This is a genomic window from Enterobacter sp. (assembly GCF_977039595.1).
The window spans coordinates 1-54,918 of sequence record NZ_CDRQYH010000023.1 but is presented as its reverse complement, the minus strand read 5'-3'; the positions used below and the strand labels follow the sequence as shown (position 1 = coordinate 54,918).

The following is a 54,918-nucleotide window of genomic DNA, read 5'->3' as shown; positions in this document are numbered from 1 at the left end:
CGGGATTAATACGCTCCTGTAATCAATTTGCGCAACGGAATATTCCCTTGCGCAAATAGCTTTTTACCCCGTTTTGTTTTTATAATATGGCGCACTTTAACCAGAAAAGAGTGCGACCATGATTGATACACGCCTGCCTTTAACTGATATTCATCGTCACCTTGACGGTAACATTCGTGCCCAAACCATCCTCGATCTTGGCCGCCAGTTCAATTTAACGCTTCCTGCTCAGACCCTTGAGTCCCTGATCCCTCACGTACAGGTGACCTCTAATGAACCGGACCTGGTCAGCTTCCTGAGCAAACTCGACTGGGGTGTGAAGATGCTGGCGTCGCTGGAGGCCTGCCGCCGCGTGGCGTTTGAGAACATCGAAGATGCCGCCCGCAACGGCCTGCACTACGTCGAGCTGCGCTTCTCGCCGGGCTATATGGCAATGACCCACAGCCTGCCCGTTGCAGGCGTCGTGGAAGCCGTCATTGAAGGCGTGCGCGAAGGATGTAAAACCTTCGACGTTCAGGCTCGCCTGATCGGCATCATGAGCCGTACGTTCGGTGAAGCCGCCTGCCTGCAGGAGCTGGAGGCGCTGCTGGCCCATCGCGATGCCATCACCGCCGTCGATCTCGCCGGTGACGAACTGGGCTTCCCGGGCAGCCTGTTCCTCTCCCACTTCAACCGCGCGCGCGATGCCGGCTGGCACATTACCGTGCATGCGGGCGAAGCGGCTGGCCCGGAAAGCATCTGGCAGGCCATCCGCGAGCTGGGCGCCGAGCGTATCGGTCACGGCGTGAAGGCGGTAGAAGATCGCGCCCTGATGGATTTCCTGGCGGAGCAGCGTATCGGTATTGAGTCGTGCCTGACGTCTAACATTCAGACCAGCACCGTGGCAACGCTGGCGCATCATCCTCTGAAAACGTTCCTCGAGCACGGCGTGCTGGCCTCGCTGAACACTGACGATCCGGCGGTACAGGGCGTGGATATCATCCATTAGTACAACATCGCCGCACCGCAGGCGGGTCTGAGCCGCGAGCAGATCCGTCAGGCGCAGATCAACGGGCTGGAGAGTGCCTTCCTGACGCCTGCAGAGAAGCAGGCGCTGAAAGATAAAGTGGCTCGCGGTTAACTCCGCTGCCGGGTGGCGCTAACGCTTACCCGGCCTACTAAAATATTTAAAATTATGCCAGACAGAGCGTCGCGCGATGTTTGGCAGATTCAATACCCAGCTCAATCAGCTCCATAATCTGTATCGCCTGGCTGGCCGGAACCGGATTTTCGCCCGTACCGTTCAGCGCATCGCGGATGCCCGCATAATAGGCCGGATAGTTACCCGGTATCGTCAGAAAGGTCTCCTCGACCAGCTCCTCGCCTTCCACCCGCGTCACTACGCCGTCGCGCATATCATAGCCCCAGTCTTCCTGCGGTAAACGTTCACCGCTTTTCAGCCGGTCTTCCTGCGGATCGAGACCAAACTTCACGTAGCTCCCGCGCGTGCCGTGCATAATATAGCGGGCCGATTCCGCGGCCGCGACCATCGTACCGTGGAGCACAATCCGCCGCTGCGGGTAACTCAGCACCGCGTGGAAGTAATCGGTCGTCTGTGCTCCGGGCCTGAGCTGGGCCAGATCGACCGTCATGCTCACCGGCAGACCAAAAAGATTGACGGCCTGATCCAGCAGATGCGGGGCTAAATCGTACCAGATGCCGCTGCCCGGACCGGCCTGCTCGCGCCAGCGGTTTCGTACCTGCGGACGGAAGCGGTCAAAGTGCGATTCAAAAAAGAGGATCTCCCCTAATGTGCCCTCACTGAGAAGCCTTTTTACCGTTAAAAAGTCGCTGTCCCAGCGGCGGTTATGAAACACCGACAGCAACCTGCCCAGACTCTTTGCCAGCGCATCCAGCTCGCGCGCCTGAGACAACGTAACGGTAAAGGGCTTATCGACAACCACGTGCTTGCCGGCTTCCAGCGCGGCCTTTGCCAGTGGAAAGTGGGTGTCGTTCGGCGTGGGGATAACGATTAAATCAATATTCGGATCGTTGAAAAGGTGTTTTGGCTCAGAGACAACCGGCACGGAAGGCCAGTCTGTATGGACTTTAGCGGCATCGCTGCTGGATACCGCTGCCAGCGCCATCCCCGGCGTCCCGGCTATCAGAGGCGCATGAAACGTTTTGCTTGCATACCCGTAGCCGATAAGCCCAACGCGGATATTATCACTCATAGTGCCATCCTCTTTTATGACGTTCTTATTTCACACTGGCTAGCCTGGCATTACCACAGATTAATAATGTGCCATATGACTTAAAATAGCAGGTCGTACGGGTTGTTTTTGTTACATAGTATTAACCTACTGATTTTGTTTAAGGGAACCGTTCCCAAAGCGCTTGCGGCCGGGGAAACGTCGCTGTAACATTTGCACCCTGTATTTAAGGATAAAGTACAACTACGAATCATGACGTCAATTATTAATCGAATCATTGAATTAGCGGGATGGATTGTCCTTGGGGTTTCGGTCATTTTGCTGGGCGTTGCCAGCCATATCGATAACTACCAGCCGCCGGAGCCTGTCACAGTCGCCCAACCTAAGTAACCGGTTACTGCAATAAAGAGTGACATAATATGTCAGTTACTTATTGCCAGCCCTGGTGAACACGGTTAACCTTCTCTTCCAGGCATCGTCTGATGCCTGAATTTCAGCAAAGAAAACTCCTAATTTCGTCGCGTTACCTGAGTGGGCTGTTTACGTCTTTATTAATCCGTTTATTATTCGAACGAATTACCTTAACTGGTATTACTCACTTTTATATGGAAACTTATTAATATGACAGTTCAGGACTATTTATTAAAATTTCGCAAGATCAATTCGCTTGAGAGCCTGGAAAAACTGTTTGACCATCTGAACTACACCCTGTCGGATAATCAGGACATCATTAATATGTATCGCGCCGCTGACCATCGCCGTGCGGAGCTGGTTTCCGGCGGTCGTTTGTTCAACGTAGGTGAAGTGCCTAAGTCCGTATGGCGTTACGTTTTATAAGAAAGTAGCCATCCGCGCGAAATGTTATATACTCTCCGCCCTGCCAACTGGCTGTACAACATTTCGCGCAGATTATGGGAGAGTTCATGACCGCAACGCCTGGAGAACGCATTGGAGGCTGGTTAATCGCCCCACTGGCATGGCTGCTGGTTGCCTTATTAAGCGCATCACTTGCGCTGCTGCTTTATACCACCGCACTGATTACCCCTCACGCCATCCAGACCCTGATGTCGCAAAACGTGCTGAATATTGCTTTGTGGTTTGTGTCATTCGTTTTCGCGATCGGGATGTGGTACTACACGCTGTGGCTGACCATCGCCTTCTTTAAGCGCCGTAAGAATGTGCCTAAGCACTACATTATCTGGCTGCTGGTTTCGGTCCTGCTGGCGGTTAAGGCGTTTGCTTTTTCGCCCGTTTCAGACGCGCTGGCCGTTCGTCAGCTGCTTTTCCCGTTGCTGGCCGCGGCGCTGCTGGTGCCCTACTTCAAGCGTTCGACGCGGGTGAAAAACACCTTCGTGAACCCGTAATAACCCTACAGATAACCTGTTGTCGCCTGCGTGTGTTTGTCCGATAATAGGCGGCTTTTTTATTTCAGGCTAAATAATGACCGATTACTTACTGCTCTTTGTCGGCACCGTGCTGGTTAACAACTTCGTTCTGGTGAAGTTCCTTGGCCTGTGTCCGTTTATGGGCGTTTCCAAAAAGCTGGAAACGGCAATGGGCATGGGGCTGGCGACGACCTTCGTCATGACGCTGGCGTCCATCTGCGCGTGGTGGATTGATACCTGGATCCTCATTCCGCTGGGGTTAACCTATCTCCGTACGCTGGCCTTTATTCTGGTTATCGCGGTGGTAGTGCAATTTACCGAAATGGTGGTGCGCAAAACCAGCCCGGCGCTCTATCGCCTGCTGGGTATCTTCCTGCCGCTGATCACTACCAACTGCGCCGTTCTCGGCGTGGCGCTGCTGAACATCAACCTTGGCCATAACTTTATGCAGTCGGCGCTGTACGGTTTTTCCGCTGCAGTCGGTTTCTCATTTGTTATGGTTCTGTTCGCGTCGATTCGCGAGCGTCTGGCGGCAGCGGATATCCCCGCCCCCTTCCGCGGTAACGCGATTGCGCTGGTGACCGCAGGTTTAATGTCTCTGGCCTTTATGGGCTTTAGTGGTCTGGTGAAGTTGTAATGAGTGCTATCTGGATTGCCATCGCCTCTATTAGCGTTCTGGGGTTGGTGTTTGGCCTTATCCTGGGTTACGCCTCCCGCCGCTTCGCGGTAGAGGACGATCCTGTTGTTGAGAAAATTGATGAGCTCCTGCCGCAAAGCCAGTGCGGGCAGTGCGGCTACCCGGGCTGCCGTCCCTACGCGGAAGCGGTAGGCATTCAGGGTGAAAAAATTAACCGCTGTGCGCCCGGCGGCGAAGCGGTGATGTTGAAAATTGCGGCCCTGCTTAACGTTGATCCGCAGCCCGTTGACGGCGATGCGGAGGTGCTGGAGCCGGTCCGCGCGCTGGCCGTGATCGACGAAGCGAACTGCATCGGCTGCACCAAATGTATTCAGGCCTGCCCGGTCGACGCCATTGTTGGCGCAACGCGCGCCATGCACACCGTGGTGGCGGACCTGTGCACCGGCTGTAACCTCTGCGTAGCACCTTGCCCGACGCAATGTATCGAGCTGCGCCCGGTTGAAACGACTACCGAAAGCTGGAAGTGGGATCTTCAAACCATTCCGGTTCGCAATATTCCTGTGGAACAACATGCTTAAGTTATTTTCTGCTTTCAGAAAAGAGAAGATTTGGGATTTTGACGGGGGTATTCACCCACCGGAGATGAAAACCCAGTCTAGCGGCACGCCGCTGCGTCAAATTCCGCTGGCGACCCGTTTCGTTATGCCGCTCAAGCAGCACATTGGCGCTGAGGGTGAGCTGTGCGTCAAAGAAGGCGATACGGTCCTTCGCGGTCAGCCGCTGACCTTTGGCCGCGGACGTATGCTGCCGGTGCACGCTCCCACCTCCGGTAAGGTGGTCGCCATCGCACCCCATACGGTGGCCCATCCGTCAGCGCTTTCAGAGCTGAGCGTGATTATTGAAGCCGACGGTGAAGACCGCTGGATCGACCGTGATGGCTGGAGCGATTACCGCAGCCAGAGCCGCGAAGCACTCATCGAACGTATTCATCAGTTCGGCGTTGCCGGCCTCGGCGGCGCAGGCTTCCCGACAGGCGTCAAGCTGCGCGGCGGTGGCGATAATATTCAGACGCTGATTATCAACGCCGCCGAATGCGAACCGTACATTACCGCTGACGATCGTCTGATGCAGGACTGCGCCGCCCAGGTGGTGGAAGGCATCCGCATCCTGGCGCACATTCTGCAGCCGCGGGAAGTGCTGATCGGTATCGAAGACAATAAACCTCAGGCTATCTCGATGCTGCGCGCCGTGCTGGCCGGTAGCCACGATATCAGCCTGCGCGTCATCCCGACCAAGTACCCCTCTGGCGGTGCTAAACAGCTGACGCAAATCCTTACCGGTAAGCAGGTGCCGCACGGCGGACGCTCTTCGGATATCGGCGTGCTGATGCAGAACGTCGGCACCGCGTACGCCGTGAAGCGCGCGGTGATCGACGGCGAGCCGCTGACCGAGCGCGTGGTAACGCTGACCGGGGAATCGGTCTCTCGTCCGGGCAACGTCTGGGCACGTCTGGGTACGCCGGTGCGTCACCTGCTGGAGCAGGCTGAGTTTTGCCCGGGCAGCGACCAGATGGTGATCATGGGAGGCCCGCTGATGGGCTTTACCCTGCCGTGGCTCGATGTGCCAGTAGTGAAAATTACCAACTGTCTGCTCGCCCCTTCCCCGACCGAGATGGGCGAAGAGCAGGAAGAGAAAGGCTGCATCCGCTGCAGCGCCTGCGCCGATGCCTGCCCGGCGGATCTGCTGCCGCAGCAGCTGTACTGGTACAGCAAAGGGCAACTGCACGACAAGGCAAAAGCCCATAACCTGGCCGACTGCATCGAATGCGGCGCCTGCGCCTGGGTCTGCCCAAGCAACATCCCGCTGGTGCAGTATTTCCGCCAGGAGAAGGCTGAGATTTATGCTATCTCCATGGAAGAAAAACGCGCCGCGGAAGCTAAGGCACGTTTCGAAGCGCGCCAGGCGCGACTGGAGCGCGAAAAAATCGCCCGTCAGGAGCGCCATAAGCAGGCCGCGGTTCAGCCCGGCGAGAAAGATCAGGATGCGATTAACGCCGCACTGGCGCGCGTTCGTGAGAAAAAAGCGACAGCGGCGCAGCCTGTGGTGATCCCGGCCGGCGAGAAGCCTGACAACAGTGAAGCCATCGCGGCGCGTGAAGCTCGCAAAGCCCAGGCTCGCGCCCGTCAGGCTGAAAAAGCGCAAACGGTCCAGACGGATGCCGAGGTTGACCCGCGCAAAGCCGCAGTTGAAGCGGCAATAGCCCGCGCCAAAGCGCGCAAAGCCGGCGAGCAGAACGTGGTGGTTGAGCAGGAAGCGGTCGACCCTCGCAAAGCGGCCGTCGAAGCGGCGATTGCCCGGGCCAAAGCGCGCAAGGCGGCGCAGCAGACGCCAGCTGCAGAAACAGAAGCACCGGTCGACCCGCGTAAAGCCGCCGTCGAAGCGGCGATTGCCCGGGCTAAAGCCCGTAAGGCGGCGCAGGAGGAAGAGCAGCCGCAGGCCGCCAACGATGACCCGCGCAAAGCCGCCGTGGCCGCCGCCATCGCGCGCGTTCAGGCGAAGAAAGCCGCACAGCAAGCAGTTAACGAGGATTAAATGGTTTTCAGAATCGCAAGCTCCCCTTACACCCACAATCAGCGCCAGACGTCGCGCATTATGATGCTGGTCTGCCTGGCGGCGCTGCCGGGCATTGCCGTTCAGTGCTGGTTTTTCGGCTGGGGAACCCTGTTCCAGATAATCCTGGGCTGTGCCAGCGCCTTAGCGGCGGAAGCCCTTGTGCTTAAGCTTCGCAAGGCGGCTGTCTCCCGTATTCTTGCCGACAACTCCGCGCTGCTGACCGGCCTGCTTCTCGCCATCAGTATTCCGCCGTTTGCCCCGTGGTGGATGGTAGTGCTTGGCACCGTGTTTGCCGTGATCATTGCCAAACAGCTGTATGGCGGGCTCGGGCATAACCCGTTTAACCCGGCGATGATTGGCTACGTGGTGCTGCTGATCTCCTTCCCTGTGCAGATGACCAGCTGGCTGCCACCGCACGAGATTGCGGCCACGGTTCCGGGCTTTATGGATGCCCTGCACGTCATCTTTACCGGCCATACGGCACTCGGTGCGGATATGAACGCCCTGCGCATGGGCGTGGACGGTATCAGCCAGGCGACGCCTCTCGATACCTTTAAAACATCCCTGCATGCCGGGCACAGCGTTGGGCAGATCATGAAGTCCGCGATCTACAGCGGCATGCTGGCGGGCGCGGGCTGGCAGTGGATCAACCTGGCGTATCTGCTGGGCGGCCTGTTCCTGCTGCAGCAGAAAGCCATCCGCTGGCATATTCCGGTCAGCTTCCTCGTGACGCTGGCGGTGTGCGCCACTCTGGGATGGGTCTTTTCTCCTGAATCACTGGCCAGCCCGCAGATGCATTTGCTCTCCGGTGCCACCATGCTAGGAGCCTTCTTTATCCTGACGGATCCGGTGACGGCGTCAACGACTAACCGCGGCCGCCTGATCTTCGGCGCGCTGGCGGGCCTGCTGGTCTGGCTCATCCGCAGCTTTGGCGGGTATCCGGACGGTGTGGCCTTTGCCGTCCTGCTTGCCAACATTACCGTTCCGCTCATCGACTACTACACGCGCCCTCGCGTGTATGGCCATCGCTAGGGGTTTCGCCATGTTAAAAACGATGCAAAAACACGGCGTCACGCTGGCTGTCTTCGCCGCGGTCCTGACGGGGCTAACGGCACTGGTTAATGCGCTGACCAAAACGACCATCGAAGAACAGGCCTCGAAGCAGCAAAAGGCGCTGTTCGATCAGGTGATCCCGTCCGATTTCTACGATAATGACCTGCAAAAAAGCTGCTTTGTGGTAGACGCGCCGCAGCTTGGGAAAGGCCCGCACCGCCTCTTTATCGCCCGCAAAGGCGATAAACCGGTCGGCGCGGTGATGGAAGCGACCGCGCCTGACGGCTATTCCGGCGCCATTCAGCTGCTCGTGGGCAGCGATTTCTCCGGTACCATCCTGGGCACCCGCGTGACGGAACATCATGAAACGCCGGGTCTTGGCGACAAAATTGAAACCCGTCTGAGCGACTGGATTTTGCACTTCGCCGGGAAAGTTATCCATGGCGAAGGTGACACCGCGTTTGCGGTGAAGAAAGACGGCGGCGAGTTCGACCAGTTCACCGGCGCGACCATCACGCCGCGCGCCGTGGTAAACGCCGTAAAACGAGCCGGGCTGTACGCTGAAACGCTGCCCGCGCAGATCAACAATCTTCCGGTCTGTGAGGAGTAATCATGAGCCAGGTTAAAGAGGTTATTGTCCAGGGGTTGTGGAAGAACAACTCCGCGCTGGTGCAGCTTCTGGGGATGTGCCCACTGCTGGCGGTAACGTCCACCGCCACCAACGCGCTCGGTCTGGGTCTGGCAACCACCCTGGTATTGACCCTGACCAACCTCTCCATCTCTGCGCTGCGACGCTGGACGCCGTCGGAAATTCGTATTCCGATTTACGTCATGATCATTGCGTCGGTGGTCAGTATTGTTCAGATGCTGATTAACGCCTACGCGTTCGGCCTGTACCAGTCGCTCGGGATCTTTATTCCTCTTATCGTCACCAACTGTATCGTCGTTGGGCGTGCGGAAGCGTTCGCGGTGAAAAATAGCCCCGCCATGTCGGCGCTGGACGGTTTTTCCATAGGCATGGGCGCCACCTGCGCCATGTTCGTGCTGGGCTCTCTGCGCGAAATCCTCGGCAATGGTACGCTGTTTGACGGCGCAGATGCGCTGCTGGGCGGCTGGGCCAAAGCCCTGCGCGTTGAAGTGTTCCACACCGATACGCCGTTCCTGCTGGCGATGCTGCCGCCCGGCGCGTTTATTGGCCTTGGCATGATGCTGGCGATAAAATACCTGATTGATGAGAAACGTAAGCGCCGCGCGGCTGAGCGCAGCGTTCTGGAAGGGACACCCGAGAAGGCTTCATGAATAAAGAAAAGCGCATTGCGATCCTGACCCGTCTGCGGGACGAGAACCCGCACCCGACGACGGAGCTGAATTTTACCTCCCCGTTTGAGCTGCTGATCGCCGTGTTGCTCTCCGCACAGGCTACCGACGTGAGCGTCAATAAAGCCACCGCCCTGCTCTATCCGGTCGCCAATACGCCGAAGGCCATGCTGGAGCTGGGCGTGGAAGGCGTGAAGTCGTATATCAAAACCATCGGCCTGTTTAACAGCAAAGCCGAGAACGTCATTAAGACCTGCCGGATCCTGCTGGAACAGCATGGAGGGGAAGTGCCGGAAGATCGCGCCGCGCTGGAAGCCTTACCGGGCGTGGGGCGTAAGACTGCCAACGTGGTGCTCAACACCGCGTTTGGCTGGCCCACTATTGCCGTAGATACGCATATTTTTCGCGTCTCTAACCGAACCAACTTCGCGCCGGGGAAAAATGTCGAGCAGGTCGAAGAGAAGCTGCTTAAAGTGGTTCCGGCTGAGTTTAAGGTTGATTGCCATCACTGGCTGATTCTGCACGGTCGTTACACGTGTATTGCCCGTAAGCCTCGCTGCGGCTCCTGTATTATTGAAGATCTCTGCGAATACAAAGAAAAAGTGTATCCCTGAATGTCACAATCCCTTACCAAAAGAAGGGCTACCAGAAGCCCTTCTTTTGCCCGCTATTTGTCCGCCTTTCGTTTACCCTCACCTGTCACTTCTTCGGTTGTTTAACGCTCAAACAGGTTAATAGTTTTTTCATAGCCAAAAATTTCTATACATCTGTGATCGCGATCACCCTGATAACTTCATGTTGTATTTTTGTTGTCAAAATCACCCTAAACCCTTTATGTGACAAGACGCCCCTCTTTCTTTACCGACGATAAGACCAGCTATTTTTCAGAATTTGGGCTATACCACTGCCAGAAGCAGCAAATAGCAGAACATATCGCCAAATACCGGTCCTGACGGGGCTCTGCCAGTCGAAAAAACTACCTTTATACATCGTATAAAATTTAACGCTGAATAACATTTGCATGAACCGACGATTATACCACTTCAGATATATGTAACAGATTATTACAAACGTATTGCCAGATGGGGCAGGATAGTGAACATTACCCGCCGTTTCTCCTCCCAATATAACTATAAGGCGTATGGACTACGGCCATCACGCTATGAACACCCCCGTTAATATGGGATGTAAAAAAAGAGGTATATGTGTCTACTGCAAACAATAAACCAACAGATGAAAGCGTGAGTCTTAACGCTTTTAAACAGCCTAAAGCGTTCTATCTCATCTTCTCTATCGAGTTATGGGAGCGTTTTGGTTATTACGGCCTGCAAGGGATCATGGCGGTTTACCTGGTCAAACAGCTGGGTATGTCTGAAGCTGATTCCATCACGCTGTTCTCCTCCTTCAGTGCCCTTGTCTATGGTCTGGTTGCTATCGGCGGCTGGCTGGGTGATAAAGTTCTGGGTACTAAGCGCGTCATTATGCTGGGCGCTATTGTACTGGCAATTGGCTATGGTCTGGTTGCATGGTCAGGGCACGATGCCGCTGTCGTGTATATGGGCATGGCAACGATCGCCGTGGGTAACGGTCTGTTCAAAGCAAACCCGTCTTCCCTGCTCTCTACCTGCTACAGCAAAGATGACCCGCGTCTGGACGGTGCATTTACCATGTACTACATGTCCATCAACATCGGTTCATTCTTCTCGATGCTGGCAACCCCATGGCTCGCCGCGAAATTCGGCTGGAGCGTGGCGTTTGCGCTGAGCTTCGTGGGTATGCTGATCACCGTTGTGAACTTCCTGTTCTGCCGCAGCTGGGTCAAAGACTACGGTTCAAAACCTGACTTCGAGCCTGTACACATGGGCAAACTGCTGGCCACCATCGTGGGTGTTGTTGTCCTCGCGGCAATCGCCACCTGGCTGCTGCACAACCAGGGTATTGCTCGCGCCGTTCTGGGCGTGGTTGCGCTGGGTATCGTGGTTATCTTTGCGAAAGAAGCGTTCGCCATGCAGGGTGCTGCCCGTCGTAAGATGATTGTGGCGTTCATTCTGATGCTGGAAGCGATTATCTTCTTCGTGCTGTACAGCCAGATGCCAACCTCACTGAACTTCTTCGCCATTCGTAACGTTGAGCACTCTATTCTGGGCATCGCGTTCGAGCCGGAGCAGTATCAGGCGCTGAACCCGTTCTGGATCATGATTGGTAGCCCGATTCTGGCGGCTATCTATAACAAGATGGGTGACCGTCTGCCAATGCCGCACAAGTTCGCAATCGGTATGGTACTGTGCTCAGGCGCGTTCCTGGTGCTGCCGCTGGGTACCAAGTTTGCCACTGACGCAGGCATCGTCTCCGTTAACTGGCTGATCCTGAGCTACGCGCTGCAGTCTATCGGCGAACTGATGATCTCCGGTCTGGGCCTGGCGATGGTTGCACAGCTGGTGCCGCAGCGTCTGATGGGCTTCATTATGGGTAGCTGGTTCTTGACCACTGCCGGTGCGGCAATCATTGCGGGTAAAATTGCGAACCTGATGGCTGTGCCTGAAAACGTCACTGACCCACTGGTCTCCCTGAACGTCTACGGTACCGTATTCATGCAGATTGGTATTGCGACAGCGGTGATTGCGGCGCTGATGCTGCTGACCGCGCCGAAACTGAATCGTATGACTCAGGACGACGACAAGACGGCTGAAGCGACCAAAACCGCTACTGCGTAAGATTATTGAGAAACGACTGAACAGAAGCCGCTAATGCATTAGCGGCTTTTTTTTGCCCGTTCGCGCACTAACATAGCTGAAACCTCAGCAAAAAGGAGTTACCGATGAAACTGTTCTACAAACCGGGCGCGTGCTCTCTTGCTTCCCATATCACCCTGCGCGAGAGCGGCAAAGATTTCACGCTGGATGGCGTTGATCTGTTGAAAAAGCGCCTGGAAAATGGCGATGACTTTCTTGCCATTAACCCGAAAGGACAAGTTCCGGCGCTCCTGCTGGATGACGGTACTCTGCTGACCGAAGGCGTGGCGATTATGCAGTTCCTGGCCGATAGCGTGCCCGATCGCCAGCTGCTGGCACCGGTCAGTACCATTTCTCGCTATAAAACGCTGGAGTGGCTGAACTACATTGCCACCGAGCTGCACAAAGGCTTTACCCCCCTGTTCCGCCCGGATACGCCGGAAGAGTTTAAGCCTACCCTGCGCGCCCTGCTGGAGAAAAAGCTGCAGTACGTTAACGAATCGCTGAAAGACGAACAGTGGATTGGCGGGTCGCGCTTCACGATTGCCGATGCGTATCTGTTCACCGTGCTGCGCTGGGCTCGTGCGGTTAAGCTGAATCTGGAAGGGTTAGACCACCTTGCATCGTATATGAAACGCGTGTCAGAGCGTCCTGCGGTGGCTGCGGCGCTGAAAGCGGAAGGGTTGAACTAACCGAGCGGCCTGTGTTGCCGGGTGGCGCTGCGCTTACCCGGCCTACAAAATCCACAGTCCCCCACGCGCAGCGCCACCCGGCATCTTTTAAAGCCTTGTGGCGCTGAAATAGTGCTCCGGCTTCGCGATACGATCCTGTGCCGCGACCACCTGCAGTTCATATTCCTGCATCTCTTTCGTCGCCATCATAATTTCGTACACTGCCGCAGTCACATGCTCCAGCGCATCGCGCAGCGTTGCACCCTGAAGCAATTTCACCAGCAGCAGGCCGCTGGTCACATCCCCTACGCCCACCGGCTGGCGCAGGCCAAAATCCACCAGCGGACGGCTGATGTGCCAGGCATCATCTTTCGTCACCAGCAGCATCTCAAAGCGATCCTGACTTAGCCCTGCGCGTGCGAGATGTTTTACCAGCACAACCTCAGGCCCCTGCGCGATCAGCTCGCGAGATGCAGTTACTGCCTCTTCTACGCTGTTAACCGGATGCTCGCAGAGGATCTCCAGTTCCACCAGGTTTGGCGCAATGATATCGCTAGCGGGCAGAGCGTGGCGGACGTGGAACTCCGCAACGCCTGGCGCCACGATGCAGCCTTTTTCCGGATGCCCCATAACCGGGTCGCAGAAGTATTTTGCCGACGGATTTGCGGCTTTCACCTGGCGTACGATGCCGAGGATATGCTCCCCCTGCTCCGCTGAGCCAAGATAACCGCTCAGTACGGCATCACAGCGCTTGAGCTGGTCGATATCGGCAATGCCCTGCACAACCTCGGTAAGGTGCGAAGGCGGCATCACGCAGCCGGTCCATTTGCCGTACTGCGTGTGATTGGAAAACTGGACGGTATTGAGGGGCCAGACGTTGGCGCCGAGGCGACGCATAGGGAATTCCGCTGCGCTATTGCCAGCATGTCCAAAAACGACGTGGGACTGAATGGCGAGGATGTTCTTCATTATTTTCTTACCAAACCCTGAAAAAACAAAAGGGGCGTGGTTTCCCACGCCCCTGGAGACTGTTAATTACTTCCAGCAGACAAGGCAGTAGTTTTTCTTGCCACGACGCAGCAGCGTGTAGCGGCCATACAGACGATCGCCGTCAACGAAGGTGTATTCCGGGTCGGCCTGTTTCTCACCGTTAATGGTGATCGCGTTAGACGCGATGGTTTTACGCGCCTGACCGCGGGAAGGCTGCAATTCAGAGTCCACCAGCGCCTGCATCAGGTCAGCCCCTTTCTCCATTTCAACCATTGGCACGCCGTCCTGCGCCAGCTGTTCGAAGTCCGCTTCACTCAGATCGCTCAGGGTGCCGTTAAACAGGCTAGCGGTAATGCGTTTTGCCGCGGCCAGACCTTCTTCACCGTGAACCAGTTTGGTCACTTCATCCGCCAGCACGTACTGCGCGCGTGGCGCTTTACCGCTGTTCTTGTCTTCTTCTTCCAGCGCGTTGATCTCTGCGATATCCATGAAGGTGAAGAACTTCAGGAAGCGATAAACATCGGCATCCGCCGTGTTGATCCAGAACTGGTAGAATTTGTACGGACTGGTTTTCTTCGGATCAAGCCATACCGCGCCGCCCTCAGTCTTACCAAATTTGGTGCCGTCTGCTTTGGTAATCAGCGGAACGGTCAGACCAAACACCTGGTTCTGGTGCAGGCGACGGGTCAGATCGATACCGGAGGTGATGTTGCCCCACTGGTCAGAACCACCAATCTGCAGGGAAACGCCGTGCAGTTTGTTCAGGCAGGCAAAGTCATACCCCTGCAGCAGGTTGTAGGAGAACTCGGTAAAGGAGATACCCTGGTCGTCACGGTTAAGACGCTGCTTCACGGCCTCTTTGTTAATCATCTGGTTAACAGAGAAGTGCTTGCCGATGTCACGCAGGAAGGTCAGCACGTTCATGCTGCCAAACCAGTCGTAGTTGTTCGCGGCAATCGCGGCGTTATCGCCACAGTTGAAGTCGAGGAACGGCGCAACCTGTTTGCGGATCTTATCCACCCACTCTTGCACGGTATCTTCGGTGTTCAGTTTACGCTCAGCGGCTTTAAAGCTTGGGTCACCAATCAGACCGGTAGCGCCGCCCACCAGGGCAACAGGCTTATGGCCCGCCATCTGGAAGCGTTTCAGGCATAACAATGGAACAAGATGCCCCAAATGCAAGCTGTCAGCGGTGGGATCGAAGCCGCAATAGAGCGCGATCGGGCCTTGCGCCAGTCGCTCTGCTAACGCTTCCTCGTCCGTCACCTGGGCCACGAGGCCCCGCTCTTGCAATTGTTTAATCAAGTTACTGCTTGCCATCAAATTCTCCATGTATAAACGACTGCACCTTTGCCGGTACACGACTTTTCGCCTGATGCGAAAGGACCCATAGAATAAAGCGCAAGCGCGGCGTGCGCTAGCGCTTAAATCAACAAATTTCGGGGATTACGGTGCCAGTCTGTCGATTTTCCAGCCGCCATTCTCGCGCTGGTATAAAAAGCGGTCGTGCAGGCGATGTTCGCCCCCCTGCCAGAACTCAATCTGATCTATCGGGATGCGGAAACCACCCCAGAAGCTCGGCAGCGGGATTTCACCCTGCTGGAACTTCTGCTTCAGCTCCAGGAATTTACTTTCCAGCACGCCGCGGGCAGAAATGCGGCTCGACTGTTTTGATACCCAGGCGCCAATCTGGCTGTCACGCGGGCGGCTGTGGAAATACTTCACCACTTCCAGCGTCGAAAGACGTTCCGCTTTGCCGGTCACCATGACCTGACGTTCCAGCATGTGCCACGGGAACAGCAGGCTAATACGCGGATTGTTTTCCAGATGGTGCGCTTTGCGGCTGCCAAGGTTGGTGTAGAACACCAGTCCTTTCTCGTCATAATGCTTGAGCAATACGATGCGCTGATAGGGTTGACCGTTTTCATCCACCGTCGCGACAACCATGGCCGTGGGGTCGGCGAGTTTCGCTTCGCAGGCCTGTTTCAGCCAGCGTTCAAAAAGCACGAGGGGTTCAGCGGGAAGATCCTGGCGACGCAGGCCGCCTTTGGTGTATTCACGGCGCAGATGCGCAATTTGCTGCAGTTCGTCGTTATCTGACATGGCGTTAGCTGACATTGAGAGTGGGTGGCGCTATTGTGCGCCGCCCCTGTAAAAATCTCAACGCTTCGGATTTTCGAGCTGGCAATTGTTCAGCACAATACGGTCGCGTTTGTAGACCGTGGCGCTGTCGCCTTTCGACCAGAAGACATAGATACCGTCGGTGTAGCGGGCGCCCGAGGCCGAAATGCCCTGCTTCAGCGTCAGCAATTTATTGTCGTAAACAAAACTGGCTTCCTGGCGCGGATTGTTCAGCTTCACGGTCAGCGGTTTTTCGTCGCAGCGATACTCCAGCGTATCGGTCTGCATGCGCTCAACGAGCTGGTTATAGACGCTGCATCCTGACAGCAACAAAGGAGCGGCAATAAGAAGAAGTTTTTTCATGGGCGTATTCCGAAGACTTTCCTGGTCCTGGAGGGCATGGCCACCCTCCTGTTTCGTTCCATTCTAACGGCGACGCACCGCGTTGAATTTCAGTTAACTCTGATTATGACGCGGATTTGCCGGGAAAATCGCCCCAAGAACGCTCGTCTCGCGAGCGCCGGTTACCGACGGTAAATTGCCCGGCAGCCCGGCAATGGTGCGCCAGGCAAGCCAGGCGAAGGCCAGCGCCTCCATGTCATCCCCGCTGATGCCAGCCTCATCGGTCGTAGACACTTCGGTACCCGGCAGTAGCCCCGCAAGACGCGCCATCACCAGCGGGTTACGGCTTCCCCCGCCGCACACCAGCAGGCGTTCGCATCCGCCGCTGAGGAGCACCTGTTCGGAAATCGACACGGCCGTGAGCTCGGCAAGCGTCGCCTGGACATCCTGCGGTGCAAGCGCCGGGAATGACGCCAGCTGGCGCTCAAGCCAGCCAAAGTTGAAGTATTCACGCCCCGTACTTTTCGGTGCCGGTAAGGCAAAATAAGGGTCGCTCAGCATGGACTGCAGCAGCGGGATAATTACCTTACCCTCGCTCGCCCACTCCGCGTTTTTATCATACGGTTGACCGCACTGACGCCAGATCCAGGCGTCCATCAGCATATTGCCCGGGCCGGTATCGTAGCCGCGCACCGGCTGCCCCGGGATCAGCATCGACAGATTGGCGATCCCACCAATGTTGAGCACCATACGACGTTCGGAAGGGTGCGCCAGTAGCGCCTGATGGAACGCAGGTACCAGCGGCGCGCCCTGTCCGCCAAGGGCGATATCGCGACGACGGAAATCGCCAACCACCGTCACGCCCGTCTTCGCCACAATCTGGTTGTTATCACCGATTTGCAGCGTATGCGGGGCATCTCCTCCGGGCTCATGCCAGACCGTTTGTCCATGACACCCGATGGCCACCACATCCTGCGGGCGAAGATGTTCTTTCTGCATTAATGCCAAAACCGCATCCGCAAACAGCGCCCCCAGGCGCACATCAAGCTGTCCTAGCTGGGAGAGGGTCAGCTGCTGCCCCTGACAAATACTCAGAATATCCTCTTTCAGTGAAATGGGGATTGGCCAGGTCAGGCTCGCCTGCTGTGCCACCATGTTTTCGTCAATAGCGGCCAGAACGACATCTACCCCATCCAGACTGGTGCCTGACATCACACCAATGTAGCGACCCGATTTCATGCGCTTTCCTTACGTTGCGTGGGCTAAGGATACCCACTCAACCATAAACGGCGCAGCATTGCCATCGGGTGATAATATTTTTTAACAATGTCAGACGCCTAACGCGGGCGGCTCCTGTTTATCTCTCGTTAAGTCAAATTCAAGTACAATTTTCTTATTGTTAGTGCAAAGATATGAACTATGGCCCCTTATGCCATATAATTTAGCCATAACGGATGCCCCAATCGGGCGTTTTTGGTGAACAGGAGATTCAAATGATTTTACGTGTACTGGGCGTTTCGCTGATTGGTTTAACTCTGGCTGGCTGTGTGAATGACAGTTCACTCTCTGGCGACGTTTACAGCGCTTCTGAAGCGAAACAGGTTCAGAACGTAACTTACGGTACCGTTGTTAACGCACGCCCTGTACAGATCCAGGGTGGTGATGAAAACAACGTGATGGGCGCAATCGGTGGTGCCGTCCTGGGTGGTTTCCTGGGTAATACCGTCGGCGGTGGCACTGGCCGCTCGCTGGCGACGGCCGCAGGCGCCGTTGCAGGTGGTGTAGCTGGCCAGGGCGTACAGGGTGCGATGAACAAAACTCAGGGCGTAGAGCTGGAAATTCGTAAAGACGATGGCAGCACTATCATGGTTGTCCAGAAACAAGGCAACACTCGCTTCTCTGCAGGCCAGCGCGTCGTTCTGGCAAGCAACGGAAGCCAGGTGACCGTTTCTCCACGTTAATTAAAAATGGATGTGGTCATCGGACCACATCCATTTACAATATATATCACTCCCACAAATATATTTACAAAATAGATTCATCCCGCCAATTTTTAACCACATCATATATTGTTTTTGCGCAAAGTATTTCTCAGGCTAATTGAATAAACTCTCGCAATTACCTCACCCTAATTCATTATAAAGCCATTAAAAACGTATATGTTTTCGAATCATCGTTCTGTAAAGGGTCGTTATACCTCGTTCTGTCTGGGTTGTATTGTTGTCATTGGCATATTACACGCCCTGTTTTCAAAAATTGCCGAATGGGTACCTAGCTTCTCGTCTCATTTGTTCCCTACGCTCACCATTTTTTTGCTGGTGTTTAACCTGTTTATTGCCTTCTTTATGGCAATGAAATACTGGTGCGACCGAAAACGGTTGTATCTGGTAGCGATCGCTTTTGCCTTTGCCGGGTCGGCATCGCTGATGGTCGGGACGTTGTCCTGCTTTCCCGCCTGGCTGGACCTCTATCAGTTCAACGCTGTGAACTATAACGATGCGATGATCTTCTATATGTTCCGCCATCTTTTAATGGCGGTGCTAATAATCGTTTCGGCAATACTCTATACCACGCGCAATTGTCCCCTTTCACGACTGGCGCATATCCTTATTGTGGGCGGCGAGTTTCTCTTTACCGTCTTTGCAGTAGGGTTGGCCTGGATGTATTCCAGTCACTCTTCCTTTTTATCCATTGATCTGGTGGATAATGAAACCCGTGAATTTATGGTTCTCTGGAGCCACTTCATTAATATTGCATTAATTGCACTCTGGGTGGTGACATTAGGAACGCTGATGTTTATTACGCGCATACGCAATTTATTCTGGGTGGGTGGTAATTTTCTGTGCGTCTGCTATATCGTCACGCTTACAATGCTGTTAGCGGGTGGAAATGTCGAAGATGTCTCCTGGTATCGCGCCCGCTTATTTGAAACTGTCGCCACGCTGCTGATCATTTTTGTTCTGCTCTACGATGTTTTCAGGCTGTATCGCGACTCGCACGTCAAGTATCAGCAGTCCTACCAGAACTCAATTCGCGACCCGCTCACGCGCCTTTATAACCGCAGCTATTTTTATGAAACATTGAAGCAGGCGCTGGATATCGCCAAACCCAGCCGGCCTGTTTCCGTCATCGTAAGCGATCTCGATCGCTTCAAGCGCATCAACGACACCTATGGGCATCTTCAGGGCGACAAAGTCCTGCAGTTTGTCGCTAACCTGCTGATGGATTCCGTACGCCCGCAGGACATCGCGGCCCGTATCGGTGGTGAGGAGTTTGTTCTGATGCTGGCCAACACCTCATCAGAAGCAGCGCACCAGGTGGCGGAGCGCATACGGTTAAATCTGAGCAGCTTCGATAACACCAGCAGCGGCGGTCAACTACCGGAGCCAGTCACTATCAGCATGGGGGTGTATACGGCGACGTCACCCGCGATAGCCGCAGAAACGTGCGTGGAAAACGCCGACAAAGCGATGTATGAAGCGAAGGAGACGGGACGTAATCGTGTGGTCGTCTTTAAGTAAAAAAAGGCCTTGCTGCTGCAAGGCCTTGGTGTTTATTAGTCGCGAGAATGCAGCTCATGGATGTTTTGCTCAAGGCGAGCAATAAGGCTGATGAGCATTTCCAGCTCCGCGGGTGAAACGCCTGACAGGATTTCACCGCGCGTCCTGGTGATCACGGCTTCCATTTCCGTGATGATAGGCGCCGCTTTCTCGGTGAGTTTAATCCGCTTGGCGCGACGATCGCTGGCGCAGGTTTGCCGCGAGATCAACCCCTTCTCTTCCAGCTGGTCAAGCGTACGCACCAGCGACGGTTGCTCAATCCCTATCGCTTTTGCCAGCTGAATTTGCGACTGATCGGGCGGCAGCTGATGGATGTTGTGCAGCGTGACCCAATGCGTCTGTGTGAGTTCCAGAGGTTTCAGGCGATGGTCAATCAGAGCACGCCAGACGCGTACCAACCTTGCCAGATCAGAACCTAATGGCGATTCCAATTTCATCTCCTTATAATTAGCTTGCTAAGTTATTATACTGATTTTAGAATAGTGTGCAGCATTTGTATTGCCAAAACAAATGCAATACTTCAATCATCGAACTTAAAAGTATGACTTACACTGAATTGTGATGCTTCATCATACTAAGACAAGCCAACGCGGCATTCTGTTCACTGCAAAGGATTTCTGCCCGTGACGTTTTTTCATCGCTCAGAGGGGTTGCCCCTTCAGGACCTGATCTTCGGTGCGTCAGTCTATTTTCCTCCGCTGTTTAAGGCCGTTCTGGTGGGTTTTCTGCTCTGGCTCATCGCGCATCGTCTGCTTCGCGACTGGATGTACTCCGGTGAAATCTGGCATCCCATGTTGATGGATCTTTCCCTGTTTGCCCATTCCGTGTGCCTGGGCCTTGCCGTTTTGACTGTGTGGTGAATATGTCCCTGAAAACGCTAAAGTACTTTTCCACCCTGTTTGTCCTTGCCCTCGCGCTGGTTGCGGGGTGGTGGATGTGGAATTTTTATATGCAGTCGCCCTGGACGCGTGACGGCAAAGTTCGCGCTGAACAGGTCAGCATTACTCCTCAGGTTTCGGGAAGTATCACAACGCTTTTAGTTAAGGATAACCAGTTTGTAAAAAAGGGGGACGTTTTATTCCGTATCGACGATACCCCGTACCATATTGCGATTCTGAACGCCCAGGCACAGCTGGCAAAAGCCCAGTCGGATCTGGCAAAGGCCAACAACGAGGCCAATCGCCGCCGCCATCTGTCGCAAAACTACATTTCAGCGGAAGATTTAGATACCGCCAATATCAACGTTAAGGCGATGCAGGCTAACGTCAACGTGGCGGAGGCGACGCTGAAGCAGGCGCAGTGGCAGCTGACCCAAACTGTGATTACAGCACCTGTCGATGGATGGGTGACCAACCTCTCCGCCCGCGTGGGGAATTATGCCACCACGGGACAACCGATATTCGCCCTCGTCGACAGTCACTCCTTCTACGTCGTGGGCTATTTCGAAGAGACCAAGCTTCGGCATATTCGCGAGGGCTCGCCAGCCGCTATAACGCTTTACAGCGGCTCTCAGAGGTTACAGGGTCATGTATCCAGCGTTGGCCGAGCCATTTACGATCAAAGCCTTGAAACGGATTCAGGTCTTGTGCCGGACATTAAGCCAAACGTACCGTGGGTACGTCTGGCCCAGCGCGTTCCGGTTCGCGTGGAGTTTGACCGTTTACCGCAGGACATTACGCTGGTGTCCGGCACCACCTGCACAGTCTCCATCGGAACCCGTTAATGAAGCTGCAGGGGATCGCCTGGCAAAACACGCCGTGGATGAAAGCGACGCGTCCACAGTGGCGCTACGCCCTACGTAACGGCATTGCCATGTGTCTGGCGCTGACCGTCGCCTATTACCTGAACCTGGATGAGCCCTACTGGGCGATGACGTCTGCGGCGGTGGTTAGTTTCCCAACGGTGGGCGGGGTGATCAGTAAAAGCCTTGGCCGTATCGCAGGCAGCCTGCTGGGCGCCACCGCAGCGTTAATTATCGCCGGGCATACGCTGAACGATCCGTGGCTGTTCCTGCTCAGTATGGCGGCATGGCTGGGGGGCTGTACCTGGGCCTGCGCCCATTTTACTAATAACGTCGCCTACGCTTTTCAGCTGGCGGGCTATACCGCCGCCATTATCGCCTTTCCGGTAGTTAACGTGCTCGACACCACCGAGCTGTGGAATATCGCCCAGGCGCGCGTCTGTGAAGTGATTGTCGGGATCCTCAGCGGCGGCTTCATGATGATGATCCTCCCCAGCACATCCGACGGCACAGCGCTTATCACTGCGCTAAAAACCATGCACACCCGGCTACTGGAACACGCGAGCCTGCTGTGGCAACCGGATAACAGCGACGATATCCGCCTCGCGCATGAAAAGGTTATCGGACAGATTCTGACGATGAATCTGTTGCGTATTCAGGCGTTCTGGAGTCACTACCGCTTTCGCCGCCAGAACACCCTGCTTAACTATTTGCTGCATCAGCAGTTGCGTATGACCAGCGCCATCTCCAGCCTGCGCAGGATGCTGCTCAACTGGCCGACGCCGCCTGAAAATACCCGTGCCGTCATCGAAACGCTGCTCGCGGCATTTTCGCGCCCGGATGCGGACATCTACACCGTTGCGAAGATCATCGCCCCGCTCGCCCCTGTTGATGAGTACGACTACCGCCATCGCGCCTTCTGGCAGCGCCTGAATTACTTCTGCCGTCTGTACCTGCGCAGCAGCCGCTGGATTATGGCCGTCGAGAATGCGACCCCATTGACGGAGTTCAACGTCCCCGGAAGCCCGGCACTTGCACGCCATACCGACTATCTTGAAGCGTTGTGGAGCGGTTTTCGCACCTTCTGCGCGCTGATGCTGGTGGGAGCATGGAGCATTACCACGCAGTGGGAGTCCGGTACGGCGGCCCTGACGCTTGCCGCCATCAGCTGCGTACTTTACTCCGTCGCGGCCTCGCCGTTCAACTCACTTACTCTCCTGTTGCGCACGCTGGTGCTGCTATCGCTCTTCAGCTTCGTGGTGAAATTTGGCCTGATGGTGCAGATAAGCGATCTTTGGCAGTTCCTGCTGTTCCTGTTTCCCCTGTTGACCACCATGCAGCTTCTGAAGCTGCAGATGCCAAAGCTGGCGGGCCTTTGGGGACAGCTGATTGTCTTTATGGGCTCGTTTATCTCCGTAACGAATCCGCCGGTTTATGATTACGCAGACTTTCTCAATGACAACCTGGCGAAGATCCTTGGCGTGGGGCTGGCGTGGCTGGCTTTCGCGGTGTTACGTCCCGGCTCCGATGCACGCAAGAGCCGCAGGCATATCCGGGAGTTACGCAGAGGGTTTGTCGACCAGCTCAGCCGTAAACCACACATGAGTGAAAACGAATATGAATCGCTGGTTTATCATCACGTCAGCCAGTTGAACAGCAGCCAGGACGCACTTTCCCGGCGCTGGCTACTGCGCTGGGGCGTAGTGCTGTTGAACTGCTCGCACGTGGTCTGGCAGCTTCGCGGGTGGGAAACACGTTCCGACCCGCTGTCGCAGGTTCGCGATATTTGCATATCCCTGCTGCGCGATGTGATGAACGAGAGCGGTGTCCAGCAGCGACCGCTGGAAACCATGCTGAATGAACTGCAGCGGATCTGCGATACGCTTGCACAGCATCATCTGCCCGCAGCCCGTGATTTAGCCTCGATAATCTGGCGCCTGCACTGCTCGCTATCGCAGCTGGAACAGGCACCGCCACCGGGAACGATTGGGGATCAGATCACGCCGCACGCATAGCGTGCCCCTCCGCCGCCAAGCGGTTTAGGCTGATCGGACATATTGTCGCCACCGACATGGATCATCAGCGCTCTGCCTTTCACCTCATCCAGCTTTTTCAGACGCGGCGCGACGACGGGTTCGGTAGCTTTACCGTCGTTATTGACCACAAGCACGGGCAGATCGCCTAAATGCCCCATTCCATCCGGGCCTTCATGCTTACCGGAATGCTGGGGATCGAGGTGCCCCCCTGCCGCTTCCGCCGCCGACGGTTTACCTTCTTTTAAAGCGGGCTGACAGCTGCCTTTGGCATGAACATGGAAACCATGCTCACCGGGCGGGAGTGCTTTGAGGCTGGGAGCAAACTCCAGTCCTTTATCGGTTTCCGTGATTTTCACCGTTCCGATGGACTGACCCACACCTTGTGGGGTGACGAGATTCATTTCCACTTCGTCGCTGGCTGCCTGCGCCCCTGCGCAAACAACCAGCGTGACCAGTGCCAGAGCAAAACGCTTCATATGACCTCCGCGGGTTATTTTTTGCCCCTTAAGTGTATACCAGAGGCAAAGATTTCACCGGAAAGTCACCTTCTGGCGGTTTATGGCACGTCGTAACCCAGAGCGGCTTTGCGGATGCGGAACCACTGCTGGCGGGTTATCTGCAGCTCTTCAGCGGCCAGTGCAGAACGCACGCGTTCTATTTTGCCGGAACCGATAATTGGCAGCGGTTTTGACGGCAGGCGCAGGATCCACGCGTAAACCACCTGTTCGATGCTTTCCGCGTTCAGTTCGCGGGCGATCGACTCAAGCTCGTTGCGCAGCGGCTGGAATTCATCATCATTAAACAGGCGTCCGCCCCCCAGGCAGGACCAGGCCATCGGGCGAATGCGCAGCTGTTGTAGCTGATCGAGGGTACCATCCAGCAGCAGCGGCTGGTGAACCGGGGAGATCTCAACCTGGTTAGTGGCCAGGGTAAACGGCAGACGAGACTGAAGAAGCGCAAACTGTGCCGGGGTAAAGTTAGAAACGCCGAAATGACGCACTTTCCCACTCTGATGCAGGTTCAGGAAAGCTTCCGCCACCTCGTCAGCATCCATCAGCGGGTCGGGGCGGTGGATTAAGAGCAGGTCGATACGATCGGTCGCCAGATTAACCAGCGATTGCTCGGCGCTCTTGATGATATGCGCGCTGTCGGTGATGTAATGACCGAGGGCGTGTTCCGGCTTTGCCGTGGTGGCAATCCCACACTTCGTGACAATTTCCATGCGATCGCGCAGTGCCGGAACCAGCTTAAGCGCCTCGCCGAACGCGGCCTCGCACTGGTAGCCACCGTAAATATCAGCATGATCGACCGTGGTGATGCCTAAATCGAGGTGCTCTTCAATAAAGCTCGCCAACTGGAGCGGAGACATATTCCAGTCCATCAGGCGCCAGTAGCCCATGACAAAACGGGAGAATTCTGGCCCCTGGGGGGCAAGGGTAATTCGCTGAACCATAACATTTTCCTCAAGGACGTAATGTCATGAGTATACGCAATTACCGTGTTAAAAAAGTGAAGGTTGCTGGGGTTCTTCGGTCTCACCCGCTTTGTTTGCGCGTATTTTGCGCAGAAGGCGCTGTCGACAGAGGCGTAGTACCTCCTGCTTTTGCGTGTCGCTAAAGTTTTGCCAGTTGAAACGCTCGTCACGGGTACGCATGCATCCACGGCAATATCCGCGTTCATCAACCTGACAAATACCCCGGCACGGGCTCTGGATAGGGAAAAACTCCAGCTGCTCTGCCACTCTCACCTCCAGATAGCCACTCTCACCTACAGTGAAGACGCTAAACGCGCCACGTGCAAGGCCTGTATCACAGATTTGTGGCATTAAGGTTTCACTAATCTTCCCTCTCTATACTCGGCCCATCATGACAATAACAGGTTTACCGATCGATGTGGTCAATCAAAAAGTTACACTGTAACGACATTAAATTTACTCTGGGTTGTGCTCTCTTCTTTACGCTAATCAACGGGCTGTTTATCCAGCGCAGCTGGGCCATTATCGGCCCAGTCCATCTGCACGACTTCCTCTTTGCCGCCTCCGTACCGCTGGTGCTGTTTTGCGGTTGGGTGATTGTTTTTAGCCTGCTTAATATCCCGTATATCCGTAAACCGCTGCTGATTGTTTTAACCATCGGTTGCGCCGCTGCGACGTATTTTATGTACACCTACGGTGCGGTGATCGATCAGAATATGATTGTGAACGTCTTCGAAACCAACTCTCAGGAAGCGACCGCCCTGGTGACCCCGCAGATGATTCTGTGGATTGTTATCGCAGGCCTCGTTCCCTCGGTGGTGCTGGCTCTTACCCGCATTCGTACCGGGAAATGGTGGTATGCCCTGCTGACGCGGGTTGCCGCGATGCTCGGCGCTCTGCTGGTGATTATTCTGGTTGCCGCGCTGTTTTATAAAGATTACGCGTCGCTATTCCGCAATAACAAAAGCATCGTCAAAATGGTCACTCCGGCGAACTATGTCAGCGCCGTGGTGAAGTACAGCAAGATGCGCTGGTTTGCCGGCGATCAGACGCTGGTGCGGATTGGTGAAGATGCCCATAAAGGGCCACTGATTTCCGGTCAACACAAGAAAACCGTTCTGGTGCTTGTCGTCGGCGAAGCGTCTCGCGCGGCAAACTACTCCCTGAACGGTTACGATCGTGAAACCAACCCGGAGCTAAAAAAGCAGGATGTGATTAACTTCCCGCAGGCCTCCTCATGCGGCACTGAAACCGCGGTTTCCGTTCCGTGCATGTTCTCCGGCATGACGCGCAGCAAGTACGATGCCGACCTTGCACACCATCAGGAAGGTCTGCTCGATGTGCTGAAGCATGCGGGAATCAATCTGCTGTGGCGTGACAACGACGGCGGCTGTAAAGGTGCCTGCGATCGCATCCCCCATACCGATATGACGCAGTGGAATCTGGATCAGTTCTGCAAAGATAAATCCTGTATTGACGACGTGAACTTCTACCGGCTGGACAACGTGCTGGATGGCGTGAAGCAAGATACGGTGCTGGTTATCCACCTGATGGGGAGTCATGGACCGGCGTACTATCGCCGTTACCCGGACAATTTCCGGAAATTCACCCCAACCTGCGACACCAATGAAATTCAGGATTGCGACCATCAGGCGCTGGTAAACACCTATGACAACACTATCCTCTATACCGACAGCATGGTCAGCAAAACCATTGATGCGCTGAAAGCGCGACAGGCAAGCATGAACACCGCGCTGATTTACCTTTCGGATCACGGTGAATCACTGGGTGAAAGCGGTATTTATCTGCACGGCACGCCGTACATGCTGGCGCCGGAGCAGCAAACGCATATTCCGTTTATGTTCTGGCTGTCACCGGATTATGCAAAAAACTTTGGCATCAACGGACAGTGTTTGCGTGACCAGGCAGCAAAAAATGCGGTTTCCCAGGACAATTTGTTCTCAACCGTATTGGGTATGATGAATGTGAAATCAACGGTTTATCAACCGCAGCTGGATATACTGAGTGCATGTCGGCAGTAAACTCGCTTGCATTAGACCGAACGGTCTATTAGAGTGCGGCCATGAGCAGAAATACTGAACACGATACCCGCGAACATCTACTGGCAACCGGCGAGCAGCTTTGCATGCATCGCGGGTTTACCGGTATGGGGTTGAGCGAGTTATTAAAAACCGCTGAGGTACCGAAGGGGTCGTTTTATCACTACTTCCGTTCCAAAGAGGCCTTTGGCGTGGCGATGCTGGAGCGTCATTATGCTGGCTACCACCAGCGCTTGGCGACCCACTTTGCGTCGGGTGAGGGAAACTATCGGGATCGTGTTCTGAATTACTATCAGGAAACGCTGAACCAGTTCTGTCAGCAGGGCATTATCAGCGGATGCCTGACGGTCAAACTGTCTGCCGAAGTGTGCGATCTTTCCGAAGATATGCGCTCGGCGATGGATAAGGGTGCCCGCGGCGTAATCGCCCTGCTGGCCCAGGCGCTGGAAAAAGGCCGCGAAGAAAAAACGCTGGCCTTTTCCGGCGACCCCTTAATGCAGTCTCAGGTGCTCTACTCCCTCTGGTTAGGAGCCAACCTGCAGGCAAAAATTTCGCGCAGTGCCCTGCCGCTGGAAAGCGCGCTGGCACATGTGAAAAACAGTATTACTGCGCCAGGCGTATAACGGGCGCTTTTTATTTACCTTATTACTAGTCGACTGGTCTACTCAGGAGTCTTTATGTCAGCTGAAAAACTGTTTACCCCATTGAAAGTGGGTGCCGTCACGGCGCCAAACCGCGTGTTTATGGCTCCGCTGACCCGTCTGCGCAGCATTGAGCCGGGTGACATCCCCACCCCCCTGATGGGCGAATACTATCGTCAGCGCGCAAGCTCTGGCCTGATCATTACGGAAGCCACACAGATTTCTGCTCAGGCGAAGGGTTATGCGGGCGCGCCGGGCCTTCACAGCCCGGAACAGATCGCCGCATGGCAGAAAATTACCGCAGGCGTTCACGCTGAAGAGGGTCGCATTGCGGTCCAGCTGTGGCATACCGGTCGTATCTCTCACAGCAGCATTCAGCCTGGCGGCCAGGCTCCGGTCTCCGCTTCGGCCCTCAGTGCAAATACCCGCACTTCCCTGCGTGATGAAAACGGTAATGCGATCCGCGTGGATACCTCTATGCCACGTGCCCTGGAGCTGGATGAAATCCCGGGTATCGTTAACGACTTCCGCCAGGCAGTGGCCAACGCTCGTGAAGCCGGTTTTGACCTGATTGAGCTGCACTCCGCGCACGGCTACCTGCTGCACCAGTTCCTGTCACCGTCGTCTAACCATCGCACCGACCAGTACGGCGGCAGCGTCGAAAATCGCGCTCGCCTGGTACTGGAAGTGGTTGATGCCGTATGTCAGGAGTGGAACCCGGATCGTATCGGGATCCGCGTTTCCCCAATCGGTTCTTTCCAGAACGTAGACAACGGTCCGAACGAAGAAGCCGATGCACTGTACCTGATCGAAGAACTGGCTAAACGTGGCATCGCTTATCTGCACATGTCCGAGCCGGACTGGGCCGGCGGCAAGCCATACACTGAGGCTTTCCGTCAGAAAGTGCGCGAACGTTTCCACGGGGTGATCATCGGTGCAGGGGCGTATACGCCGGAGAAAGCCGAAGATCTGATTAATAAAGGGCTGATTGATGCCGTCGCGTTTGGCCGTGACTACATCGCCAACCCGGATCTGGTTGCTCGTCTGCAGAAAAAAGCAGCGCTCAACCCGCAGCGTCCGGAAAGCTTCTACGGCGGCGGCGCGGAAGGCTACACCGACTACCCTTCACTGTAATCTCGCCATTGTTAATTGATAGCGGCGACAGTTCGCCGCTATACTAAAACATCGTTCCTGATCAAAAAGCTTTTTTATTCCATTGGTTAATGAGGAAATTATGCGCCTACTTCACACCATGCTGCGCGTTGGCGACCTGCAACGTTCTATCGATTTCTACACTAACGTCCTGGGCATGAAGCTGCTGCGCACCAGCGAAAACCCGGAATATAAATACTCGCTGGCGTTCGTGGGTTACGGCCCGGAAACGGATGAAGCGGTGATCGAGCTGACCTACAACTGGGGCATTGACAGCTATGAGTTGGGCACGGCCTACGGCCATATCGCGCTGGAAGTGGATAACGCGGCCGATGCGTGCGAACGCATTCGCAAAAATGGCGGTAACGTCACGCGTGAAGCGGGCCCGGTAAAAGGCGGCACCACCATGATTGCGTTTGTGGAAGATCCGGACGGTTACAAAATCGAGCTGATTGAAGCCAAAGACGCCGGTCGCGGTCTGGGCAACTGATCCCTCAGGGCGCAACGTGCGCCCGTAGTTTTACTGCATCACCCCGCAAAATTTGCCATAATGCGCTCTGCTTTTTCCCCATGTAAGAGACCCTGATGTCCGATAACGCTCAATTTAGCGGTCTGTGCGACCGTTTTCGTGGTTTTTATCCCGTTGTCATTGATGTAGAAACAGCCGGATTTAACGCTAAAACCGATGCGCTGCTCGAAATTGCCGCCATCACGCTGAAGATGGATGAACAGGGCTGGCTTACACCGGACACCACGCTGCATTTCCACGTTGAACCTTTCGAAGGGGCAAACTTACAGCCGGAAGCGCTGGCGTTTAACGGTATCGATCCGCATAACCCGCTGCGCGGTGCCGTCAGTGAATATGATGCGCTGCACGCCATTTTTAAAATGGTGCGTAAAGGCATGAAAGAGAGCAACTGCAGCCGCGCCATTATGGTGGCCCATAACGCCACCTTCGATCACAGCTTTACCATGGCTGCCGCGGAGCGCGCGTCGCTCAAACGCAACCCCTTCCACCCTTTTGTCACCTTCGACACCGCCGCATTGAGCGGCCTGGCGCTGGGACAAACGGTGTTATCTAAAGCCTGCATTACGGCTGGCATTCCGTTCGACGGAACGCAGGCGCACTCCGCTCTATACGATACGGAGCGCACCGCAGAGCTGTTCTGTGAGATCGTCAACCGCTGGAAGCGTCTTGGCGGCTGGCCGCTGCCGATGGGTGACAGCGAAGAATAAAAAAAAGCGACCTTATCTGGTCGCTTTTTTATTTGCGCAGAAAATTACTCTGCGTCCGGCTCTTCCGTTTTATACTTCGCCGCCGTCTCTTTGATCAGCTGCTGCAGTTCGCCGCGCTGATACATTTCAATCAGGATATCGCAGCCGCCAACCAGTTCGCCGTCAACCCACAGCTGTGGGAAAGTCGGCCAGTTAGCGTACTTAGGCAGCTCAGCGCGGATGTCCGGATTCTGCAGGATATCAACGTAAGCAAAACGCTCACCACAGGCTGACAGCGCCTGAACCGCTTGTGCGGAGAAGCCGCAGCTTGGCAGCTTCGGAGAACCTTTCATATACAGCAGAATCGGGTTTTCAGCGATCTGGCGCTGGATTTTTTCAATAGTGGTGCTCATGTCTTGCTTCCTTTAACTTCTGTTACGGCATTCGTCTGACATTGTAGCGGTTCAGACTGGCATCGGAAAATAACATTTTTGTCACGTTTATACATTCTACCCCGAGTCACGAAAAGTTGCATTGCAAATGGTGTTTACCCCTGCGGCATTCATGGTTTTGCTTAAGGAGCGGGCAAATGTGCGACAGAACGATGAATTTTTTTGCACTTGCTAACGAAACACGATTGTAGATTGAAAAATGCTATTAACTTTCTGGCTTTTTATAGATTAGAATCGACGGGCTTTGTAAATCACACGCGGGTATTATTGATGACCTGCATTTATCAGGGGACTGCCCAGTGGCGCGGATAAATAAAATCTCGATCACGCTCTGTGCTTTACTGTTTACTTCACTCACTTTCACGCCAGTGGCAAACGCCTCTCAGCAGGCGCGGCATTCTGCTGTACAAAAAAACCATCTGGTGAAAGCCACAGAACGTAAGAAAAAAACCACCGCTAAGAACGACAAGAAAAAAACACCGGCTCAGACGAAACAGACCGCTTCCAGCAAAACAAAAACAAAACCTTCCCGCACTGCCCACTCTGCCAAAAGTAAAGCTTCGCAAACCGCCTCTAACCTCGTTACTGAAAAATGCATCACGCGTAAAGGCCATAAGGCGAAATGCACGAAGATCACGAAAATTGCTGAAGTGCATAAAGTGCGCGTACAGAAAGCGCAAAAAACCGCAATGAATAAGCTGATGGGGCAGATTGGCAAACCTTATCACTGGGGTGGGACTTCGCCGCGTACCGGTTTTGACTGCAGCGGCCTCGTCTATTACGCCTATAAAGATCTGGTCAAGTTCCGCATTCCTCGTACCGCCAATGAGATGTACCACCTCCGCGATGCCTCACCGGTTGACCGCGGTGAGCTGGAAAATGGCGATCTGGTGTTCTTCCGCACCCAGGGTCGCGGCACGGCTGACCACGTCGGCGTCTATGTCGGCAACGGGAAATTCATCCAGTCTCCACGTAGCGGTCAGGATATTCAGATCACCTCTCTCAGTGAAGACTACTGGGTACGCCACTACGTCGGCGCGCGTCGCGTGATGACGCCGAAAACCATTCGCTAACCCCTGCCCTGCCACACCCGTGGCAGGGTAAGTTCCTCTTTTGCATACCCTTTCAATTTGCTATCCTGTCCTTGTTGTCTGTGTGGTTATTGGCAACGCAAAATACAATAAGGAGAGAAGCAATGTCGTTCGAATTACCTGCACTACCGTATGCAAAAGACGCCCTGGCCCCGCACATTTCTGCGGAAACCCTGGAATATCACTACGGCAAACATCACCAGACTTACGTCACCAACCTGAACAACCTGATCAAGGGCACCGATTTTGAAGGCAAAACGCTGGAAGAGATCGTCCGCAGCTCTGAGGGTGGCGTATTCAACAACGCAGCTCAGGTGTGGAACCACACCTTCTACTGGCACTGCCTGGCGCCGAATGCCGGCGGTGAACCTGTCGGTGAACTGGCTACCGCTATCAACGCCGCATTTAGCAGCTTCGCGGACTTCAAGGCGAAATTCACCGATGCCGCCATCAAGAACTTCGGTTCAGGCTGGACGTGGCTGGTTAAAGAGGCGGATGGCAAACTGGCTATCGTATCCACTTCTAACGCGGGCACCCCGCTGACCACCAGCGCGAAGCCGCTGATGACCGTGGACGTATGGGAACACGCTTACTACATCGATTACCGTAACGCGCGCCCGAACTACCTGGAACACTTCTGGGCATTGGTTAACTGGGACTTTGTGGCGAAGAACTTCGCCGCGTAAAAGACACGCAGAAGGGTTCGCCCTTCTGCGTTTTTGGTTTATTCCGCAGCGCAGGCTGCTTCTGGCTGTTTACGCCCCGACATCATCACCAACAGCAGGCCGAGCGCGGCAATGATTGCCCCCATCACCGGCACAAAGCTGTATCCCAGACCACCTGAAATCACGACCCCACCGGCCGCCGCACCGAGCGCATTGCCCAGGTTAAAGGCACCGATATTGACCGAGGATGAGAGGCCCGGCGCTTCATGCGCAACACGCATCACGCGCATCTGCAGCGGTGGCACCACGGCGAACGTTGCTGCACCCCAGACGACCATCGCCACCGCGGCGCCAAACTCGTTTCGCGCCAGCCACGGAATGGCAATCATGATGACAATCAGCAGAGTTAAGAAGCCCTTCAGCGTCCCGCTCACGGAACGGTCGGCAAATTTCCCACCGAGATAGTTACCGATCGAGAAGCCCACGCCAATCAGCACCAGCATCGCGGTCACAAAGAGAGGCGTTGCGTGGGTAATGTCATGCAGTACCGGTGAAATATAGGTATAGAGGGTAAACATCGCCCCTGCCCCGAGAACGGTGGTAAGCAGCGCGGAAAGCACCTGCGGGCGCATCAGCACCGCCAGCTCCTTACGCACTTCCGGACGTTCTCCGGCGCTGCCTTTCGGCAGGGAGAAGAACAATGCCACCATCGCGACCACGCCCAGCCCGGCCGTCGCCAGGAAAGACATACGCCAGCCGATCGCTTCTCCCAGCCAGGTTGCCGCAGGAACACCGCCGATGTTAGCGATGGTCAGCCCCATAAACATGGTGGCCACGGCGCTCGCCTGCTTGTGTTTTGGCACCACGCTTGCCGCCACGACCGACCCCAGCCCAAAGAACGCGCCGTGGTTGAGGCTTGTCAGAATACGTGACAGCATCAGCGTGGTGTAGTCCGGCGAAATGGCCGAAAGCACGTTGCCGAGGGTGAAAATCGCCATCAGGAAAATCAGCGCATTGCGGCGCGCGCGATGAGAAAGCAGAAGCGTCATCAGCGGCGCTCCCACCATCACGCCGATAGCGTAGGCGCTGATCAACATGCCTGCCGCAGGGATCGAGACGTCCACGCCGCGGGCGATGACGGGCAGTAACCCCATCGGGGAGAATTCAGTGGTGCCAATCCCAAAAGCGCCAATCGCCAGGGCCAGCAGGGGAAAATTGATTTTCATGCGTCAACTCCGGATGCCGTGTCATGTGGTGACACAGAACAAAGAAGCGGAAAGCATGACATCAATCACAAAAAATGAGAAGTTAACAAAATGGCAAAAGATTTTTGCCAGAGAAGTAACAATCCGGGGAGTCGGGAGGGAGTAGGCTCTCCCTCCGCGTAAATCAGTGCAGCGCAGCCGTCAGACCGGCCGCAACAATCAGAGCCAGCACAACAACGGTGGTGAACAGCGAAAACTTAAGATCGGTACTCATCAATTTTTCTCCTTTTAATCCCCACACGAAAAGTGAGCTTGCTCATTTTTGCACAGATTACGTCAAAAATCTTCCTGGATTTATACTGATAACCACTTTACCTCTTCCCCTTTTCATCAAGATAGGACAAAATTCCACGCTAAATTTATTAGCGTACCGGCCATTGACCCCCTCCTGACGTCCCGTGTCGTTTTCCCGGCGTGCCGCAATTCAAGATTGCGTGATAAGGGTGAGAGAAGGCAAACGTTTACCTTCAAGTTTTTCAGGAGCTTAGGATATGGTCTGGAGTGACATTTAATGGCAACAATTAAAGACGTAGCAAAACGCGCAAACGTTTCCACTACAACCGTATCACATGTAATTAACAAAACCCGCTTTGTGGCGGAAGAGACGCGCAACGCCGTCTGGGCAGCGATCAAGGAGCTGCACTATTCGCCAAGTGCGGTCGCGCGTAGCCTCAAGGTTAATCACACCAAGTCCATTGGATTGCTGGCGACCAGTAGTGAAGCGGCCTATTTTGCCGAGATCATTGAAGCGGTTGAAAAAAACTGCTTCCAGAAAGGCTATACCCTGATTCTGGGCAACGCGTGGAACAGCATTGAAAAACAGCGCGCCTACCTGTCGATGATGGCGCAGAAGCGCGTTGACGGCCTGCTGGTAATGTGTTCCGAGTATCCGGAATCCGTGCTGTCGATGCTCGAAGAGTATCGCCATATCCCCATGGTCGTTATGGACTGGGGCGAAGCGCGTGCGGATTTCACCGACTCCGTTATCGACAATGCCTTTGAAGGCGGTTACATGGCCGGACGTTACCTGATCGAACGCGGTCACCGCGAGATTGGCGTGATCCCGGGTCCGCTGGAGCGCAACACCGGCGCGGGCCGTCTGGCCGGTTTTATGAAAGCGATGGAAGAAGCGCTGATCACCGTGCCGGAAAACTGGATCGTGCAGGGCGACTTTGAGCCGGAATCAGGCTACCGCGCGATGCAGCAGATCGTTTCCCAGCCGCACCGTCCGACCGCCGTTTTCTGCGGGGGTGACATCATGGCCATGGGCGCGCTCTGCGCCGCCGATGAACTGGGTCTGCGCGTACCGCAGGATATTTCCGTGATCGGGTATGACAACGTGCGTAACGCGCGCTTCTTCACCCCAGCGCTGACCACCATTCACCAGCCGAAAGATTCGCTGGGCGAAACGGCCTTCAATATGCTGCTCGACAGGATCGTCAACAAGCGCGAAGAGTCGCAGTCCATTGAAGTTCACCCGCGCCTGATTGAACGCCGTTCCGTAGCGGACGGTCCGTTCCGCGACTACCGTCGTTAATCCCTTTACGGGGCCAGCTACGCTGGCTCCCGTAACCATTCCCGGTTCAGCGTTTCGCTGTCCCCCAGATAATCCAGCAGCCAGGCCATGGCGGGCGAGACATCATTTTGTTGCCAGGTCAGGCAGCAGGCCGCGTCCGGGAACGGATTTTCCAGCGTCAGTTCAACCCATTCGCCGGTATCGATGCGCGGACGCGCAAAATGAACGGGCACCATCGCGACGCACAGTCCGGCACTGAGGCACGTCGCCGACGATTCCCAGTCCGGAGCCACCACCCGCCGCTGGTTGTCCAGAAGCCAGGTGATACGCTTGGGCAATGAACGGGACGTATCCTCCAGCACCAGCGAGGGCCAGTTGCGCAGAGTATCGTCGCTAAGCGGCCCGTCCATCGCTGCCAGAGGATGATCGCTGGCCACCACGCATTTCCAGCTCAGCATCCCCATGTCGCGAAAGGCGTAACGTCCCCCGACCGGGATCGCCTGCGTCGCGCCAATCGCCATCTCCGCCCTGCCGTCCGCCAGCGCATCCCACACCCCGTTGAACACCTCCTGCGAGACCCGCAGCTCAACGTCAGAGAAATGACGATAGAAATCGACAATCATCTGTCGGGTGCGTTCCGGCTTCACGATGTTATCCACCGCGATGGAAAGATGTCCCCGCCAGCCGTTGGCGATCTGCTGGCACTGTTCGCGGGTGATCTGCATTTTTTTGATAACAGAACGCCCTTCCTTCAAAAACCACGCCCCGGCGGGCGTCAATTCCACGTCACGATGCCGCCGCTCAAACAGCGGAACCGCCAGCCACTCCTCCAGTTGACGCACCGTGTAGCTGATGGCTGAAGGGACGCGGTGCAGCTCCTGCGCCGCACCGCTGAAGCTGCCGTTACGCGCGACAGCATCGACCACTTCAAGAGAATAATCTGACCACATTTTCTGCCTGCAAAAAATTTGAATGCACCCGCCAAATATTAGCGTTTCACAAGCGGCTTTGCACTCCCTACACTCAGCGCCAATGTATACCTGCCTCCTCAGGAGAATAAAATAATGCAACCCAGGAACGGTTTTTTAGTCTGGCTCGGCGGCTTAAGCGTGCTGGGCTTTTTGGCCACCGATATGTACCTGCCGGCTTTTGCCGCGATGCAGGAAGATTTGCAAACCCCCGCTGCCGCCATCAGTGCCAGCCTGAGTTTGTTCCTCGCCGGTTTTGCTTTTGCACAGCTGCTCTGGGGACCGCTCTCGGATCGCTTTGGTCGTAAACCGGTACTGCTGCTGGGTCTGGCCATTTTTGCCGTGGGCTGCCTGGGGATGTTATGGGTACGCGACGCCACCTGGCTGCTGGTGCTGCGTTTTATTCAGGCTGTAGGCGTCTGTGCCGCGGCCGTGACCTGGCAGGCGCTGGTGACCGACTACTACCCGGCTAACCGCACAAATCGTATTTTCGCCACCATTATGCCGCTGGTGGGCCTCTCCCCTGCCCTGGCTCCGCTGCTGGGCAGCTGGATCCTCGCGCATTTCGACTGGCAGGCCATCTTCGCCACGCTGTTTGCCATTACCCTGGTACTGATGCTGCCGGCTCTCGCCCTCAAGCCCGCGCATAAAAAAGAGGCGCATGCCGACGCGAAGCCGATTACCTTCACCTCGCTGTTGAGCGCCAAAGCGTATCGCGGGAATGTCCTGATCTATGCCGCCTGCTCGGCAAGCTTCTTCGCATGGCTCACCGGCTCGCCGTTCATTCTGCACGATATGGGTTACAGTCCGGCAGCCATCGGCCTGAGCTATGTTCCGCAGACAATCGCGTTCCTTGTGGGCGGGTACGGCTGTCGCGCGGCGCTGCAAAGATGGGAGGGCCAGCAGATGCTGCCGTGGCTGCTGGTGCTGTATGCGCTGAGCGTCATCGGGACATGGGCCGTTGGCTTTATTCCGGGTGCCGGTCTGGCCGAAATTTTGATCCCGTTCTGCGTAATGGCCATTGCGAACGGGGCGATTTACCCTATCGTTGTGGCGCAGGCCCTGCGACCGTTCCCGCAGGCAACAGGCCGCGCCGCCGCGCTGCAGAACACCCTGCAGCTGGGTTTGTGCTTCCTGGCAAGCCTGGTGGTCTCGGCGCTGATTGCTACGCCGCTTTTGACCACCACCAGCGTGATGCTGTTCACCGTAGCGCTGGCGGTATTGGGCTATCGCATGCAGGCCTCCGCACAGCGTGAGCAGGATAACGGTGCTCAGGTGGAAACCTCGCATGCCTGATTGCGCCAGAAATCATGTTATATTTCAGTGATTAGGTTGCTAACAATTTTCTATTGAATCACCAAATTTTGAAGCCTATACTAAATTTGGTTCGATTAAATACGATAAATATTAAGTGTTAACGGGAGCCGGAGTGCTCCCGTTTTACCATGGAAGGCATTTCGGCAAGGGTTATCTCCCTTCCTCTGTTCTACGTCGGATACTAGCCTCGCGGTATTTACCGTGAGATTTCTCACAAACCAAAAAAAGCGTCTACGCTGTTTTAAGGTTCTGATCACAGTAGGGTGATGGAGAAGCTATGAGTTCATCGTGTATAGAAGAAGTCAGCGTTCCGGACGATAACTGGTCCCGGATCGTCAGTGAACTGTTAGGTCGAGCAGGCATCACTACCAATGGATCATCGCCATCCGATCCTCAGGTTAAACATCCCGACTTTTTTAAACGCGTGTTGCGGGAAGGGTCGTTAGGCCTGGGAGAAAGCTACATGGACGGCTGGTGGGAGTGTGAACGTCTGGATACCTTTTTCGCCAGCGTGTTGCGTGCCGGTCTTGAAAATCAACTCCCTCGCAACCTGAAAGACACCCTGCGCGTCGCCTCTGCCCGACTTTTCAATCTCCAGAGTAAAAAACGCGCATGGATCGTTGGCAAAGAACATTACGATCTTGGCAACGATTTGTTCAGCCGTATGCTGGACCCTTTCATGCAATACTCCTGCGCCTACTGGAAAGAGGCCTCTACGCTTGAAGAGGCTCAGCAGGCGAAGCTGCGTCTGATTAGCGAGAAGCTGCAGCTACAGCCCGGCATGCGCGTGCTGGATATCGGCTGCGGCTGGGGTGGGCTGGCATATTTTATGGCGAAGCATTATGCCGTCAGCGTGGTCGGCGTGACGATCTCAGCGGAACAGCAAAAAATGGCGCGGGAGCGCTGCCAGGATCTCGATGTGGATATCAGGCTGCAGGACTACCGTGACCTGAATGAACAGTTTGACCGGATTGTTTCCGTCGGCATGTTCGAGCACGTGGGGCCAAAAAACTACGATACCTATTTTGAGGTGGTGGACCGGAATCTGAAACCGGACGGCATCTTCCTGCTGCACACCATCGGCTCTAAGCGGACCGACAACAACGTTGACCCGTGGATCAACAAATACATCTTTCCGAATGGCTGTTTACCGTCCGTTCGCCAGATTGCCAACGCCAGTGAACCCCATTTCGTGATGGAAGACTGGCATAACTTTGGCGCGGACTACGACACCACCTTAATGGCATGGCATGAACGTTTCCAGAAAGCCTGGCCAGAGATTGCGGACAACTATTCTGAACGATTCAAACGAATGTTTAGCTATTATCTGAATGCCTGCGCGGGGGCGTTTCGCGCACGGGATATTCAGCTCTGGCAGGTGGTATTCAGCCGTGGGATAGAACACGGACTGCGTGTCGCACGCTAAATAAAATAACCCCGGATATCCGGGGTTATTTTTTATTCTTCTTCGGCGGTCTTTATTATTGCGGCTTCTTTTGCTGCCAGCACGCGCTCAACCGTATCCACCACAGCCTGGGTCTGCGGATCGATTTCGATATTCACGCGATGCCCCAGTTTTTTCGCGCCCAGCGTGGTGCGCTGCAGCGTTTCAGGAATTAAATGCACGCAAAAACGCGTTGGCGTCACTTCCCCTACCGTCAGGCTAATCCCGTCAATGCCAATAAATCCTTTATAGAGAATGTATTTCATTAATGACGGGTCCTGCATTTTAAACCAGATTTGACGGTTATTTTCCGAGGTCACGATTTTCGCCACTTCGGCGGTGGTCATGATGTGCCCCGACATAAGATGACCGCCAATCTCATCGCTGAACTTCGCCGCGCGCTCAACGTTGATGGTATCGCCTACCACCAGCTCGCCCAGGTTAGTGATCCGCAGCGTCTCTTTCATTAAATCAAAGCTAATCTGGTTGCCGTTAATTTCGGTAACGGTCAGGCAGCAGCCGTTATGGGCAATCGACGCACCGGTTTCAATGCCCTCAAGCATATATTCCGGCAGCTCAACAACATGAGTACGGAAATTAGGTTTTTCATCAATGGACACCACTTTGGCAGTGCCCTGCACAATACCAGTAAACATGCTTACAACTCCTGTTTTTTCCGAACGGTGATGACACCGTTTAATCCCTCCACAATAACAGTTGGAAAAACAGGTTGCCAGCAGAGCGCATTTTCTGGCGATTTTTTCACTAGATAAATAGCTAAAGCCCGCTACAATAGCTGGCACCCCCCTGCATTTTCTTCTTGCTGCCAGTTTCGGCGGCTTTTTTAGTCTCTCATATAACTACAAAATAAAGGTGTTCACGTGCAGAAGTACATGAATGAAGCGCGCCAGCTATTGGCACTGGCTATACCAGTGATCGTCGCGCAGGTGGCCCAGACCGCAATGGGATTTGTGGATACGGTAATGGCAGGTGGCTACAGCGCCACCGACATGGCGGCCGTAGCTATCGGTACGTCAATCTGGCTTCCGGCCATCCTGTTCGGCCACGGTCTGCTGCTCGCACTCACCCCTGTTATCGCTCAGCTCAATGGCTCGGGGCGCCGCGAGCGCATTGCCCATCAGGTCCGCCAGGGCTTCTGGCTGGCAGGATTTGTCTCGGTGCTGATTATGGTCGTGCTCTGGAACGCGGGCCATATCATTCGCGCTATGCATAACATTGACCCGGCACTGGCGGACAAAGCCGTGGGTTATTTGCGCGCGCTGCTCTGGGGTGCGCCTGGCTACCTCTTCTTCCAGGTGGCGCGTAACCAGTGTGAAGGCCTGGCGAAAACTAAGCCCGGCATGGTGATGGGCTTTATCGGGCTGCTGGTCAACATTCCCGTTAACTATGTCTTTATTTACGGTCATTTCGGGATGCCGGAGCTGGGCGGCGTCGGCTGCGGCGTGGCGACGGCCGCCGTTTACTGGGTAATGTTCTTCTCGATGCTTACCTTCGTGAAGCGCGCCCGCTCCATGCGCGATATTCGTAACGAGCACAGATTCAGCACGCCGGACTGGAACATCATGACGCGTCTGGTGCAGTTAGGGTTGCCGATTGCCCTCGCGCTGTTCTTTGAGGTGACCCTGTTTGCCGTGGTCGCCCTGCTGGTCTCCCCGCTGGGCATTGTGAACGTCGCCGGGCACCAGATCGCGCTGAACTTTAGCTCCCTGATGTTCGTCCTGCCGATGTCGCTGGCGGCGGCGGTGACGATTCGCGTGGGCTTCCGCCTGGGCCAGGGCTCAACGCTCGATGCGCAAACGGCCGCCCGAACCGGGCTGGGCGTCGGCGTCTGCATGGCGATCTGTACTGCGCTCTTTACCGTTGCATTACGCGAGCAGATCGCCCTGCTCTACAACGACAATCCGGAAGTCGTCACACTGGCATCGCACCTGATGCTACTGGCCGCGATTTACCAGATTTCTGACTCCATTCAGGTGATTGGCAGCGGCGTGCTGCGCGGCTATAAAGACACGCGTTCCATCTTCTTTATCACCTTCATCGCCTACTGGGTGCTGGGTCTGCCGTGTGGCTATATTCTGGCCCTGACCGACCTGGTGGTTGAGCGCATGGGACCGGCAGGGTTCTGGATGGGCTTTATCATCGGCCTGACCTCGGCGGCGATTATGATGATGATGCGCATGCGCTTCCTGCAACGCCAGCCATCAACGGTCATTTTGCAACGCGCTGCACGTTAACGACGCAGTAGCCGCCGCCTGGCGGCTACTTTCTCTTCACTTTGCGCGGTAATACAGCAATCGCGTGAAATCAGAGAGAAAATTGCATTTTCCCTCTTGCCACCTCGATGCTGTGCCGCTAATATTCGTCCCCGTTGTCACCGACAACACGTTGCGTTCATAGCTCAGTTGGTTAGAGCACCACCTTGACATGGTGGGGGTCGTTGGTTCGAGTCCAATTGAACGCACCATTCTGCGTCCGTAGCTCAGTTGGTTAGAGCACCACCTTGACATGGTGGGGGTCGGTGGTTCGAGTCCACTCGGACGCACCATTTCAGTCCTGAAATGGTGCAACTCCTCTTCTGATATCCTGAATTTTCCTAATCCCTTATTTTCTTCATTGTTCTGCTGCTACGCTTTTCCTATGGAAAAAAACACAGGAAACGTGTTGATGAAGAAGATCGCGATTATCGGCTCCGGCCCCACAGGGATTTACACTTTTTATCACCTGCTTAAGAACAGCACGCCGCTCTCAGTTTCCGTTTTCGAACAGGCCGATGAAGCTGGCGTGGGTATGCCCTATAACGACGACGATAATTCCCGGCTGATGCTAGCGAACATTGCGAGCATTGAAATCCCGCCCATTTTTATGACCTACCTCGACTGGCTCAAGGAACAGAGCGACGCCCATCTGTCGCGTTTTAAGGTTGATAAAGCCCGCCTGCACGATCGGCAGTTCCTGCCCAGGATCCTGCTGGGGGAGTATTTTCGCGACAGCTTTCGATCAATCGTAAAAGAGGCGAAAAAGCTGGGATTCCAGGTTGAAGTCCATGAATCAGCGAAGGTCACCGACATCAACCCTTCAACAACCGGCGTGACGATTTCGGTCAACGACCGCGCCCTACCGGATAAATTCGACCTGGCGGTTATCGCCACCGGCCACGTCTGGCCAGAGGAGGATGAAGCCACGCGCACGTTCTTCCCAAGCCCGTGGTCCGGCCTGATGGATGCCAGCATTCCCCCTTGCCGCGTGGGCATTATGGGCACCTCGTTGAGCGGTCTCGACGCGGCTATGGCGGTGGTGATGCAGCACGGTGAGTTTCGTGACGGTAAATTCATCCTCGACAACGGCAGCGAAGAGTTACACATTACGCTGATGTCCCGGACGGGCATTCTGCCGGAAGCCGATTTTTACTGCCCTATTCCTTACGAACCGCTGTCGGTTTTGACCGAATTCGTGGTGGAAAGCGAGATAGCCAAAGGACCGGATGGCCTGCTTGACCGCATTTTTGCCCTGATGGTCAAAGAGCTTCAGCTTGCCGATCCGGCATGGTGCGAGAAAATGTCTCTGCATACGCTGAATGCGGACACTATTCGTGAGGCCTGGTTTGAGGATCGTAAACGCCACGGCCCCTTTACCTGGGCGGAAGAGAATCTCAACGAGGTTGAACGCAACAAACGGGAACGCCGTACCGTGGCCTGGCGCTATACCGTGCTTCGGCTGCATGAAGTGGTTCAGGAGATCGTCCCCCATCTCGATGAGCAAGACGGCGAACGCTTCAGTCAGGGGCTGGCTCGGGTATTTATCGACAATTATGCCGCCATTCCTCCGCAGTCTATCCGCAGGCTGCTCGCACTTCGCGAAGCCGGCATCATCAGCGTGGCCGCGCTCGGTGACGACTACACGCTCGACGTTGGCAGCGATCGAACGGTGATAACCACAAAAGAGACCGTCTATCGTTTCGACGTATTTATTGACGCACGCGGACAAAAGCCGCTCAAAACGAAAGATCTGCCCTTCCGGACGCTGCGAAAACAGCTGGAAGCAACGGGAGATCGGATACCCGATATCGGCGAGGATTACACCTTAAAAGCGCCTGACACCGTGCGCGGACGCATCGCCTTCGGCGCGATACCGTGGCTGATGCACGACCGTCCCTTCGTTCAGGGGCTGGCAGAATGTGCAGAGATTGCAGAAGCGATGGCGAAGGCGGCTGAAAAACCCGCGTCGGGATCGCGGAGAAAGTTACCGTATATTGAGATCTGACAGGGCTTCCATGCCCTGCTGTTGGTAATTACTCGAAGAAGACTTCCGGGTTTTCCGACAGCGAAACGAAACTTTTCGTCGCTTTATCCAGCGCGAGGATTTCGCCGCTTTCAATATCGTACACCCAGCCGTGCAGTCGGATGGAGTTATTACGCAGGCCCACCGCAACGGACGGATGGGTCTTGATGTTGCTCAGCTGCGCAAACACGTTTTCCTGCACCATCGCATTGACCTTATCGATCGGCTTATCCCAGGTTTTCTTCTCAACCACGGCTTTCGCCGCGTCGGAATAGCGCAGCCAGTGTGACACCGCAGGCATCGGCTCCAGGTTCGCGTTATCGGCAATCGCCTTCATTGCGCCACAGTTGGAGTGACCACAAATCACGATATCCGTGACGCCCAGCGCCACCACGGCGTATTCGATGGTTGCGGACACACCGCCAGGCTCCGGTCCGAACGGCGGCACGATGTTGCCAGCATTACGAATGACAAAGAGTTGTCCTGGCTCTTGCTGGGTGACCAGTTCCGGGACCAGACGGCTGTCGGAGCATGAGATGAACAGCGCTTTGGGATTCTGGCTGGACGCTAAACTGCGGAAGAGTTCTTTACGTTGCGGGAAAATCTCTTTTTGAAAGCTGAGAAAACCTTCAATGATATGTTGCATAGCAATGTCTCTTTTATCTGTTTTAGTTTAGGCATGATCGAGATCACACTCGTAAAGTTTACCCATCGTGGTTTACTTCAGACAAGCAATATATTTCTGGCCCGACCGCTGCACGATCTCGTCAGCACTGGCCAGGATGTTCTGCCCTTCGAACGCGCCGTAAAGACGTTCAAAGGTTTTGCCTTCGAGATGACTCACCACCGACGCCACCGTTCGGGCCGGCAGCGGGAGATAATTCGGGTAGCTCCACATAAACGAGACGGCGTCTTTACCCGGCGTGACCTGCAGAATATCGCCAACCAGCAATACCCCGTCCCCCTCCTGCCAGTGCAGCACCGTTCCCCCGGCAAAATGCCCGCCCAGACGCAGCAGGGTAACCGACGGGAAAATCTCCAGCGTATCCCCCTCCCAGAAATGAATGGCCGGGCTGTCGCGCATCACCCACTCTTTGTCGCTGGCGTGCAGGTACACCGGCGCATCAAACGCCGCAGCCCACTCCTGCATCGTGGTGTAATAGTGCGGATGTGAAATCGCAATCGCGCTGATGCCGCCAAGGGCGGCGATGAGGGTTTGGGTTGCGGGATCGAGGTTGGCGATGCAGTCCCAGAGGATATTGCCGTGGGGCGTTTGCAGGAGCAGCGCCCGCTGGTTAATCGCAAACGCAGGAACCGTTTTGATACCGAATAATCGCGGCTCCAGCTGCTGCCATTTGTTGCTGTGCGCCGCGGTGACGGTATCGAGATCGGTCCACGCCTGCCCCGTGATGGGTACATACTGGCGTTCATCCTCACAAATCGGGCATCTGTCCGGCTGCGTATCGTAGGCGGTTCCACAGGTTTTACAGAGTGTAATCATGTGCTCTCCTCAGCGATAAAGCACTGAGTATGGCAGGGATTATCCTTATGTGCTGCGAGGTACATTGCTGGCTTTTTTTACCCTATACTGTGCCGGTATCGAAAACTGAACAGAGCAGGTGCAACATGGAAATTGATCTCGATAACTTAGTCTTTAACGGTCTGGATGAAGCAGAAGAGCGTAATGCGGAACGTCTGGACGATGCAGACAAAAAAGCGCAGGCGATTGTCGCCGACGATGACTGCGGCGACGCCTGCAAGATCTAATAAAAAAAGCACCGGGAAACCGGTGCTTTTTTTATTTCACTCGTTAAACGTCACGCACACCTCGTTCCAGTAGGTTTCGCGCGTGCGGCGCAGTTCAGCGTGACGTTTTATCATGGAACCACTCCGGGTCAATGTTGGCAACGTCTACGCCATACAGGCTGGCGACAGGCAGTATCGACTCAAGAACACGTTGCGCGCTGTTCTCCGCATTCGCTGGCCGGGCCGCAAAAAACCGCCGTAACGTGCTGATCCACTTTTTCATCGTCTTACCCTCTCTCGCCGTGTCTGACCTCAGTTAAGCACCCAAATCCCGTGCAGGGGAAATACCAAAATCCACTGTCTATGTGCAGGATCTGCAAATAGCACCCCGTCCTTTTCACGCTTCATTAACACCTTGTTCACTAATGCTTTTTTGCTCATAGCAAAGAACGATTTCTTATTTGGCGATAGCTTTCCCTTATGGGAGCGTAACGGGGTAAAACAAAAACAACGGGATGGCGAATGACTATGGCAGCAAATATGAAAGGTTTTACCAAACGGACACTGGTTCTGGGATTACTGGCGGCGGGGAGCCTGCTTTCAGCGCAGGCACAGGCCGATCAGCTGGCGGATATTAAGGCAGCAGGGGTGGTGAAAGTGGCCACGTTTGACGCCAACCCGCCGTTTGGCTCGATTGATGCCAAAACGCATGAGATCGTGGGTTATGACGTGGACTTTGCCAAAGCGCTGGCAAAATCGCTCGGCGTGAAGCTTGAACTGGTTGCCACCAATCCGGCCAACCGCATTCCGCTGCTGCAGTCCGGCAAAGCCGACCTGATCGTGGCGGATATCACCATCACCCCGGAACGCGCACAGGTCATTGATTTTTCTACCCCTTACTTCGTTACCGGCCAGCAGTTCCTCGTTCCGGCAAAATCACCGGACAAGCTTGATGACTATAGCCGGGCGCGCATTGGCGCAGTCAAAGGAACGACGGGCGAGCAGGCTCTGCACCAGCGTTTCCCGCAGTCCCGCGTCCTCTCTTATGACGACATCCCACTGGCGTTGACTGCACTGCGCAACGGCAACGTCCAGGCCATTACCCAGGACAGCACCATTCTGGCCGGTCTGCTGGCGCAGGCGCCGGACAAAGCCAACTTCAAAATCCTGCCCGACCTGCTCAGTAAAGAAGAGATTGGCGTGGGGGTGAAGAAAGGTGAAACGGCGCTGCTGAAGGCCGTTAACGACGAACTGGTTAATCTCGAGAAGACCGGTCAGGCGGCAAAAATCTATGATGTCTGGTTTGGTCCTGGCACCCCTGCTCCACAGCCGCGCGCCTTTAAAATAGAAGCCAGGTAATTATGCTCTCAGGTTTATTTTCACACTCCGCGGCCGGTGCCGCGGATTTTTCACATCTGGAACAGGCCAGCGTCGAGTTTCGTCATGTGGACAAACGCTACGGTGACCATCAGGTTTTAAACGATATTAACCTCACCATCACGCCCGGAGAAGTGGTTGCCATCCTCGGCCCTTCAGGCTCCGGTAAATCCACCCTGATCCGTCTTATCAACCAGCTTGAAACCCTGAGCGGCGGGGAGATTCTGGTCGACAACAAGCCTACCGGAAAGCTCTCCGGTACCGGGCTGCGTCAGCTGCGAAGCCGCGTGGGGTTTGTGTTCCAACAGTTCAATCTCTATGCCCATCTCACCGCCAGCCAGAACATCACCCTGGCACTGGAGCACGTTCACGGCTGGAAGCCGCATCCTGCTCAGGAGCGCGCGCTGGCCCTGCTGGAGAAAGTCGGGATGCTGGAAAAAGCCCACCATTACCCGGCGGAGCTTTCCGGCGGGCAGCAGCAGCGCGTGGCGATAGCCCGCGCCCTCGCCTCTTCACCGCAAATCATTCTGTTTGATGAACCCACCTCCGCGCTGGATCCGGAGATGATTGGTGAAGTGCTGTTCGTGATGAAAGCCCTCGCCCACAGCGGGATCACGATGATCGTGGTGACTCATGAGATGCAGTTTGCCCGGGAAATCGCCGACCGGATTGTCTTTATCGACGGCGGGCAAATTCTGGAAACCGCCCCGCCGGCGCAGTTTTTCAGCCAGCCAGCGCATCCGCGCGCGCAGCGCTTCCTGCAAAAGGTGCTCAACCCGCTGCATCAGGAGCATCTGTAATGCCCGCGCTCGACTGGCAGGGGGTACTGACCGGACAGCCTCTGCAGTGGATACTCTCCGGATTCCTCACCACCCTGTGGGTGACGCTGGCGGGGATCGTGCTGGCCAGCCTGCTCGCACTGCTCTTTATGCTTCTGCGCCTGTCCGGCGGACGCGTCGGGAAAGCGATCGTCAGCGGCTGGGTATCACTCTTTCGCAATACCCCGCTGCTGGTGCAGCTACTGTTCTGGTATTTTGCCGCCTGGAACGGGCTGCCGCAGGCGTTTCGCGACGCGGTCAACGCCGATCACAGCTGGTCAATTCTGCCCGGCGACGTCTGGTGGTTTACGCCCGAATTTTTATGCTCTGCCTGGGGGTTGGGCGTTTTTACCTCGGCGTTTTTAATCGAAGAGGTGGAAGCAGGATTGCGTTCCGTGCCCGCCGGGCAGCGGGAGGCGGCGCTCGCCCAGGGATTCTCCACGTGGCGCTTGTTTCGCTTCATCCTTCTGCCGCAGGGCCTGGCTAACGCCTGGCAGCCCGTTGTGGGCCAGTATCTCAATCTGATGAAGCTCTCCTCGCTCGCCAGCGGGATTGGCTTCGCCGAGCTCACCTATCAGGTCAGGCAGATCGAAAGCTATAACGCGCACGCGCTGGAGGCGTTTACCCTCGGTACCGTGCTCTATCTGCTGACCGGCCTGGTCATGGGGATGGTGCTGGTACGCCTTGGGCCACAGGCGAAACGTAAACGCCCGAATGTCGTCATCGCAGGGAGTGAAAAACATGATTGCCGGATTTAATGTCATCACCGATAACCTCGATTATCTACTGTGGGGACGCGCGGCAACGGGTGAACCGGGAGGCGTACTGCTTTCGTTAATGATGGCAGCAGGCGCTGCGGTTATCGCGCTGCCTGGAGGAATTGCGCTCGCATGCCTGGCCTGGCGCTTTACCGGACTCGTGCGAAAGGCCCTCTTTTTATGGGCAGAGCTGATTCGCGGTATCCCGCTCATCTTCGTAATTTTCTGGATGTGGTATCTCCTGCCGCTTATGACCGGGGGGGATCTGCCGGGGGCGCTGACCGTCACGCTGGCGCTGGCCTGGTTTACCGCAGCAACAGTAATGCACTCGGTCCTGGCCGGGCTGAGCGCGCTGCCGTCCGGGCAGTACGAGGCCGCGCTGTCTCAGGGCTTCAGCACCCAACAAACTCTGTTGCGCGTGCTGCTGCCGCAGGCGCTGAGGAATATTCTGCCGTCGCTGGTGGGGATTTTTATTAGCCTGCTGAAGGATACGTCGCTGGCGTTTATCGTGAACGTCCCTGAACTAACCACGGTGGCGGGACAGGTCAACAACCGGGTGCAAATCTACCCGGCGGCCATTTTTATCTTTACGGGCGTGGTTTACTACCTGCTCTGCTGCTCGCTCGAGCAGCTTGCGAAGCGCTGGCACCTTACCCGGCCAGCGCTTTAACCACCGTTTCCATTGCTTCGGTTGTCAATTCACTGCGTTTAACGCGCTGGTTCGCCAGCGCGGTACGCAGGACTCCGGCAATGACAATATGCTTTGGCTCCTGCCCTAAATCACGCATCTCGAGCACCACCTTTCCGACCACCCGGCACATCTCCTGGTACAGCGCTTCATCTTTGGTCACGTTACCCATCGTCATCACTCCATTGCCTTTTAAACGTTGAGCTTAAATGATTCTCCAGCCGGATACAAAAAAGAAGCCCGGCGAGAGACTCGCCGGGCTTCATCAGTAAAATCAGTAAATTAGTTGTTTACAGGAATAACCGCGCCTTTGTACTTGGTGCGGATCCAGTCCTGAATCTCTTTCGAGTGCAGCACGTTCACCAGCGCGACGATATCTTTCTTCTTCTCGTCACCGCGGTGTACGGTAATGATGTTGGCGTACGGGTTGTTTTCACCGCTCTCTACCGCAATCGGGTCGTGAACCGGATCCAGACCGGCGTCAATCGCGTAGTTGGCGTTGATCACCACCGCATCGCCTTCGTTGTTGTTGTACATCTGCGGCAGCAGAGACGCTTCAACGTTAGGCGTGAACTTCAGCTTTTTCGGGTTCTCGACGATGTCGCTGATGCGCGCGGTCACTTTATCGATGCCCGGCTTCAGCTTGATCACGCCCTCTTTCTCGAAGATGGAAAGAATACGCCCCTCTTCAGAAACCGCGTCACGCATGATGATCTTGCCGCCTTCCGGCAGGTCTTTCAGCGACTTGTATTTTTTGGAGTAGATGCCAATTGGCTCAATGTGGATCGCGCCCGCACTGACAAAATCGTAGTCCTTATCGCCCGCATGATCTTTCAGCACGCTGTTCAGGTAAGGAATATGCTGGAAATAGTTCGCGTCGATGTCATGACCCGCCAGCGCGGTATTCGGCAGAATGTAGTCCTGGAACGGTTTAATCTCCAGGTCGATACCCTGCTTCGCCAGAATCGGCTTTGCCTGCTCCAGAATTTCCGCATGCGGCGTGTTGGACGCGCCCACGGTCAGGGTGTCGGCCCAGGAGGCGAAGCTCAGGGCGCTCAGGGTTGCTGCGGCGATCAGTGTCAGTGTCTTTTTCATGATGTGGTTCCTGTGTGTCTTTATTAGCGTTTATCTAACAGTGAAGTAATGACATCGCCGCAGAACTGGATAATGAAAACGATGATCAGAATGGTCACCGTTGCCACCAGCGTGACGTCACCATGGTTGCGCTGGAATCCTTCCAGATAAGCCAGATTTCCCAAACCACCGGCGCCAATCACCCCCGCCATTGCGCTGTAGCTCACCAGCGCAATCAGCGTCACCGTAATACCTGATACCAGTGCGGGTGATGATTCCGGCAGTAAAACCCGAAACACGAGCGTGCTCAGTCGTGCGCCCATCGAGCGCGTCGCTTCAATCACGCCTTTATCCACTTCACGCAGGGCGATCTCCACCAGGCGTGCGTAGAACGGTGCGGCACCCACTATCAGGGCCGGCAGCGCCGCGTTGGCGCCAAGAATGGTGCCGACGACGGTCTTGGTGAACGGGATCAGCAGCACAATCAAAATGATGAACGGAATCGAGCGGAACACGTTCACCACGATCGAAATCACGCTGTAGACCGTGCGGTTATGGAACAGACCGCCGCGCGCGGTTAAAAACAGCGCCAGACCCAGCACGATGCCCAGCACAAAGGTCGCCACGCCGGACAGCGCGGTCATGTACAGCGTCTCAAGCGTCGCCGCCCAGAGCTGATCCCACTCGAGATGCGGAAAGAGATTCTCAGCCATGTTTAATCACCTCGCCTTCAATATCGCTGTGCTGCAGGTCGGCGAGGATATTGTTCAGTTGTTCGTCAGATGCCACGACGTGCACCCAGAGTTGACCAAACACGCCGTGAGCGGTTTGGGTCATTTTTCCGTGCAGGATGTTAAACGGCAGGCCGTAGCGCAGCGTCAGTTCGCCCACAATCGGCTTATGCGTGCTGTGCCCGGTAAAGGTCAGCCTGATGACCGTCCCTTCCAGATCGTTTGCCAGTTCGGTATTGAACGTTTCTTCTTCAGCGTACTGGCTCACCTGACGCACAAACTGCTGCGTAATCGGCTGCTGCGGATGGGTAAAGACGCTCAGCACGTCTCCCTCTTCCACCACCTTACCGTTCTCCATTACCGCCACGCGGTCGCAGATTTTGCGCACCACGTGCATCTCGTGCGTGATGAGCACGATGGTCAGCTTAAAGCGGCGGTTAATATCCAGCAGCAGATCGAGGATCTGATCGGTGGTCTGCGGGTCAAGCGCGGAGGTGGCTTCATCGCAGAGCAGCACATCCGGGCGATTAGCCAGCGCACGCGCAATACCCACGCGCTGCTTTTGACCACCGCTCAGCTGCGACGGATAGGCATGCTCGCGGCCTTTCAGGCCAACGAGTTCAATAAGCTCGGCCACGCGGGCCTTAATTTCGGCTTTCGGTACGCCGGCAATTTGCATCGAGAACGCAATATTCTCGCTGACCGTGCGCGACCACAGCAGGTTAAAGTGTTGAAACACCATGCTGATCTTCAGACGCGCCTGGCGCAGCGCTTCACCTTTTGCGGCAGAAATGTTCTGCCCGTTGATGGTTACGCTGCCGCTGCTCGGTTTTTCCAGCCCGTTGAGCAGGCGGATAAGCGTACTTTTACCTGCGCCGCTGTAACCAATGATCCCGTATATCTGTCCCTGTGCTATCGTCAAATTGACGTTATCAACGGCTGTGAGTGCCACCTTTCCGTTGTCAAAAACTTTCGAAATATTGCTCAGTACAATCATTCTTATTCATTATCCGTGCCGCCCGTGGCGGTTTAGCAGTATGGATGTCCAAACGATAGTAAACAGCCGTTACCAGCTTTTAAATGAACAAAAAAGAATGTGTTATAACTTTCCGAAATAAACAGCGGATTTACCGGGTGGGCAGCATTTAGACCAATTTCAGCAATGATTATCTGCCGGATGCATATCTGCTGGCGGACGGGCGCAAAAAACGGTCATTTTTGCAGCATTTTATCCCGATATAGCCATCCTCACATCCAGACAACTTTACGTCTTGCTGTCCTGCCATCCAGAAATGGCATTTATATTCCTTTCTGTTCTAAACGGCAGTGAATGGTTCTTTATTGAGAAAATTTCACCGCCCTATCATCCCGTCATGACATCCAGAAAGGAAAACATCATGACGATTTATCACTCCGTCACCGAACTGATTGGTCGTACCCCGCTGATCCAGCTGCATAAGCTTGATACCGGTCCCTGCTCGCTCTTTCTGAAGCTGGAAAACCAGAACCCGGGCGGTTCGATTAAGGATCGCGTTGCGCTGTCGATGATTAACGAAGCGGAACGTACCGGTAAGCTGAAGCCTGGCGGCACGATAATTGAGGCTACGGCGGGCAATACCGGTCTCGGCCTGGCCCTAATCGCCGCCCAGAAAGGCTACTCGCTGATTCTGGTGGTGCCGGACAAAATGAGCCGCGAGAAGATTTTCCACCTGCGCGCGCTGGGTGCCCAGGTGGTGCTGACCCGCTCCGACGTCAATAAGGGCCACCCGGCCTATTACCAGGATTACGCCCAGCGCCTGGCTAACGAACTTCCCGGCGCGTTTTACATCGACCAGTTCAACAACGAAGCCAACCCGCTGGCGCACCGCACAACCACGGCGCCGGAACTGTACGAGCAGCTTGACGGCAGGATCGACGCCATCGTCGTGGGCGTCGGCTCAGGCGGCACGCTGGGCGGCCTGCAGGCGTGGTTCGCCGAGCACTCTCCGCATACTGAATTTGTCCTGGCAGACCCGGCCGGATCCGTTCTGGCCGACCAGGTGGAAACCGGACGCTACCACGACGCGGGCTCCTGGCTGGTTGAGGGAATTGGCGAAGACTTTATTCCTCCGCTGGCCCACATTGAAGGGGTGAATCGCGCCTGGCGCATCACCGACCGCGAAGCCTTCACCACCGCGCGCGAGCTGCTGAAAACGGAGGGCATTCTGGCGGGCTCCTCCAGCGGCACGCTGCTTGCGGCCGCGCTGAAGTATTGCCAGGCGCAGACCACGCCGAAGCGCGTGGTGACCTTCGCCTGCGACAGCGGCAATAAGTATCTTTCGAAGATGTTCAACGACGACTGGATGCGACAGCAGGGGCTCATCACGCGTCCTCAGGCCGGCGACCTCTCTGACTACATCGCCCTGCGCCACGATGAAGGCGCCACCGTTACCGCGGCCCCGGACGACACGCTTTCCACCGTTCTGGCACGCATGCGTCTGTATGACATCTCCCAGCTGCCGGTGCTGGCGAACGGCAAGGTGGTGGGCATTATCGACGAGTGGGATCTCCTGCGGCATATCGGCGGCGACGGCGATCGCTTCGCGCTGCCGGTGACGGCAGCCATGACGCGTCAGGTGGAGTTTCTTGATAAACACGCACCGGAAAGCGCCCTGCACGCCATCTTCGACCGCGGCCTGGTGGCCGTCATTAATGACAACGACCGTTTTCTCGGTCTGATTACGCGCAGCGACGTTCTGACCGCCTGGCGCAACCGTCTTCAGCAATAAAGGAACAGATGATGAAAAACCTGGCTACCCTGAGCGTCCACAGCGGCGAGTTCAACGACCAGCACGGCGCCGTCATGCCGCCGATTTACGCCACCTCGACGTTTGCGCAACCGTCACCCGGCGAGCATACCGGCTATGAGTATTCGCGCAGCGGCAACCCTACCCGCCACGCGCTGGAAACCGCGATTGCCGAACTGGAGGGCGGTACGCGCGGCTACGCCTTCGCCTCCGGCCTGGCGGCCATCTCCACGGTGCTCGAACTGCTGGATAAAGACAGCCATATCGTCGCCATTGATGACGTTTACGGCGGGACGTACCGCCTGATCGAAAACGTGCGCAAGCGCAGCACCGGCCTGCAGGTCAGCTGGGTTAAACCGGACGACCTCGCCGGGCTCGAGGCCGCCATCCGCCCGGATACGCGTATGGTGTGGGTCGAGACGCCGACCAACCCGCTGCTGAAGCTGGCGGATCTGGCGGCCATCGCGGCAATCGCCCGTCGTCATAACGTCATCAGCGTGGCGGATAACACCTTCGCGTCGCCGGTGATCCACCGTCCGCTGGAGTCGGGCTTCGATATCGTGGTTCACTCTGCCACCAAATACCTTAACGGCCACTCTGACGTGGTCGCCGGGCTGGCGATTGTCGGGGATAACAAGGAACTGGCGGATAAGCTGGGCTACCTGCAAAACGCGGTGGGCGGCGTCCTGGATCCGTTCAGCAGTTTCCTGACGCTGCGCGGTATTCGCACGCTCGCGCTGAGGGTCGAAAAGCACAGCACCAACGCGCTGGCGATTGCGCAATGGCTGGAGCAGCACCCTCTGGTCGAAAAGGTGTTCTATCCCGGCCTGGAGTCGCATCCGCAATATCAGCTTGCCCGCACCCAGATGGCCCTGCCCGGCGGGATGATTTCCGTCGTGGTAAAAGGCGATGCGCAATGCGCCGCCGAGGTGATTCGCAACCTGAAGTTGTTCACCCTCGCAGAAAGCCTGGGCGGCGTGGAAAGTCTGGTGAGCCAGCCTTACAGCATGACGCACGCGTCGATTCCGCTCGAGCAACGCCTGGCAAACGGCATTGTGCCGCAGCTGATCCGCCTGTCAGTCGGGATTGAAGATCCGAAAGACCTGATTGCCGACCTCAGCCAGGCGCTGCAAAAATAAGCAAAATGCGGCAGGTCCCTCACCTGCCGCTATAAGTTGTCATCATGGCTTAACGCCTTGATAACAATATTATGTGAAACTGCATAGATTATTTTTGAAACACCGTTTCCATTTTCCTTTTATCTTCAAATCAGCGTATAATGCGCGCCTAATCCCTGGTGAATGGTTTCAGCGCTTGGAATACAAAAAACAACGTACAACTTCTCCTCTCCTTCGTTGGGCTGTCACTCAGGCACACTTTCTTCTGCACGCTCATTTGATGTCTCCTATCCTTAGTGCGTGTCATATACTCTTTTGCAACACAGGTTTGACTCCGCGGCGGTGCGCCCCCGGAGCGAGATTTCCATATCCTTCCCAACTTAAAGACTAAGACTGTCATGAAAAAGACGAAAATTGTTTGTACTATCGGCCCGAAAACCGAATCTGAAGAGATGCTGACCAAAATGCTGGATGCCGGCATGAACGTGATGCGTCTGAACTTCTCCCACGGTGACTACGCAGAACACGGTCAGCGTATCCAGAACTTGCGCAACGTGATGAGCAAGACCGGTAAAAAAGCCGCGATCCTGCTGGATACCAAAGGTCCAGAAATCCGTACTATCAAACTGGAAGGCGGTAACGACGTCTCTCTGAAAGCTGGCCAGACCTTCACCTTCACCACCGACAAATCCGTTGTCGGCAACAGCGAAATCGTTGCAGTGACCTATGAAGGCTTCACCAACGATCTGTCCGTTGGTAACACCGTGCTGGTAGACGATGGTCTGATCGGTATGGAAGTTACCGCTATCGAAGGCAACAAGGTTATCTGTAAAGTACTGAACAACGGCGACCTGGGCGAAAACAAAGGCGTTA

60 protein-coding genes, 2 tRNA genes and 2 pseudogenes (1 of these 64 only partly in view) are annotated in these 54,918 nt (G+C 55.4%); 42 read left to right on the top strand and 22 right to left on the bottom strand.

Annotated features, from left to right (window positions below; all coding sequences use genetic code 11):
- Both ACWYRJ_RS09690 and add read left to right on the top strand, forming a co-directional pair.
- Nucleotides 1-22: pseudogene (locus tag ACWYRJ_RS09690) on the top strand (MalY/PatB family protein); its annotated part reaches 803 nt to the left of the window's first position; the annotation flags it as partial.
- 96 nt (nt 23-118) lie between these two features.
- Nucleotides 119-1,120 (top strand): annotated as a pseudogene (gene add, locus ACWYRJ_RS09685) (adenosine deaminase).
- Between the two features lie 52 nt (nt 1,121-1,172).
- On the opposite strand, the gene ACWYRJ_RS09680 reads toward add, so the two are convergent.
- The gene (locus tag ACWYRJ_RS09680; protein ID WP_111965672.1) at nt 1,173-2,213 is read right to left on the bottom strand and encodes an oxidoreductase; all 1,041 of its coding nucleotides are present in this window, start codon (nt 2,211-2,213) and stop codon (nt 1,173-1,175) included.
- A 243-nt stretch (nt 2,214-2,456) separates the two neighbouring features.
- On the opposite strand from ACWYRJ_RS09680, the gene blr reads away from it, so the two are divergent.
- From blr to gstA, 12 genes are all read left to right on the top strand, one after another.
- Nucleotides 2,457-2,582 carry a division septum protein Blr gene (gene blr, locus ACWYRJ_RS09675; protein WP_168112406.1) on the top strand — a complete coding sequence of 42 codons (126 nt, stop codon included), beginning with the start codon at nt 2,457-2,459 and terminating at the stop codon, nt 2,580-2,582.
- 231 nt (nt 2,583-2,813) lie between these two features.
- Complete coding sequence (ydgT, locus tag ACWYRJ_RS09670; protein WP_013096896.1) at nt 2,814-3,029, top strand: transcription modulator YdgT; 216 nt, start codon at nt 2,814-2,816, stop codon at nt 3,027-3,029.
- Between the two features lie 86 nt (nt 3,030-3,115).
- Entirely contained in the window at nt 3,116-3,556 is a 441-nt protein-coding gene (locus tag ACWYRJ_RS09665; RefSeq protein WP_115874872.1) for a DUF2569 domain-containing protein, read from the top strand.
- A gap of 76 nt (nt 3,557-3,632) precedes the next feature.
- Complete coding sequence (rsxA, locus tag ACWYRJ_RS09660; RefSeq protein WP_063438368.1) at nt 3,633-4,214, top strand: electron transport complex subunit RsxA; 582 nt, start codon at nt 3,633-3,635, stop codon at nt 4,212-4,214.
- Nucleotides 4,214-4,792 (top strand): electron transport complex subunit RsxB, encoded by a 579-nt coding sequence (gene rsxB, locus ACWYRJ_RS09655; RefSeq protein WP_149366757.1) that lies wholly within the window; start codon nt 4,214-4,216, stop codon nt 4,790-4,792. The genes rsxA and rsxB overlap by 1 nt, the downstream gene beginning before the upstream one ends.
- Nucleotides 4,785-6,806 carry an electron transport complex subunit RsxC gene (gene rsxC / locus ACWYRJ_RS09650; protein WP_455507797.1) on the top strand — a complete coding sequence of 674 codons (2,022 nt, stop codon included), beginning with the start codon at nt 4,785-4,787 and terminating at the stop codon, nt 6,804-6,806. The genes rsxB and rsxC overlap by 8 nt, the downstream gene beginning before the upstream one ends.
- On the top strand, nt 6,807-7,859 hold the full coding sequence (rsxD, locus tag ACWYRJ_RS09645; RefSeq protein ID WP_455507796.1) for an electron transport complex subunit RsxD: 1,053 nt from the start codon (nt 6,807-6,809) through the stop codon (nt 7,857-7,859).
- A 10-nt stretch (nt 7,860-7,869) separates the two neighbouring features.
- On the top strand, nt 7,870-8,490 hold the full coding sequence (rsxG, locus tag ACWYRJ_RS09640; protein ID WP_111965668.1) for an electron transport complex subunit RsxG: 621 nt from the start codon (nt 7,870-7,872) through the stop codon (nt 8,488-8,490).
- Nucleotides 8,491-8,492: 2 nt separating this feature from the next.
- A complete protein-coding gene (locus ACWYRJ_RS09635; RefSeq protein ID WP_023617347.1) occupies nt 8,493-9,179 on the top strand; it encodes an electron transport complex subunit E in 687 nt (228 codons plus the stop codon).
- A complete protein-coding gene (gene nth / locus ACWYRJ_RS09630; RefSeq protein WP_008500570.1) occupies nt 9,176-9,811 on the top strand; it encodes an endonuclease III in 636 nt (211 codons plus the stop codon). The genes ACWYRJ_RS09635 and nth overlap by 4 nt, the downstream gene beginning before the upstream one ends.
- Nucleotides 9,812-10,402: 591 nt before the next feature.
- A complete protein-coding gene (gene dtpA, locus ACWYRJ_RS09625) occupies nt 10,403-11,911 on the top strand; it encodes a dipeptide/tripeptide permease DtpA (protein ID WP_063409046.1) in 1,509 nt (502 codons plus the stop codon).
- A gap of 104 nt (nt 11,912-12,015) precedes the next feature.
- Nucleotides 12,016-12,621, top strand: coding sequence for a glutathione transferase GstA (gstA, locus tag ACWYRJ_RS09620; protein WP_149366755.1), 606 nt, complete (start codon nt 12,016-12,018; stop codon nt 12,619-12,621).
- 87 nt (nt 12,622-12,708) lie between these two features.
- Here the strand turns inward: gstA and pdxY are convergent, their stop codons facing one another.
- From pdxY to anmK, 5 genes are all read right to left on the bottom strand, one after another.
- Nucleotides 12,709-13,569 carry a pyridoxal kinase PdxY gene (pdxY, locus tag ACWYRJ_RS09615; RefSeq protein ID WP_149366754.1) on the bottom strand — a complete coding sequence of 287 codons (861 nt, stop codon included), beginning with the start codon at nt 13,567-13,569 and terminating at the stop codon, nt 12,709-12,711.
- A gap of 66 nt (nt 13,570-13,635) precedes the next feature.
- Nucleotides 13,636-14,910: a tyrosine--tRNA ligase gene (gene tyrS, locus ACWYRJ_RS09610; RefSeq protein WP_080327312.1), complete on the bottom strand. Its 1,275-nt coding sequence runs from the start codon at nt 14,908-14,910 to the stop codon at nt 13,636-13,638.
- 126 nt (nt 14,911-15,036) lie between these two features.
- Nucleotides 15,037-15,693 (bottom strand): pyridoxamine 5'-phosphate oxidase, encoded by a 657-nt coding sequence (gene pdxH / locus ACWYRJ_RS09605; RefSeq protein WP_111965664.1) that lies wholly within the window; start codon nt 15,691-15,693, stop codon nt 15,037-15,039.
- Nucleotides 15,694-15,750: 57 nt separating this feature from the next.
- A complete protein-coding gene (gene mliC, locus ACWYRJ_RS09600; protein WP_008500576.1) occupies nt 15,751-16,074 on the bottom strand; it encodes a C-type lysozyme inhibitor in 324 nt (107 codons plus the stop codon).
- 93 nt (nt 16,075-16,167) lie between these two features.
- Nucleotides 16,168-17,292, bottom strand: a complete 1,125-nt coding sequence (gene anmK / locus ACWYRJ_RS09595) for an anhydro-N-acetylmuramic acid kinase (protein WP_455507795.1) — start codon at nt 17,290-17,292, stop codon at nt 16,168-16,170.
- 254 nt (nt 17,293-17,546) lie between these two features.
- Between anmK and slyB the strand changes: the two genes are divergently transcribed.
- Nucleotides 17,547-18,014 (top strand): outer membrane lipoprotein SlyB, encoded by a 468-nt coding sequence (gene slyB, locus ACWYRJ_RS09590; protein WP_047348789.1) that lies wholly within the window; start codon nt 17,547-17,549, stop codon nt 18,012-18,014.
- 198 nt (nt 18,015-18,212) lie between these two features.
- Entirely contained in the window at nt 18,213-19,574 is a 1,362-nt protein-coding gene (locus ACWYRJ_RS09585; RefSeq protein ID WP_223581972.1) for a sensor domain-containing diguanylate cyclase, read from the top strand.
- A 35-nt stretch (nt 19,575-19,609) separates the two neighbouring features.
- On the opposite strand, the gene slyA is transcribed toward ACWYRJ_RS09585, so the two are convergent.
- The gene (slyA, locus tag ACWYRJ_RS09580) at nt 19,610-20,050 is read right to left on the bottom strand and encodes a transcriptional regulator SlyA (protein ID WP_111965661.1); all 441 of its coding nucleotides are present in this window, start codon (nt 20,048-20,050) and stop codon (nt 19,610-19,612) included.
- A gap of 186 nt (nt 20,051-20,236) precedes the next feature.
- Here slyA and ACWYRJ_RS09575 point away from each other — a divergent pair, with 186 nt between their 5' ends.
- Genes ACWYRJ_RS09575 through ACWYRJ_RS09565 form a run of 3 tightly spaced genes read left to right on the top strand, consistent with a single transcriptional unit; the run spans nt 20,237 to nt 23,369 of the window.
- Entirely contained in the window at nt 20,237-20,473 is a 237-nt protein-coding gene (locus tag ACWYRJ_RS09575) for a DUF1656 domain-containing protein (protein ID WP_455507794.1), read from the top strand.
- 2 nt (nt 20,474-20,475) lie between these two features.
- A complete protein-coding gene (locus tag ACWYRJ_RS09570; protein WP_455507793.1) occupies nt 20,476-21,336 on the top strand; it encodes an efflux RND transporter periplasmic adaptor subunit in 861 nt (286 codons plus the stop codon).
- Complete coding sequence (locus ACWYRJ_RS09565; RefSeq protein ID WP_455507792.1) at nt 21,336-23,369, top strand: FUSC family protein; 2,034 nt, start codon at nt 21,336-21,338, stop codon at nt 23,367-23,369. The genes ACWYRJ_RS09570 and ACWYRJ_RS09565 overlap by 1 nt, the downstream gene beginning before the upstream one ends.
- Here ACWYRJ_RS09565 and sodC read toward each other — a convergent pair.
- The 3 genes from sodC to ACWYRJ_RS09550 form a co-directional block, all read right to left on the bottom strand.
- Nucleotides 23,348-23,866: a superoxide dismutase [Cu-Zn] SodC gene (sodC, locus tag ACWYRJ_RS09560; RefSeq protein WP_455507791.1), complete on the bottom strand. Its 519-nt coding sequence runs from the start codon at nt 23,864-23,866 to the stop codon at nt 23,348-23,350. The two genes, ACWYRJ_RS09565 and sodC, sit on opposite strands and share 22 nt — an antisense overlap.
- Nucleotides 23,867-23,946: 80 nt before the next feature.
- A complete protein-coding gene (locus ACWYRJ_RS09555; RefSeq protein ID WP_455507790.1) occupies nt 23,947-24,843 on the bottom strand; it encodes an aldo/keto reductase in 897 nt (298 codons plus the stop codon).
- Nucleotides 24,844-24,891: 48 nt separating this feature from the next.
- Nucleotides 24,892-25,131, bottom strand: coding sequence for a DUF1289 domain-containing protein (locus ACWYRJ_RS09550; RefSeq protein WP_008500587.1), 240 nt, complete (start codon nt 25,129-25,131; stop codon nt 24,892-24,894).
- A 149-nt stretch (nt 25,132-25,280) separates the two neighbouring features.
- On the opposite strand from ACWYRJ_RS09550, the gene eptA reads away from it, so the two are divergent.
- The 5 genes from eptA to rnt all read left to right on the top strand — a co-directional run bounded on the left by eptA (nt 25,281) and on the right by rnt (nt 29,953).
- The gene (gene eptA / locus ACWYRJ_RS09545; protein WP_455507789.1) at nt 25,281-26,906 is read left to right on the top strand and encodes a phosphoethanolamine transferase EptA; all 1,626 of its coding nucleotides are present in this window, start codon (nt 25,281-25,283) and stop codon (nt 26,904-26,906) included.
- Between the two features lie 41 nt (nt 26,907-26,947).
- Nucleotides 26,948-27,547 carry a TetR/AcrR family transcriptional regulator gene (locus tag ACWYRJ_RS09540; RefSeq protein WP_111965654.1) on the top strand — a complete coding sequence of 200 codons (600 nt, stop codon included), beginning with the start codon at nt 26,948-26,950 and terminating at the stop codon, nt 27,545-27,547.
- A 54-nt stretch (nt 27,548-27,601) separates the two neighbouring features.
- Nucleotides 27,602-28,699 (top strand): N-ethylmaleimide reductase, encoded by a 1,098-nt coding sequence (nemA, locus tag ACWYRJ_RS09535; RefSeq protein ID WP_455507788.1) that lies wholly within the window; start codon nt 27,602-27,604, stop codon nt 28,697-28,699.
- Between the two features lie 100 nt (nt 28,700-28,799).
- Entirely contained in the window at nt 28,800-29,207 is a 408-nt protein-coding gene (gene gloA / locus ACWYRJ_RS09530; RefSeq protein WP_455507787.1) for a lactoylglutathione lyase, read from the top strand.
- Nucleotides 29,208-29,302: 95 nt separating this feature from the next.
- Complete coding sequence (gene rnt, locus ACWYRJ_RS09525) at nt 29,303-29,953, top strand: ribonuclease T (RefSeq protein ID WP_061098432.1); 651 nt, start codon at nt 29,303-29,305, stop codon at nt 29,951-29,953.
- A 44-nt stretch (nt 29,954-29,997) separates the two neighbouring features.
- Here the strand turns inward: rnt and grxD are convergent, their stop codons facing one another.
- The gene (gene grxD, locus ACWYRJ_RS09520) at nt 29,998-30,345 is read right to left on the bottom strand and encodes a monothiol glutaredoxin 4 (protein WP_003832760.1); all 348 of its coding nucleotides are present in this window, start codon (nt 30,343-30,345) and stop codon (nt 29,998-30,000) included.
- 338 nt (nt 30,346-30,683) lie between these two features.
- Here grxD and ACWYRJ_RS09515 point away from each other — a divergent pair, with 338 nt between their 5' ends.
- Entirely contained in the window at nt 30,684-31,457 is a 774-nt protein-coding gene (locus tag ACWYRJ_RS09515) for a C40 family peptidase (protein WP_455507786.1), read from the top strand.
- A 122-nt stretch (nt 31,458-31,579) separates the two neighbouring features.
- A complete protein-coding gene (sodB, locus tag ACWYRJ_RS09510) occupies nt 31,580-32,161 on the top strand; it encodes a superoxide dismutase [Fe] (protein WP_455507785.1) in 582 nt (193 codons plus the stop codon).
- Between the two features lie 38 nt (nt 32,162-32,199).
- Here the strand turns inward: sodB and ACWYRJ_RS09505 are convergent, their stop codons facing one another.
- Both ACWYRJ_RS09505 and cydH read right to left on the bottom strand, forming a co-directional pair.
- On the bottom strand, nt 32,200-33,366 hold the full coding sequence (locus ACWYRJ_RS09505) for an MFS transporter (RefSeq protein ID WP_223581962.1): 1,167 nt from the start codon (nt 33,364-33,366) through the stop codon (nt 32,200-32,202).
- A gap of 163 nt (nt 33,367-33,529) precedes the next feature.
- A complete protein-coding gene (gene cydH / locus ACWYRJ_RS09500; protein WP_032638260.1) occupies nt 33,530-33,619 on the bottom strand; it encodes a cytochrome bd-I oxidase subunit CydH in 90 nt (29 codons plus the stop codon).
- A gap of 297 nt (nt 33,620-33,916) precedes the next feature.
- Between cydH and purR the strand changes: the two genes are divergently transcribed.
- On the top strand, nt 33,917-34,942 hold the full coding sequence (gene purR / locus ACWYRJ_RS09495) for an HTH-type transcriptional repressor PurR (RefSeq protein WP_008500597.1): 1,026 nt from the start codon (nt 33,917-33,919) through the stop codon (nt 34,940-34,942).
- A gap of 17 nt (nt 34,943-34,959) precedes the next feature.
- On the opposite strand, the gene punR is transcribed toward purR, so the two are convergent.
- A complete protein-coding gene (punR, locus tag ACWYRJ_RS09490) occupies nt 34,960-35,871 on the bottom strand; it encodes a DNA-binding transcriptional activator PunR (protein WP_048222755.1) in 912 nt (303 codons plus the stop codon).
- Between the two features lie 114 nt (nt 35,872-35,985).
- Here punR and punC point away from each other — a divergent pair, with 114 nt between their 5' ends.
- Both punC and cfa read left to right on the top strand, forming a co-directional pair.
- Nucleotides 35,986-37,185, top strand: a complete 1,200-nt coding sequence (gene punC, locus ACWYRJ_RS09485; RefSeq protein WP_455507784.1) for a purine nucleoside transporter PunC — start codon at nt 35,986-35,988, stop codon at nt 37,183-37,185.
- Nucleotides 37,186-37,483: 298 nt separating this feature from the next.
- A complete protein-coding gene (gene cfa, locus ACWYRJ_RS09480; RefSeq protein ID WP_455507783.1) occupies nt 37,484-38,632 on the top strand; it encodes a cyclopropane fatty acyl phospholipid synthase in 1,149 nt (382 codons plus the stop codon).
- Between the two features lie 32 nt (nt 38,633-38,664).
- Here the strand turns inward: cfa and ACWYRJ_RS09475 are convergent, their stop codons facing one another.
- Nucleotides 38,665-39,306 carry a riboflavin synthase subunit alpha gene (locus tag ACWYRJ_RS09475; RefSeq protein WP_095442481.1) on the bottom strand — a complete coding sequence of 214 codons (642 nt, stop codon included), beginning with the start codon at nt 39,304-39,306 and terminating at the stop codon, nt 38,665-38,667.
- 225 nt (nt 39,307-39,531) lie between these two features.
- Here ACWYRJ_RS09475 and mdtK point away from each other — a divergent pair, with 225 nt between their 5' ends.
- The 4 genes from mdtK (at nt 39,532) to ACWYRJ_RS09455 (ending at nt 42,931) form a co-directional block, all read left to right on the top strand.
- On the top strand, nt 39,532-40,905 hold the full coding sequence (mdtK, locus tag ACWYRJ_RS09470) for an MdtK family multidrug efflux MATE transporter (RefSeq protein ID WP_111965646.1): 1,374 nt from the start codon (nt 39,532-39,534) through the stop codon (nt 40,903-40,905).
- Between the two features lie 153 nt (nt 40,906-41,058).
- Nucleotides 41,059-41,135, top strand: a tRNA-Val gene (locus tag ACWYRJ_RS09465).
- Nucleotides 41,136-41,139: 4 nt separating this feature from the next.
- Nucleotides 41,140-41,216: transfer RNA gene (locus tag ACWYRJ_RS09460), tRNA-Val, on the top strand.
- 119 nt (nt 41,217-41,335) lie between these two features.
- Nucleotides 41,336-42,931, top strand: coding sequence for an FAD-NAD(P)-binding protein (locus tag ACWYRJ_RS09455; RefSeq protein WP_455507782.1), 1,596 nt, complete (start codon nt 41,336-41,338; stop codon nt 42,929-42,931).
- 28 nt (nt 42,932-42,959) lie between these two features.
- On the opposite strand, the gene ACWYRJ_RS09450 is transcribed toward ACWYRJ_RS09455, so the two are convergent.
- Together ACWYRJ_RS09450 and ACWYRJ_RS09445 are read right to left on the bottom strand one after the other, a co-directional pair.
- Entirely contained in the window at nt 42,960-43,595 is a 636-nt protein-coding gene (locus tag ACWYRJ_RS09450; RefSeq protein ID WP_109844381.1) for a carbonic anhydrase, read from the bottom strand.
- 72 nt (nt 43,596-43,667) lie between these two features.
- Complete coding sequence (locus ACWYRJ_RS09445; protein WP_455507781.1) at nt 43,668-44,450, bottom strand: MBL fold metallo-hydrolase; 783 nt, start codon at nt 44,448-44,450, stop codon at nt 43,668-43,670.
- 125 nt (nt 44,451-44,575) lie between these two features.
- Here ACWYRJ_RS09445 and ACWYRJ_RS09440 point away from each other — a divergent pair, with 125 nt between their 5' ends.
- Nucleotides 44,576-44,716 (top strand): hypothetical protein, encoded by a 141-nt coding sequence (locus tag ACWYRJ_RS09440; protein WP_003857665.1) that lies wholly within the window; start codon nt 44,576-44,578, stop codon nt 44,714-44,716.
- Nucleotides 44,717-44,810: 94 nt separating this feature from the next.
- Here ACWYRJ_RS09440 and ACWYRJ_RS09435 read toward each other — a convergent pair whose 3' ends face one another.
- On the bottom strand, nt 44,811-44,978 hold the full coding sequence (locus ACWYRJ_RS09435; protein ID WP_038419198.1) for a hypothetical protein: 168 nt from the start codon (nt 44,976-44,978) through the stop codon (nt 44,811-44,813).
- 245 nt (nt 44,979-45,223) lie between these two features.
- Here ACWYRJ_RS09435 and ACWYRJ_RS09430 point away from each other — a divergent pair, with 245 nt between their 5' ends.
- From ACWYRJ_RS09430 to ACWYRJ_RS09415, 4 genes are read left to right on the top strand one after another with little or no spacing between them, the layout of a single operon-like run.
- Nucleotides 45,224-46,054, top strand: coding sequence for an ABC transporter substrate-binding protein (locus tag ACWYRJ_RS09430; protein ID WP_181899764.1), 831 nt, complete (start codon nt 45,224-45,226; stop codon nt 46,052-46,054).
- Nucleotides 46,055-46,056: 2 nt separating this feature from the next.
- Entirely contained in the window at nt 46,057-46,872 is an 816-nt protein-coding gene (locus ACWYRJ_RS09425) for an amino acid ABC transporter ATP-binding protein (RefSeq protein WP_274242868.1), read from the top strand.
- Entirely contained in the window at nt 46,872-47,648 is a 777-nt protein-coding gene (locus tag ACWYRJ_RS09420; RefSeq protein ID WP_249575862.1) for an amino acid ABC transporter permease, read from the top strand. The genes ACWYRJ_RS09425 and ACWYRJ_RS09420 overlap by 1 nt, the downstream gene beginning before the upstream one ends.
- Complete coding sequence (locus ACWYRJ_RS09415; protein ID WP_455507780.1) at nt 47,632-48,318, top strand: amino acid ABC transporter permease; 687 nt, start codon at nt 47,632-47,634, stop codon at nt 48,316-48,318. Before ACWYRJ_RS09420 ends, ACWYRJ_RS09415 begins: the two co-directional genes overlap by 17 nt.
- Here the strand turns inward: ACWYRJ_RS09415 and fumD are convergent.
- From fumD to ACWYRJ_RS09395, 4 genes are all read right to left on the bottom strand, one after another.
- Nucleotides 48,299-48,508, bottom strand: a complete 210-nt coding sequence (gene fumD / locus ACWYRJ_RS09410) for a fumarate hydratase FumD (protein ID WP_008500615.1) — start codon at nt 48,506-48,508, stop codon at nt 48,299-48,301. The two genes, ACWYRJ_RS09415 and fumD, sit on opposite strands and share 20 nt — an antisense overlap.
- 110 nt (nt 48,509-48,618) lie before the next feature.
- Nucleotides 48,619-49,431, bottom strand: coding sequence for a MetQ/NlpA family ABC transporter substrate-binding protein (locus ACWYRJ_RS09405; protein ID WP_008500616.1), 813 nt, complete (start codon nt 49,429-49,431; stop codon nt 48,619-48,621).
- Between the two features lie 23 nt (nt 49,432-49,454).
- Complete coding sequence (locus ACWYRJ_RS09400; RefSeq protein ID WP_149366738.1) at nt 49,455-50,123, bottom strand: methionine ABC transporter permease; 669 nt, start codon at nt 50,121-50,123, stop codon at nt 49,455-49,457.
- Entirely contained in the window at nt 50,116-51,138 is a 1,023-nt protein-coding gene (locus tag ACWYRJ_RS09395) for a methionine ABC transporter ATP-binding protein (protein WP_045910313.1), read from the bottom strand. The genes ACWYRJ_RS09400 and ACWYRJ_RS09395 overlap by 8 nt, the downstream gene beginning before the upstream one ends.
- Before the next feature lie 400 nt (nt 51,139-51,538).
- Between ACWYRJ_RS09395 and ACWYRJ_RS09390 the strand changes: the two genes are divergently transcribed.
- The 4 genes from ACWYRJ_RS09390 to ACWYRJ_RS09375 all read left to right on the top strand — a co-directional run.
- Nucleotides 51,539-52,909, top strand: a complete 1,371-nt coding sequence (locus tag ACWYRJ_RS09390) for a pyridoxal-phosphate dependent enzyme (protein ID WP_455507779.1) — start codon at nt 51,539-51,541, stop codon at nt 52,907-52,909.
- Between the two features lie 11 nt (nt 52,910-52,920).
- Entirely contained in the window at nt 52,921-54,066 is a 1,146-nt protein-coding gene (locus tag ACWYRJ_RS09385; protein ID WP_455507798.1) for a trans-sulfuration enzyme family protein, read from the top strand.
- 73 nt (nt 54,067-54,139) lie between these two features.
- A complete protein-coding gene (gene ynhH, locus ACWYRJ_RS09380) occupies nt 54,140-54,436 on the top strand; it encodes a protein YnhH (RefSeq protein ID WP_420889903.1) in 297 nt (98 codons plus the stop codon).
- 7 nt (nt 54,437-54,443) lie between these two features.
- Nucleotides 54,444-54,918: pyruvate kinase (locus tag ACWYRJ_RS09375; protein WP_455507778.1), on the top strand; the 475-nt coding region annotated here is incomplete at its 3' end.

Excerpts from the sequence above, each read along its gene's own strand:
- ACWYRJ_RS09680 (WP_111965672.1), bottom strand. The coding sequence starts at position 2,213 with ATGAGTGATAATATCCGCGTTGGGCTTATCGGCTACGGGTATGCAAGC.
- ydgT (WP_013096896.1), top strand. The coding sequence starts at position 2,814 with ATGACAGTTCAGGACTATTTATTAAAATTTCGCAAGATCAATTCGCTT.
- ACWYRJ_RS09665 (WP_115874872.1), top strand. The coding sequence starts at position 3,116 with ATGACCGCAACGCCTGGAGAACGCATTGGAGGCTGGTTAATCGCCCCA.
- rsxA (WP_063438368.1), top strand. The coding sequence starts at position 3,633 with ATGACCGATTACTTACTGCTCTTTGTCGGCACCGTGCTGGTTAACAAC.
- rsxB (WP_149366757.1), top strand. The coding sequence starts at position 4,214 with ATGAGTGCTATCTGGATTGCCATCGCCTCTATTAGCGTTCTGGGGTTG.
- rsxC (WP_455507797.1), top strand. The coding sequence starts at position 4,785 with ATGCTTAAGTTATTTTCTGCTTTCAGAAAAGAGAAGATTTGGGATTTT.
- rsxD (WP_455507796.1), top strand. The coding sequence starts at position 6,807 with ATGGTTTTCAGAATCGCAAGCTCCCCTTACACCCACAATCAGCGCCAG.
- rsxG (WP_111965668.1), top strand. The coding sequence starts at position 7,870 with ATGTTAAAAACGATGCAAAAACACGGCGTCACGCTGGCTGTCTTCGCC.
- ACWYRJ_RS09635 (WP_023617347.1), top strand. The coding sequence starts at position 8,493 with ATGAGCCAGGTTAAAGAGGTTATTGTCCAGGGGTTGTGGAAGAACAAC.
- nth (WP_008500570.1), top strand. The coding sequence starts at position 9,176 with ATGAATAAAGAAAAGCGCATTGCGATCCTGACCCGTCTGCGGGACGAG.
- gstA (WP_149366755.1), top strand. The coding sequence starts at position 12,016 with ATGAAACTGTTCTACAAACCGGGCGCGTGCTCTCTTGCTTCCCATATC.
- pdxY (WP_149366754.1), bottom strand. The coding sequence starts at position 13,569 with ATGAAGAACATCCTCGCCATTCAGTCCCACGTCGTTTTTGGACATGCT.
- tyrS (WP_080327312.1), bottom strand. The coding sequence starts at position 14,910 with ATGGCAAGCAGTAACTTGATTAAACAATTGCAAGAGCGGGGCCTCGTG.
- pdxH (WP_111965664.1), bottom strand. The coding sequence starts at position 15,693 with ATGTCAGATAACGACGAACTGCAGCAAATTGCGCATCTGCGCCGTGAA.
- mliC (WP_008500576.1), bottom strand. The coding sequence starts at position 16,074 with ATGAAAAAACTTCTTCTTATTGCCGCTCCTTTGTTGCTGTCAGGATGC.
- anmK (WP_455507795.1), bottom strand. The coding sequence starts at position 17,292 with ATGAAATCGGGTCGCTACATTGGTGTGATGTCAGGCACCAGTCTGGAT.
- slyB (WP_047348789.1), top strand. The coding sequence starts at position 17,547 with ATGATTTTACGTGTACTGGGCGTTTCGCTGATTGGTTTAACTCTGGCT.
- ACWYRJ_RS09585 (WP_223581972.1), top strand. The coding sequence starts at position 18,213 with ATGTTTTCGAATCATCGTTCTGTAAAGGGTCGTTATACCTCGTTCTGT.
- slyA (WP_111965661.1), bottom strand. The coding sequence starts at position 20,050 with ATGAAATTGGAATCGCCATTAGGTTCTGATCTGGCAAGGTTGGTACGC.
- ACWYRJ_RS09570 (WP_455507793.1), top strand. The coding sequence starts at position 20,476 with ATGTCCCTGAAAACGCTAAAGTACTTTTCCACCCTGTTTGTCCTTGCC.
- ACWYRJ_RS09565 (WP_455507792.1), top strand. The coding sequence starts at position 21,336 with ATGAAGCTGCAGGGGATCGCCTGGCAAAACACGCCGTGGATGAAAGCG.
- sodC (WP_455507791.1), bottom strand. The coding sequence starts at position 23,866 with ATGAAGCGTTTTGCTCTGGCACTGGTCACGCTGGTTGTTTGCGCAGGG.
- ACWYRJ_RS09555 (WP_455507790.1), bottom strand. The coding sequence starts at position 24,843 with ATGGTTCAGCGAATTACCCTTGCCCCCCAGGGGCCAGAATTCTCCCGT.
- eptA (WP_455507789.1), top strand. The coding sequence starts at position 25,281 with ATGTGGTCAATCAAAAAGTTACACTGTAACGACATTAAATTTACTCTG.
- ACWYRJ_RS09540 (WP_111965654.1), top strand. The coding sequence starts at position 26,948 with ATGAGCAGAAATACTGAACACGATACCCGCGAACATCTACTGGCAACC.
- nemA (WP_455507788.1), top strand. The coding sequence starts at position 27,602 with ATGTCAGCTGAAAAACTGTTTACCCCATTGAAAGTGGGTGCCGTCACG.
- gloA (WP_455507787.1), top strand. The coding sequence starts at position 28,800 with ATGCGCCTACTTCACACCATGCTGCGCGTTGGCGACCTGCAACGTTCT.
- rnt (WP_061098432.1), top strand. The coding sequence starts at position 29,303 with ATGTCCGATAACGCTCAATTTAGCGGTCTGTGCGACCGTTTTCGTGGT.
- grxD (WP_003832760.1), bottom strand. The coding sequence starts at position 30,345 with ATGAGCACCACTATTGAAAAAATCCAGCGCCAGATCGCTGAAAACCCG.
- sodB (WP_455507785.1), top strand. The coding sequence starts at position 31,580 with ATGTCGTTCGAATTACCTGCACTACCGTATGCAAAAGACGCCCTGGCC.
- ACWYRJ_RS09505 (WP_223581962.1), bottom strand. The coding sequence starts at position 33,366 with ATGAAAATCAATTTTCCCCTGCTGGCCCTGGCGATTGGCGCTTTTGGG.
- cydH (WP_032638260.1), bottom strand. The coding sequence starts at position 33,619 with ATGAGTACCGATCTTAAGTTTTCGCTGTTCACCACCGTTGTTGTGCTG.
- purR (WP_008500597.1), top strand. The coding sequence starts at position 33,917 with ATGGCAACAATTAAAGACGTAGCAAAACGCGCAAACGTTTCCACTACA.
- punR (WP_048222755.1), bottom strand. The coding sequence starts at position 35,871 with ATGTGGTCAGATTATTCTCTTGAAGTGGTCGATGCTGTCGCGCGTAAC.
- punC (WP_455507784.1), top strand. The coding sequence starts at position 35,986 with ATGCAACCCAGGAACGGTTTTTTAGTCTGGCTCGGCGGCTTAAGCGTG.
- cfa (WP_455507783.1), top strand. The coding sequence starts at position 37,484 with ATGAGTTCATCGTGTATAGAAGAAGTCAGCGTTCCGGACGATAACTGG.
- ACWYRJ_RS09475 (WP_095442481.1), bottom strand. The coding sequence starts at position 39,306 with ATGTTTACTGGTATTGTGCAGGGCACTGCCAAAGTGGTGTCCATTGAT.
- ACWYRJ_RS09455 (WP_455507782.1), top strand. The coding sequence starts at position 41,336 with ATGAAGAAGATCGCGATTATCGGCTCCGGCCCCACAGGGATTTACACT.
- ACWYRJ_RS09450 (WP_109844381.1), bottom strand. The coding sequence starts at position 43,595 with ATGCAACATATCATTGAAGGTTTTCTCAGCTTTCAAAAAGAGATTTTC.
- ACWYRJ_RS09445 (WP_455507781.1), bottom strand. The coding sequence starts at position 44,450 with ATGATTACACTCTGTAAAACCTGTGGAACCGCCTACGATACGCAGCCG.
- ACWYRJ_RS09440 (WP_003857665.1), top strand. The coding sequence starts at position 44,576 with ATGGAAATTGATCTCGATAACTTAGTCTTTAACGGTCTGGATGAAGCA.
- ACWYRJ_RS09435 (WP_038419198.1), bottom strand. The coding sequence starts at position 44,978 with ATGAAAAAGTGGATCAGCACGTTACGGCGGTTTTTTGCGGCCCGGCCA.
- ACWYRJ_RS09430 (WP_181899764.1), top strand. The coding sequence starts at position 45,224 with ATGGCAGCAAATATGAAAGGTTTTACCAAACGGACACTGGTTCTGGGA.
- ACWYRJ_RS09425 (WP_274242868.1), top strand. The coding sequence starts at position 46,057 with ATGCTCTCAGGTTTATTTTCACACTCCGCGGCCGGTGCCGCGGATTTT.
- ACWYRJ_RS09420 (WP_249575862.1), top strand. The coding sequence starts at position 46,872 with ATGCCCGCGCTCGACTGGCAGGGGGTACTGACCGGACAGCCTCTGCAG.
- ACWYRJ_RS09415 (WP_455507780.1), top strand. The coding sequence starts at position 47,632 with ATGATTGCCGGATTTAATGTCATCACCGATAACCTCGATTATCTACTG.
- fumD (WP_008500615.1), bottom strand. The coding sequence starts at position 48,508 with ATGGGTAACGTGACCAAAGATGAAGCGCTGTACCAGGAGATGTGCCGG.
- ACWYRJ_RS09405 (WP_008500616.1), bottom strand. The coding sequence starts at position 49,431 with ATGAAAAAGACACTGACACTGATCGCCGCAGCAACCCTGAGCGCCCTG.
- ACWYRJ_RS09400 (WP_149366738.1), bottom strand. The coding sequence starts at position 50,123 with ATGGCTGAGAATCTCTTTCCGCATCTCGAGTGGGATCAGCTCTGGGCG.
- ACWYRJ_RS09395 (WP_045910313.1), bottom strand. The coding sequence starts at position 51,138 with ATGATTGTACTGAGCAATATTTCGAAAGTTTTTGACAACGGAAAGGTG.
- ACWYRJ_RS09390 (WP_455507779.1), top strand. The coding sequence starts at position 51,539 with ATGACGATTTATCACTCCGTCACCGAACTGATTGGTCGTACCCCGCTG.
- ACWYRJ_RS09385 (WP_455507798.1), top strand. The coding sequence starts at position 52,921 with ATGAAAAACCTGGCTACCCTGAGCGTCCACAGCGGCGAGTTCAACGAC.